The sequence below is a fragment of the Kosakonia pseudosacchari genome, assembly GCF_900184035.1.
Lineage (GTDB): Bacteria > Pseudomonadota > Gammaproteobacteria > Enterobacterales > Enterobacteriaceae > Kosakonia > Kosakonia pseudosacchari.
Map to the genome: position 1 here is coordinate 227,091 of NZ_FXWP01000014.1, position 57,671 is coordinate 284,761.

Annotated in this window: 42 protein-coding genes, 1 tRNA gene and 2 other RNA genes (2 of these 45 cut by a window edge); 32 read left to right on the forward strand and 13 right to left on the reverse strand. The window is 56.2% G+C overall.

Annotated features, from left to right (window positions below; genetic code table 11):
• A protein-coding gene (locus tag BN2591_RS14265; protein WP_086872494.1) for an HTH-type transcriptional regulator crosses the window boundary here: on the reverse strand, nt 1-28 show its beginning. 266 nt of this gene lie to the left of the window's left edge; only the first 28 of its 294 coding nucleotides appear in the window; its start codon is at nt 26-28; the stop codon falls past the left edge of the window.
• 390 nt (nt 29-418) lie between these two features.
• Here BN2591_RS14265 and BN2591_RS14270 point away from each other — a divergent pair, with 390 nt between their 5' ends.
• Nucleotides 419-1,132, forward strand: a complete 714-nt coding sequence (locus tag BN2591_RS14270; protein ID WP_086872496.1) for a DUF3053 domain-containing protein — start codon at nt 419-421, stop codon at nt 1,130-1,132.
• 58 nt (nt 1,133-1,190) lie between these two features.
• Here the strand turns inward: BN2591_RS14270 and ghrB are convergent, their stop codons facing one another.
• The 5 genes from ghrB to BN2591_RS14295 form a co-directional block, all read right to left on the reverse strand.
• Nucleotides 1,191-2,165, reverse strand: a complete 975-nt coding sequence (gene ghrB, locus BN2591_RS14275; RefSeq protein WP_086872498.1) for a glyoxylate/hydroxypyruvate reductase GhrB — start codon at nt 2,163-2,165, stop codon at nt 1,191-1,193.
• Nucleotides 2,162-3,451 carry an MFS transporter gene (locus tag BN2591_RS14280; protein WP_086872505.1) on the reverse strand — a complete coding sequence of 430 codons (1,290 nt, stop codon included), beginning with the start codon at nt 3,449-3,451 and terminating at the stop codon, nt 2,162-2,164. Before BN2591_RS14280 ends, ghrB begins: the two co-directional genes overlap by 4 nt.
• Before the next feature lie 81 nt (nt 3,452-3,532).
• Nucleotides 3,533-4,474 (reverse strand): sugar kinase, encoded by a 942-nt coding sequence (locus BN2591_RS14285; RefSeq protein WP_086872507.1) that lies wholly within the window; start codon nt 4,472-4,474, stop codon nt 3,533-3,535.
• Nucleotides 4,467-5,228, reverse strand: coding sequence for a sugar phosphate isomerase/epimerase family protein (locus BN2591_RS14290; protein WP_086872509.1), 762 nt, complete (start codon nt 5,226-5,228; stop codon nt 4,467-4,469). Before BN2591_RS14290 ends, BN2591_RS14285 begins: the two co-directional genes overlap by 8 nt.
• Before the next feature lie 111 nt (nt 5,229-5,339).
• On the reverse strand, nt 5,340-6,356 hold the full coding sequence (locus BN2591_RS14295; protein WP_086872511.1) for a LacI family DNA-binding transcriptional regulator: 1,017 nt from the start codon (nt 6,354-6,356) through the stop codon (nt 5,340-5,342).
• 135 nt (nt 6,357-6,491) lie between these two features.
• On the opposite strand from BN2591_RS14295, the gene BN2591_RS14300 reads away from it, so the two are divergent.
• Nucleotides 6,492-8,876: a molybdopterin guanine dinucleotide-containing S/N-oxide reductase gene (locus tag BN2591_RS14300; protein ID WP_086872513.1), complete on the forward strand. Its 2,385-nt coding sequence runs from the start codon at nt 6,492-6,494 to the stop codon at nt 8,874-8,876.
• On the opposite strand, the gene BN2591_RS14305 is transcribed toward BN2591_RS14300, so the two are convergent.
• Entirely contained in the window at nt 8,839-9,285 is a 447-nt protein-coding gene (locus BN2591_RS14305) for an N-acetyltransferase (RefSeq protein ID WP_086872515.1), read from the reverse strand. The two genes, BN2591_RS14300 and BN2591_RS14305, sit on opposite strands and share 38 nt — an antisense overlap.
• Complete coding sequence (gene tag / locus BN2591_RS14310) at nt 9,266-9,844, reverse strand: DNA-3-methyladenine glycosylase I (protein ID WP_086872517.1); 579 nt, start codon at nt 9,842-9,844, stop codon at nt 9,266-9,268. The genes BN2591_RS14305 and tag overlap by 20 nt, the downstream gene beginning before the upstream one ends.
• 148 nt (nt 9,845-9,992) lie before the next feature.
• Here tag and BN2591_RS14315 point away from each other — a divergent pair, with 148 nt between their 5' ends.
• The 19 genes from BN2591_RS14315 to BN2591_RS14410 all read left to right on the forward strand — a co-directional run bounded on the left by BN2591_RS14315 (nt 9,993) and on the right by BN2591_RS14410 (nt 33,247).
• Entirely contained in the window at nt 9,993-10,682 is a 690-nt protein-coding gene (locus BN2591_RS14315) for an autotransporter outer membrane beta-barrel domain-containing protein (protein ID WP_086872519.1), read from the forward strand.
• A 243-nt stretch (nt 10,683-10,925) separates the two neighbouring features.
• Complete coding sequence (locus BN2591_RS14320; RefSeq protein WP_086872521.1) at nt 10,926-12,128, forward strand: L-lactate MFS transporter; 1,203 nt, start codon at nt 10,926-10,928, stop codon at nt 12,126-12,128.
• Between the two features lie 115 nt (nt 12,129-12,243).
• Nucleotides 12,244-12,675, forward strand: a complete 432-nt coding sequence (locus tag BN2591_RS14325; RefSeq protein WP_017458241.1) for an organic hydroperoxide resistance protein — start codon at nt 12,244-12,246, stop codon at nt 12,673-12,675.
• 213 nt (nt 12,676-12,888) lie between these two features.
• Nucleotides 12,889-14,571, forward strand: a complete 1,683-nt coding sequence (gene eptB, locus BN2591_RS14330) for a kdo(2)-lipid A phosphoethanolamine 7''-transferase (RefSeq protein WP_086872524.1) — start codon at nt 12,889-12,891, stop codon at nt 14,569-14,571.
• A 91-nt stretch (nt 14,572-14,662) separates the two neighbouring features.
• A tRNA-Pro gene (locus BN2591_RS14335) sits at nt 14,663-14,739 on the forward strand.
• Nucleotides 14,740-14,775: 36 nt separating this feature from the next.
• Nucleotides 14,776-14,908, forward strand: a non-coding RNA gene (locus BN2591_RS14340) — RtT sRNA.
• Between the two features lie 56 nt (nt 14,909-14,964).
• Nucleotides 14,965-15,062: non-coding RNA, RtT sRNA (locus BN2591_RS14345), on the forward strand.
• A gap of 696 nt (nt 15,063-15,758) precedes the next feature.
• Nucleotides 15,759-17,366, forward strand: a complete 1,608-nt coding sequence (gene dppA, locus BN2591_RS14355; RefSeq protein ID WP_065369616.1) for a dipeptide ABC transporter periplasmic-binding protein DppA — start codon at nt 15,759-15,761, stop codon at nt 17,364-17,366.
• A 108-nt stretch (nt 17,367-17,474) separates the two neighbouring features.
• Complete coding sequence (dppB, locus tag BN2591_RS14360; protein ID WP_017458244.1) at nt 17,475-18,494, forward strand: dipeptide ABC transporter permease DppB; 1,020 nt, start codon at nt 17,475-17,477, stop codon at nt 18,492-18,494.
• Nucleotides 18,495-18,503: 9 nt separating this feature from the next.
• Nucleotides 18,504-19,406 carry a dipeptide ABC transporter permease DppC gene (gene dppC, locus BN2591_RS14365; RefSeq protein ID WP_017458245.1) on the forward strand — a complete coding sequence of 301 codons (903 nt, stop codon included), beginning with the start codon at nt 18,504-18,506 and terminating at the stop codon, nt 19,404-19,406.
• Between the two features lie 10 nt (nt 19,407-19,416).
• Nucleotides 19,417-20,400: a dipeptide ABC transporter ATP-binding protein gene (dppD, locus tag BN2591_RS14370; RefSeq protein ID WP_017458246.1), complete on the forward strand. Its 984-nt coding sequence runs from the start codon at nt 19,417-19,419 to the stop codon at nt 20,398-20,400.
• Complete coding sequence (gene dppF / locus BN2591_RS14375) at nt 20,397-21,410, forward strand: dipeptide ABC transporter ATP-binding subunit DppF (protein ID WP_017458247.1); 1,014 nt, start codon at nt 20,397-20,399, stop codon at nt 21,408-21,410. The genes dppD and dppF overlap by 4 nt, the downstream gene beginning before the upstream one ends.
• Nucleotides 21,411-22,041: 631 nt before the next feature.
• The gene (bcsO, locus tag BN2591_RS14380; RefSeq protein ID WP_086872528.1) at nt 22,042-22,563 is read left to right on the forward strand and encodes a cellulose biosynthesis protein BcsO; all 522 of its coding nucleotides are present in this window, start codon (nt 22,042-22,044) and stop codon (nt 22,561-22,563) included.
• The gene (gene bcsQ, locus BN2591_RS14385) at nt 22,554-23,357 is read left to right on the forward strand and encodes a cellulose biosynthesis protein BcsQ (protein ID WP_017458249.1); all 804 of its coding nucleotides are present in this window, start codon (nt 22,554-22,556) and stop codon (nt 23,355-23,357) included. Before bcsO ends, bcsQ (BN2591_RS14385) begins: the two co-directional genes overlap by 10 nt.
• A gap of 15 nt (nt 23,358-23,372) precedes the next feature.
• A complete protein-coding gene (bcsA, locus tag BN2591_RS14390; protein WP_086872530.1) occupies nt 23,373-25,484 on the forward strand; it encodes a UDP-forming cellulose synthase catalytic subunit in 2,112 nt (703 codons plus the stop codon).
• A complete protein-coding gene (gene bcsB, locus BN2591_RS14395; protein ID WP_086872532.1) occupies nt 25,481-27,766 on the forward strand; it encodes a cellulose biosynthesis cyclic di-GMP-binding regulatory protein BcsB in 2,286 nt (761 codons plus the stop codon). The genes bcsA (BN2591_RS14390) and bcsB (BN2591_RS14395) overlap by 4 nt, the downstream gene beginning before the upstream one ends.
• Before the next feature lie 14 nt (nt 27,767-27,780).
• Nucleotides 27,781-31,764, forward strand: a complete 3,984-nt coding sequence (locus BN2591_RS14400) for a cellulose biosynthesis protein BcsC (protein WP_086872534.1) — start codon at nt 27,781-27,783, stop codon at nt 31,762-31,764.
• Nucleotides 31,764-32,243: a cellulose biosynthesis protein BcsD gene (bcsD, locus tag BN2591_RS14405; RefSeq protein ID WP_086872536.1), complete on the forward strand. Its 480-nt coding sequence runs from the start codon at nt 31,764-31,766 to the stop codon at nt 32,241-32,243. Before BN2591_RS14400 ends, bcsD begins: the two co-directional genes overlap by 1 nt.
• An 8-nt stretch (nt 32,244-32,251) precedes the next feature.
• On the forward strand, nt 32,252-33,247 hold the full coding sequence (locus tag BN2591_RS14410) for a family 8 glycosyl hydrolase (RefSeq protein WP_086872538.1): 996 nt from the start codon (nt 32,252-32,254) through the stop codon (nt 33,245-33,247).
• A gap of 38 nt (nt 33,248-33,285) precedes the next feature.
• Here the strand turns inward: BN2591_RS14410 and bcsG are convergent, their stop codons facing one another.
• Genes bcsG through bcsE form a run of 3 tightly spaced genes read right to left on the reverse strand, consistent with a single transcriptional unit; the run spans nt 33,286 to nt 36,711 of the window.
• On the reverse strand, nt 33,286-34,965 hold the full coding sequence (gene bcsG, locus BN2591_RS14415) for a cellulose biosynthesis protein BcsG (protein ID WP_086872540.1): 1,680 nt from the start codon (nt 34,963-34,965) through the stop codon (nt 33,286-33,288).
• Nucleotides 34,958-35,155, reverse strand: a complete 198-nt coding sequence (gene bcsF / locus BN2591_RS14420) for a cellulose biosynthesis protein BcsF (protein ID WP_017458256.1) — start codon at nt 35,153-35,155, stop codon at nt 34,958-34,960. The genes bcsG and bcsF overlap by 8 nt, the downstream gene beginning before the upstream one ends.
• Nucleotides 35,152-36,711 (reverse strand): cellulose biosynthesis c-di-GMP-binding protein BcsE, encoded by a 1,560-nt coding sequence (bcsE, locus tag BN2591_RS14425; protein WP_086872542.1) that lies wholly within the window; start codon nt 36,709-36,711, stop codon nt 35,152-35,154. Before bcsE ends, bcsF begins: the two co-directional genes overlap by 4 nt.
• Nucleotides 36,712-36,883: 172 nt before the next feature.
• Here bcsE and bcsR point away from each other — a divergent pair, with 172 nt between their 5' ends.
• From bcsR to BN2591_RS14475, 9 genes are all read left to right on the forward strand, one after another.
• Nucleotides 36,884-37,072 (forward strand): cellulose biosynthesis protein BcsR, encoded by a 189-nt coding sequence (gene bcsR / locus BN2591_RS14430; RefSeq protein ID WP_017458258.1) that lies wholly within the window; start codon nt 36,884-36,886, stop codon nt 37,070-37,072.
• Between the two features lie 12 nt (nt 37,073-37,084).
• Nucleotides 37,085-37,849 carry a cellulose biosynthesis protein BcsQ gene (bcsQ, locus tag BN2591_RS14435; protein WP_086872544.1) on the forward strand — a complete coding sequence of 255 codons (765 nt, stop codon included), beginning with the start codon at nt 37,085-37,087 and terminating at the stop codon, nt 37,847-37,849.
• On the forward strand, nt 37,846-40,449 hold the full coding sequence (gene bcsA / locus BN2591_RS14440; protein ID WP_086872546.1) for a UDP-forming cellulose synthase catalytic subunit: 2,604 nt from the start codon (nt 37,846-37,848) through the stop codon (nt 40,447-40,449). Before bcsQ (BN2591_RS14435) ends, bcsA (BN2591_RS14440) begins: the two co-directional genes overlap by 4 nt.
• A gap of 25 nt (nt 40,450-40,474) precedes the next feature.
• Complete coding sequence (gene bcsB, locus BN2591_RS14445) at nt 40,475-42,859, forward strand: cellulose biosynthesis cyclic di-GMP-binding regulatory protein BcsB (protein WP_086872548.1); 2,385 nt, start codon at nt 40,475-40,477, stop codon at nt 42,857-42,859.
• Between the two features lie 5 nt (nt 42,860-42,864).
• Nucleotides 42,865-43,971 (forward strand): cellulose synthase complex periplasmic endoglucanase BcsZ, encoded by a 1,107-nt coding sequence (bcsZ, locus tag BN2591_RS14450; protein ID WP_086872550.1) that lies wholly within the window; start codon nt 42,865-42,867, stop codon nt 43,969-43,971.
• Entirely contained in the window at nt 43,953-47,441 is a 3,489-nt protein-coding gene (gene bcsC, locus BN2591_RS14455) for a cellulose synthase complex outer membrane protein BcsC (RefSeq protein ID WP_086872552.1), read from the forward strand. Before bcsZ ends, bcsC begins: the two co-directional genes overlap by 19 nt.
• A 220-nt stretch (nt 47,442-47,661) precedes the next feature.
• Nucleotides 47,662-49,668 (forward strand): biofilm formation regulator HmsP, encoded by a 2,007-nt coding sequence (gene hmsP / locus BN2591_RS14460; RefSeq protein WP_208616142.1) that lies wholly within the window; start codon nt 47,662-47,664, stop codon nt 49,666-49,668.
• 157 nt (nt 49,669-49,825) lie between these two features.
• Nucleotides 49,826-51,112, forward strand: coding sequence for a dicarboxylate/amino acid:cation symporter (locus BN2591_RS14470; RefSeq protein ID WP_086872556.1), 1,287 nt, complete (start codon nt 49,826-49,828; stop codon nt 51,110-51,112).
• 217 nt (nt 51,113-51,329) lie between these two features.
• On the forward strand, nt 51,330-52,829 hold the full coding sequence (locus tag BN2591_RS14475; protein WP_086872558.1) for a M16 family metallopeptidase: 1,500 nt from the start codon (nt 51,330-51,332) through the stop codon (nt 52,827-52,829).
• A 43-nt stretch (nt 52,830-52,872) separates the two neighbouring features.
• Here BN2591_RS14475 and kdgK read toward each other — a convergent pair whose 3' ends face one another.
• The gene (gene kdgK, locus BN2591_RS14480; protein ID WP_086872560.1) at nt 52,873-53,802 is read right to left on the reverse strand and encodes a 2-dehydro-3-deoxygluconokinase; all 930 of its coding nucleotides are present in this window, start codon (nt 53,800-53,802) and stop codon (nt 52,873-52,875) included.
• Between the two features lie 232 nt (nt 53,803-54,034).
• Between kdgK and pdeH the strand changes: the two genes are divergently transcribed.
• Together pdeH and BN2591_RS14490 are read left to right on the forward strand one after the other, a co-directional pair.
• Nucleotides 54,035-54,805 (forward strand): cyclic-guanylate-specific phosphodiesterase, encoded by a 771-nt coding sequence (gene pdeH / locus BN2591_RS14485; RefSeq protein WP_086872563.1) that lies wholly within the window; start codon nt 54,035-54,037, stop codon nt 54,803-54,805.
• Nucleotides 54,806-54,873: 68 nt separating this feature from the next.
• Entirely contained in the window at nt 54,874-56,928 is a 2,055-nt protein-coding gene (locus tag BN2591_RS14490) for an AsmA family protein (RefSeq protein WP_086872565.1), read from the forward strand.
• Between the two features lie 50 nt (nt 56,929-56,978).
• Here BN2591_RS14490 and BN2591_RS14495 read toward each other — a convergent pair whose 3' ends face one another.
• Nucleotides 56,979-57,671, reverse strand: partial view of an MFS transporter gene (locus BN2591_RS14495; RefSeq protein WP_086872568.1) — the 3' portion only. The gene runs 624 nt beyond the window's last position; 693 of the gene's 1,317 nt are visible here — the last part of the coding sequence; its start codon lies off the right edge, out of view — the gene reads right to left on this strand; the stop codon is at nt 56,979-56,981.

Here is a 57,671-nt window from a genome sequence, read left to right on the forward strand (position 1 = left end):
GCTCAAATTCTGGATCTTTATATTCCATCGAGAACTCCTCGTAAAATCACACAGCGGGATCGTGATACAGCTCATTAAGAATAGTCGTGAAAATTCCTGGTGTGGTGGTTGCGCCAGTGATTATTTAGGCGGCGAAACGTTTTGCTGCAGTTGAGATGCACGTTTTGACAGTGGAATATCGCTTAATTGATTGATTACGCTCAGGCTGCATTTATTCAGTATATTTTTGTAAACTCTCAGCAGAATTTTCGATTAAGAATTATCTGTACCATTTCGCGGAAAATTTCATGCCAGGTCGTTTTCGCGCGTTTAAGAATGCATTGAAGGGGTATCTTGCGAAGCAGACCTGGACTATCCTTGTAAGCCGTCAGGCACGCGTGTGCCGGTATGCGCTTTTATGGGTGAAAGGAGTAACAAAATGGCGACAGGAAAGTCCTGCTCTCGCTGGTTCGCGCCTCTTGCGGCGTTATTAATGGTAGTAAGCCTGAGTGGGTGTTTCGACAAAGAGGGCGATCAGCGCAAGGCGTTTATCGATTTCCTGCAAAATACGGCCATGCGCAGCAGCGAACGACTGCCCGCGCTGACGGCGGATCAGAAGAAACAGTTTGGCCCGTTTGTCTCTGATTATGCTGTGATTTATGGCTATTCCCAGCAGGTTAACCAGGCGATGGACTCCGGTCTGCGCCCGGTGGTGGACAGCGTTAACGCTATCCGCGTGCCGCAGGATTATATGACGCAGCGTGAACCGCTTCGCCAGGCCAACGGTTCGCTGGGCGTGCTGAGCCAGCAGCTGCAAAACGCAAAAATGCAGGCCGATGCGTCGCATGCCGCGTTAAAACAGGCTGATGATCTGAAACCGGTTTACGACCAGGTGTTTACCAAAGTGGTCACCAACCCGGCCAATGCGTTGCAACCGCTGATCCCGGCGGCGCAGGTGTTCACCCAGCAACTGGTGCAGGTGGGTGATTTTATTGCTCAGCAGGGCACGCAGGTGAGCTTTGTTGCCAACGGCATTCAGTTCCCGACGTCACAGCAGGCCAGCCAGTATAACGCGCTGATTGGGCCGCTGGCGGCGCAGCATCAGGCGTTCAACCAGGCCTGGACAGCAGCCGTTACCGCCACGCAACAGTAATCTGGCGCAGGCAAAAAAAAGAGGCGACAGGTTCGCCTCTTTTTTATTGCGCTTTGCGTTAGCTCGCTACTTGCGCGTTGACGCAGTTTTTCTCAACTTTGCCGTTCAGCGCGTCGATCAGGTTATCTACCGCGCACTCCGCCATGTTGTAGCGAGTTTCATGGGTTGCCGAACCGATGTGCGGCAGCGCCACGACATTGGGCAGCGACAGCAACGGCGAATCAACCGGCAGTGGTTCTTGTTCAAAGACATCCAGCCCGGCGGCGTGGATCTCGCCGTTTTTCAGCGCCTCGATCAGCGCCGCTTCATCAACGACCGGGCCGCGCCCGGCATTGATAAAGATGGCCGATTTTTTCATCATCTCAAACTGTGCCTTGCCGATCAGGTGATGCGTCTCGTCCGTCAGCGGCAGCACCAGGCAAACGAAATCGGACTCTTTCAGCAGCGTGTCTAAATCGCAATAGCGAGCCTGAAAGCGCTCTTCCGCCTCGGTGTGGTGACGACGCGCGTTGTAGAGGATCGGCATGCCGAAACCGAAGTGCGCGCGTTGCGCCAGCGCAAGACCGATGCGCCCCATGCCAATAATACCCAGCGTTTTATGGTGCACATCAATACCAAACCAGTCAGCGCCAATGCCGGATGTCCATTCGCCCGCTTTCACTCGCTCAGCCACTTCCACCACCCGGCGCGCGCTGCTCAGCACCAGCGCCATAATGGTATCGGCGACCGTTTCCGTCAGCACGGTCGGGGTGTGCATCAGCAGAATTTTACGCGCGTTTAGCGCATCCACATCAAAGTTGTCATAGCCTACCGAGACAGTCGACGTGGCACGTAGCTGCGGCATTTTCGCCAGCAGTTCGCTGTCCACTTTTTCGCTGGAACCCAGCAACCCTTGCGCGCTGGCGAAGGCATCGGCGTGTTGCGCCACCGTTTCCGGTTTCAGGTCCGCCACGCGGGTTACGGTGAAATGCGTTTCCAGACGTTGCAGCAAATCATCGGGCAAGGCTTTGTACAGGATGATGGATGGCTTCATGCGGTTCTCCCTTGTGATGGTGCGCCTGCCGGAATCTGCTTATTGTTAGCAGGCTTAACAATTAAAGTAAGCCATACGGAGGCGAAAAGCGCCACCCCCATGAAAATGTACGAGGCCGCCGGGCTGCCGGTTGCGCCGTTGAGATAACCCACCACCCATGAACCGCAGAAAGAGCCCAGCGCACCCATGCTGTTGATGAGCGCCATCGCTCCACCGGCGACATTGCGCGGCAGCATTTCAGGAATAATGGCGAAGAAAGGTCCGTAAGGAGCGTACATCGCCGCGCCGGCGATAACCAGCAGCCAATAAGAGATCCAGAAGTGGTTCGCGCCAACCGCCCACGAGCCAATAAAGGCAAACGCGCCAATCAGCAGCAGCGGCCAGACAAACAGTTTACGGTTTTGCAGCTTGTCGGATGCCCATGAAGCGAGAATCATCGCCAGCGTCGCCGCCAGATAAGGAACTGAAGAGAGCCAGCCCACTTCAACCATACCCAGGTTTTCACCGCCGCTGCGAATAATCGACGGCAGCCACAGAACAAAACCATAGACGCCAATACTCCAGGCGAAATATTGCAGGCACAACAGCACCACATTGCGTGAGCGGAAGGCTTCGCTGTAGTTGCGTACCGCTTTAATGCCCTGTTGCTCTTTATCGAGCTGGGTTTGCAGCGCGGTTTTCTCACTGTTCGACAGCCAGTTCACCTGCGCGGGTTTATCTTTTACCAGCACCCACCAGCAGAACGCCCAAATCACCGCCGGAACGCCCTCGATGATAAACATTTCGCGCCAGCCAAAGGACTGAATCAAATAACCGGACACCACCGACATCCACAGCACCGTCACCGGGTTCCCGAGGATCAGGAACGTATTGGCGCGTGAACGTTCGGATTTGGTAAACCAGTTACTGATATAGATAAGCATCGCGGGCATCACCGCGGCTTCCACCACACCGAGGATAAAGCGGATGGCGGCCAGCATCGGGATATTACTCACCATGCCGGTTAACGACGCGCAACCGCCCCACAGGATCAGGCAGATAAAGATCAGCTTACGTACGCTGCGGCGTTCGGCGTACACCGCACCTGGGATCTGGAAAAAGAAGTAGCCAAGAAAGAACAGCGCGCCTAACAGCGAGGACACGCCTTTAGTGATGCCTAAATCGTCATTAATCCCGGCAGCGGAAGCAAAGCTAAAGTTGGCGCGATCGAGGTAGGCCAGGCTGTAGGTAATGAACACGATCGGCATGATATACAGCCAGCGTTTTGTTGAATTTGTAGCGTTCATAAGGTTGCCTCTGTGGTTGAGGTGGTAACCGCCTGTTTGTAGGGTACAGTGCGGTAAATCATATTTTGGCGGCAGGGTGCGTTACAGCGCGCCCAGCTCCGCACGGGTTGGCAATCCTTCGCTGTCGCCCGGCACCTGGATGGCCAGCGCGCCGATGGCGTTACCGCGGCGCACGGCATCCGGCATGGTTTTGCCTTCCAGCAGGGCGCTTATTACACCCACGGCGAAGCCATCCCCGGCACCGACCGTATCGATGACGTTCTCCACTTTTACTGGCGCAACGGCGCCCTGTTCTCCGCTGGCGGTTTTAAACCATGCGCCATCGGCACCGGTTTTGATCACCACCGCTTTTACACCGCGTTGCAGATAGAAATCGGCAATCCCTTCCGGCGTGTTTTCGCCCGTCAGGATGAAGCCCTCTTTCAACCCAGGCAGAACCCAGTCAGCCTGGAAGGCGAGGCGGTTGAGTTTTTCCACCATCTCCGCTTCGCTTTTCCACAGCACCGGTCGCAGGTTAGGGTCAAATGAGATGGTTTTGCCCTGCGCTTTCATGCTTTGTGCGGCATGTTCTAACAGTGCGTAAGAGGAGGCGGACAGCGCCGCCGCCACGCCGCTAAGGTGCAAATGACGGGCGTCGTTAAACAGCGCCGCGTGAAAATCGTCTGTCGAAAGGTGGCTGGCCGCCGAGCCTTTACGGAAATATTCCACGATGGGATCGGTTCCATTCTCGGCTTTCGATTTCAGTTGAAAGCCGGTGGCATAACGCCCGTCGAGCGTCACGCCAGCGGTACTGATATTTTCTTTACGCAGCGTATTGAGGATAAAGCGCCCGAAGCTGTCATCGCCGACGCGGCTTACCCAACCGACCTGCAAACCCAGGCGCGCCAGCCCGGTAGCGACATTCAACTCCGCGCCTGCCGCCCGCTTGATAAACTGCCCGGCATCGGCCAGATCGCCGGTTTCGGTGGCGACAAACATCGCCATCGCTTCGCCAATGGTGATGACATCCAGCGGTTTATGCATGATGGGACTCCTCGCGTAACAAATTAACGTAATGACGGGTAACGGCGGTCAGATCCTCGCCCTGCAACGGGAATTCGATACCGCGCGGCGCATCGGCAGGTAAGTTATCCAGCAGCGCCAGCCAACGGGCATCGGCAGTGTCCGGCGGTACGGCGCGGAAACTGTCGCCATGCGTCATGGCGGCTTTGACATGGATATAACTGACCGCTGGCGCTAACTGACGTGCGGCGTCTTCGGGATGTTCGCCAACCCACAGCCAGTTACCGGTGTCGAACGTCAGGCTCACCGGCAAGGCAAGCGTGTGACAGGCAGCTTTAAATCGCAGCATTGGCGCGAGTTTGCCGCATGCGGTCTGGTCGTTTTCCACCACCAGCGGCACCGGGCTGGTTGCCAGCCAGTCGCGCAGCGTTTCCAGTGGCGCGTTATGGCGGAAGTGGCCGAGCGAGAGTTTTAACCACTGGGCTTTCAGCATTTGCGCTTCCGCCAGCAAGGCCGGTAAGCGCGGGTTCAGTGCGCCGTCCGGTTCGAACAGCGCCTCAGGAGCGGAATAACAGACTTGCAGGTTGTGCAGGTCGATGGCGAAGGCCAGCGAGGCCAGATGGGTTAACGCCTCTTCACTTAACAGCTCGCGGCGGATCTCAACGCCATCGGCTCCGGCTTCGGCAATAATCGGCAGCAGGGCAATTTGCCCGCCCAGCGCCTCGATTTGCGTATGGCCGTAAGCGGCGGTGACGACGATAATTTTTCTCTGCATTGTTCGACTCCGGGCGATCTTCTCGCTTTCGTATGTCTTTAACGCTAGATGGAACCGGTTCCAAAGAAAAGGTCACTGTGCCGGAAGTATGATCGTCATCACGAAGGTTATTTAACGCGCTGTAGAGCCGCGCACGATCAGTTCGCCGGAAAAAACCTGTTCGCGAACGGTGTCGCTGTGGCCTTCAATGCGCCGCACGACTTGCTCGACGGCGGCAAAGCCGATTTGCCAGGTCGGCTGTTTGAGGGTGGTGATGCCCACGCCTGCCAGCTCGGCCCACTCCAGCTCATCGAAACCGAGCAGACCAATATCGCCGCCCCAGTTCAGGCCAATGCGTTTTAGCGAACGCGCTACTTGCAGGGTGAGCGCGCCGTTGGCGGAGATAACGGCTTTGCGCATGCCCCGATGGCTGGCGTGGAACTGGCGCAGGGTATTATCGAGCTGCGCGGCTTCATGCAGCACTATTTCGGCGTTTTCCGCCACCATGCCGGGGTAGCGGGCGAGCGTCGCGCGAAAAGCGGCCAGACGCTCGCGGCGGGTATTTACTGAACCCAGCGGTTCGCTGAGGAACAACAGCGCTTCGAAACCCTGTTCAATCAGATGCTCGGTGGCGGTGGTGGCAGCCTGGGTGTTGTCCAGCCCGACCACATCGCAGGCGAAATCGGGGATTTTGCGGTCAATCAGCACCATCGGCAGCGAGGATTGTTGCAGGCGGTTTAGCCCCTCTTCACGCATCCCCACGGCGTTAACCACAATGCCTTCCACCTGGTAACTGCGCAGCAGGTCGAGGTAATGCAGCTCCTGATCCACTTCGTTATTGGTGTTACACACCAGTGGCGTGAACCCTTTTTCGCGACAGGCGGCTTCAATGCCGCTCAGCACATGCACCGAATAGGGGTTAGTGATATCGGCGATGATCAGGCCAATCAAGCGGGTGCGACCGCGCTTTAACCCGCGCGCCATCAGGCTTGGGCGGTAGTCGAGATCGGCAACCGCCTGCTCAATACGCGCCAGCAGTGCGGCGGAAAGCAGATGTTTTTCACCATTCAGGTAGCGTGAAATACTGGTTTTCCCTGTTTTTGCCGCTTTCGCGACATCGCTGATGGTTGGTCGCGCCGTTTTCGCCATGATTGCTTCCCTCGCCGTGAATGGTTGCCCACACCTTAGCGCGAAATAGCGCGCAATCAAGCACTAAGCGAGGCTTATCACCCGCAGTGTGAGCGTAATGACGTTTAATTCTTTGCTATCGCGCTGCCGCTGTGGATGATAGAGCGCAAAACAAAATCGACACACCTGCAACCTGGCGAGGAGCGCGCGTTGGCAAACTCTGCAATCAAAACTGTTCTCACGGCTGCCCACTGGGGGCCAATGCTGGTCGACACCGACGGCGAAAACGTGCTCGCTTCGCGCGGCGCGCTGCCGACGCGTCATCCCAACTCACTGCAAACCGTTGTACAGGATCAGGTGCACAGCCCAACGCGCGTGCGCTATCCGATGGTGCGTAAAGGTTTTCTCGCTTCACCTTCCAGCCCGCAGGGCGTTCGCGGCCAGGATGAGTTCGTGCGCGTTAGCTGGGATGAGGCGCTGACGCTGATTCATCAGCAGCACCAGCGCATTCGCCACACTTATGGCCCCTCGTCGATTTTCGCTGGCTCTTATGGCTGGCGCTCCAACGGCGTGCTGCACAAGGCTGCCACTTTGCTGCAACGCTACATGAGCCTTGCCGGGGGTTACACCGGGCATCTCGGCGATTACTCCACCGGCGCGGCGCAGGCGATCATGCCGCATGTGGTTGGCGGCAACGAAGTATATCAGCAGCAGACCAGCTGGCCGTTAATCCTCGAACATAGCGATGTGGTGGTGCTGTGGAGCGCTAACCCACTCAATACGCTGAAAATTGCCTGGAACGCCAGCGACGAGCAGGGCATTCCCTATTTCGATGCGCTGCGCAAAAGCGGTAAGCGGGTGATCTGCATCGATCCGATGCGTTCGGAAACCGTTGATTTCTTTGGCGACAGCATGGAGTGGATTGCTCCGCACATGGGAACTGACGTCGCGCTGATGCTCGGTATTGCACATACGCTGGTGGAAAACGGCTGGCAGGATGAAGATTTCCTCTCCCGCTGCACTGTCGGGTATGACACGTTCGCCGCCTACCTGACCGGTGAGCGTGACGGCGTGGCAAAAAACGCCGAATGGGCCGCAGAGATTTGTGGCGTTCCTGCCGACAAAATTCGCGAATTGGCGGCACTTTTCCACGATAACACCACCATGTTGATGTCCGGCTGGGGAATGCAGCGCCAGCAATTTGGCGAGCAAAAACACTGGATGCTGGTGACGCTGGCGGCCATGCTGGGGCAAATTGGTACGCCCGGCGGCGGTTTTGGTCTCTCTTACCATTTCGCCAACGGCGGCAACCCGACGCGCCGCGCAGCGGTGCTGGGTTCGATGCAGGGCACGGTGAAAGATGGCATTGATGCGGTGGATAAAATCCCCGTTGCGCGTATTGTCGAAGCGCTGGAAAACCCCGGCGCACCGTATCAGCACAACGGCATGAACCGCCACTTCCCGGATATTCGCTTTGTCTGGTGGGCGGGCGGCGCTAATTTTACCCATCACCAGGATACCAACCGGTTGATTCGCGCCTGGCAGAAGCCGGAGCTGGTGGTGATTTCCGAGTGTTTCTGGACGGCGGCGGCGAAACACGCCGACATCGTACTGCCTGCCACCACGTCGTTTGAACGTAACGATTTGACGATGACCGGCGATTACAGCAACCAGCACCTGGTACCGATGAAACAGGTGGTCGCACCGCAATATGAAGCGCGCGATGATTTTGATGTTTTTGCCGAGCTGAGCGAACGCTGGGAAGCGGGGGGCCGCGAGCGTTTTACCGAAGGCAAAAACGATCTGCAATGGCTGGAGACGTTTTACAATATCGCTGCCGAGCGCGGTGCCAGCCAGCAGGTGACGCTGCCGCCGTTCGCCGGGTTCTGGCAGGCGAACCAGCTTATTGAAATGCCGGAGAGCGAGCAGAACGCGCGTTTCGTTCGCTTTGCGGATTTCCGTCGCGATCCTCAGGCCAACCCCTTAAAAACGCCGAGCGGGAAAATCGAAATTTTCTCCGAGCGGATTAACAGTTTCGGTTATGCCGATTGCCCGCCGCACCCAATGTGGCTGGAGCCGGATGAATGGCACGGTAACGCGCAACCACAGCAGTTACAGGTACTGTCTGCGCATCCGGCACATCGCCTGCACAGCCAGCTTAACTATTCCCGTTTGCGAGAAACATATGCCGTTGCCGGTCGCGAACCTGTCACGCTACATCCTGCGGATGCGAAAGCGCGCGGGATTGTCGCGGGTGATGTGGTGCGCGTGTGGAACCAGCGCGGGCAGGTGCTTGCGGGCGCGGTCGTGACCGACGGCATTAAACCTGGCGTGATTTGCATTCACGAAGGTGCGTGGCCGGATCTTGACCCCGCGGCGGGCGGCATCTGTAAAAACGGCGCGGTGAATGTGCTGACAAAAGATCTGCCCAGCTCACGGCTGGGCAATGGTTGCGCCGGGAATACGGCGCTGGCGTGGGTAGAGAAATATCAGGGGCCGGCGCTTACGCTGACGGCGTTTGATCCGCCTGCCAGTTCATGATCCACGTCGGGTGGCGGGTTTCTTCCTGCCAGGCGCTATCTTCGATACGAAAGCCCTGCGCATGGTAGAAATTCACTGCCCGCACGTTTTTCTGATACACCTCAAGGCTTAGCCAGTTAAAGCGCTGTTTGGCGTGATCCATCAGCGCTTTGCCAATGCCGTGGCCAATGGCGGCGGGTCGCACAAACAGCGCCCCGATAAACTGCGCGTCCATCACACTGATAAAGCCTTGCAGCTCGCCGTTGTCTTCCCAGACCCAGGTTTTTGCCACCGGCAAATACGCGTCGCGCACCAGCGCTTCGCTATCCTGCCAGTAGCGCACATCAATAAACGGATGGGCGAAGCTTGTGCTCTCCATCCACAGCGTGAGCAACGGCGACAGATCCTTGCTACGCCACGCGCGGATCATGCTTTCCCCCGGGATGACAGAAACAGCCGGTAATATGGTCGTTGACCAGCCCGCACGCCTGCATAAATGAGTAGCAAATGGTGGTGCCGACAAATTTGAAGCCGCGTTTTTTCAGCGCTTTTGATAACGCATCTGACGCCGGAGTGGAGGTGGGGATTTCCGCAAGCGTGGCGGCCTGTGTGAGTTGCGGGGTGTTATCAACAAAACCCCAGACAAATTCTGAAAATGGCTCGCCATTTTGCGCCATCGCCAGGTAGGCGCGGGCGTTGCCGATGATGGCTTCAATCTTGCCGCGATGACGAATAATGCCGGCGTCCTGCAGCAATATTTCTACCTCTTCGGCGGTCATTGCCGCGACGCGTTCAGGCTCAAATTGGTGGAACGCTTTGCGGTAGTTTTCCCTTTTTTTCAAAACGGTAATCCACGATAACCCCGCTTGCTGCCCCTCAAGGCAGATCATCTCGAACAGCTTTTTCCCGTCCTTTTGCGCCACACCCCACTCGGTATCATGGTAAGCGAGATAAAGCGGATCCTGAGTAACCCAACCACAACGCTGCATATCCTTACTCCGTCTGTGATATGTAAAATAAACCCCTGCCTGTCTTGACGCGCACCCCGGAAAGACAATATTTATTAAAGGGTCTTGACCCTAACAAACAACGATAACAATTACGCCGAATTCGGCTCTTCTCTGGAGTCGCAACTTGATGAAAATAAACCGCAGTGGCCTTTCGCTGGTGCTGCTGCCTGCTTGTCTGCTTTTTTGCCAGACGGCAGCGGCCTGGCAGCAAGAATACAGTGGCAGCGACAATATGAATGTGACCGCCGAACGCTACACCTGGGATAGCGATCGGCAGCCGCGCTATAACGACATTCTCGAAGAGCGCATCCGTTCGACGCAAAATTTGCCCGGCGTGGCGTTTAATCTGCCCGATGAAACCCCGCTGGATTCCATCAGCACCATGAGCATTGGCCTGAATATTCCGCTGGCGAGCAGCGTGACCACCGGCCCGGTTGCGGTGTGGCATTACGATGGCTCAATGACCTCAATGTATAACGAATTTGGCGACAGTGCGACCACCATGCAGTACAGCGATCCGCTGTGGCACGCCAGCGTGAGCTCACTTGGCTGGCGCGTGGATAGCCGCATTGGCGATCTTCGCCCGTGGGCGCAAATCAGTTTCAACCAGCAATTTGGCGAGAATGTCTGGAAGAGCCAGTCCGGGCTTTACCGCTTAACCGCCGCTAACCAATACGGTAACTGGATGGATGTGACGCTTGGCGCGGACATGCTGCTGAATCCACATCTGGCGGCTTACGCGGCAATGTCGCAGTCGGAAAATGCCACCTTTGGGCAAAATTACCTTTATAGCATGGGCGTAAGCGCGCGGTTCTGATCGCTATTTAAAACAAAGTTTTTACACTTGAGAAACAATCACCGTGCGATTTATCGCGATAGTATGTACTAACTCACATTTAAGATTCGGCGCATGAAGTGATGCCGGTGCCATTCATTCCCACTTAGGTGCATTTCATTCCTTCTGACGCGCATTTCATGCCTTTTTTCGCCAGGCGTGAAATGCGCTTCGTTATTGTTGTCGGCAGTGAACTCCTTCTCTTTTCTTTGCAGGACGACTGCCATGAATACACCATCTGCTAATCGCACTCGCTGGCTGACACTGTTCGGCACCATTGTTACGCAGTTTGCTTTAGGTTCTGTTTATACCTGGAGCCTGTTTAATAGCTCGCTTTCGGAAAAACTGAACGAACCAGTAAGCCAGGTGGCGTTCTCGTTTGGTCTGCTGAGCCTCGGTCTGGCGTTGGCCTCTTCTGTCGCCGGGAAATTACAGGAACGTTTTGGCGTAAAACGCGTCACTATCGCTTCCGGCGTGCTGCTGGGGCTGGGTTTCTTCCTTACTGCGCACTCCAGCAACCTGCTGATGCTGTGGCTGAGCGCGGGTGTGTTGGTTGGTCTGGCTGACGGCGCAGGTTACTTACTGACGCTTTCCAACTGCGTGAAGTGGTTCCCGGAGCGCAAAGGGCTGATCTCCGCCTTCTCCATCGGTTCTTACGGCCTTGGCAGCCTGGGTTTTAAATTTATCGACAGCCATCTGTTAGCCACCGTCGGCCTGGAAAGTACCTTTATGATCTGGGGCGCGATTGTGCTGGTGATGATTGTTTTTGGCGCGATGCTGATGACCGATGCGCCGCTGCAAAAAGTGACCACTGCAAACGGCGTAGTAGAAAATGACTTCACGCTGGCGCAGTCAATGCGTAAACCGCAGTACTGGATGCTCGCTGTAATGTTCCTGACCTCCTGCATGAGTGGCCTGTATGTGATTGGCGTGGCGAAAGATATCGCGCAGGGCATGGTGCATTTGGACGCGGTGACGGCGGCAAGTGCAGTGACCGTGATTGCGATTGCTAACCTGAGCGGTCGCCTGGTGCTGGGTGTGCTGTCTGACAAAATTTCCCGTATCCGTGTGATTACGCTGGGGCAGATTATTTCGCTGGTTGGCATGGCCGCACTGCTGTTCGCGCCGCTGAATGCTATGACATTCTTTGCCGCTATCGCCTGCGTGGCCTTTAACTTTGGCGGTAATCTCACTGTGTTCCCGTCGCTGGTGAGCGAGTTCTTCGGCCTGAACAACCTGGCGAAAAACTACGGTGTGATTTATCTGGGCTTCGGTATTGGCAGTATCTGTGGGTCGATTATTGCTTCGCTGTTTGGCGGCTTCTATGTCACCTTCTGCGTTATCTTCGCCCTGCTGATCCTCTCTCTGGCGCTCTCCACGACCATTCGCCAGCCACAACGTCGCGTTTACAAAGAAGCGCACGCCTGACGATAAAATTGTGTAAAAACCGCCGCAATGTCGGCGGTTTTTCTGTATCTGCCGCACACTCCCGCCAGAGCGACTATCCTTATTGGTCAGGTTCTACCTACTAAAGGAGTCTCAAATGTCTTTAGAAAAAGTGGTTTATCGTGCGAAAGCGAAAGCAACCGGGGGCCGTGATGGCCGTGCAACCTCTTCTGATGGCGTGCTGGATGTCAAACTGGGCGTGCCAAAAGAGATGGGCGGCGCTGGCGGTGAAGTGACCAACCCGGAGCAGCTTTTTGCCGCAGGTTACTCCGCCTGTTTTCTCGGGGCGCTGAAACATGTTGCGTCGGTAGAGAAAAAGAAAGTGCCGCAAGAGGCCTATATTGAAGGGCAGGTAGGCATTGGCCCGTTGCCGACCGGTTTTGGTATTGAAGCGCAGCTGGATATTCACCTGCCGGGCATGGATCACCAGGAAGCGGAAGCGCTGGTACAGAAAGCACACATTGTTTGCCCGTACTCGAATGCGACCCGCGGCAATATTGACGTAAAACTTAATGTGATCACGTCCTGATACTCCCTTTTTTTGCGGTTTTCTGACCCCGGCCATATTTTTTTGTAAATATATGGCCGGTTAGCACTTCCGAATGACACTTTTCCCCGCCGCTATGGTCTACTTACCGCGCTTTAGAAGTTTCCCGGTCAAACTTCCTTCGCGACTTACCACCCTGCGGACGTTATCGAATAACGTTCGCCAGGTGATTTTTATTCCTTCAGAGTTGCTTGCATGACTTATATCAAAGCGATGACGCAGCAGAAGCTCAGCTTCCTGCTGGCGATATATATCGGTCTGTTTATGAATAGCGCTGTGTTCTACCGTCGATTCGACGGTTATGCGCAAGCGTTCACCGTTTTGAAAGGACTCTCTGCGGTTGTTGAACTCATTGGTACGGTGCTGGTCACCTTCTTTTTGTTACGTCTTTTGTCCCTGCTGGGCCGCCGGGTTTGGCGTGTGCTGGCGTCGCTGGTTGTTATTTTCTCCGCTGCGGCCAGCTATTACATGACGTTTCTTAACGTGGTGATTGGCTACGGCATTATTGCCTCGGTGATGACCACGGATATCGATCTCTCCAAAGAGGTGGTGGGCTGGCAGCTTATCGCGTGGGTGGTGCTGGTAAGCGCACTGCCGTTGCTTTCCATCTGGAGTAACCGCTGTCGCGACACGTTGCTGCGCCAGTTGAGCACCCCGGGCGCGCGCATTCGCAGCGTGAGCATTGTGCTGCTGGCGGGTTTAATGGTCTGGGGGCCGATTCGCCTGCTCGATTTACAGCAAAAACACTCGGAGCGGACATCCGGTGTCGATATGCCAAGCTATGGCGGCGTAGTGGCAAACTCTTATCTGCCGTCGAACTGGCTTTCAGCGCTGGGCCTGTATGCCTGGGCGCAGGTAGATGAATCTTCCGACTATAAATCGCTGATTAACCCGGCGAAAAAATTTACCTATGTCGCGCCGAAAGACATCGATGACACCATGGTGGTGTTTATCATCGGCGAGACCACGCGCTGGGATCATATGGGAATGCTGGGCTATTCCCGCGATACCACGCCGAAACTGGCGCAGGAGAAAAACCTGGTGGCGTTCCGCGGTTATTCCTGTGATACCGCGACCAAACTCTCCTTGCGTTGTATGTTTGTGCGTGAGGGCGGGGCGGATGATAACCCGCAGCGCACGCTGAAAGAGCAAAACGTCTTTGCGGTACTGAAACAGCTCGGTTTTTCCAGCGATTTATACGCGATGCAGAGCGAGATGTGGTTCTACAGCAACACCATGGCCGACAACATCGCGTACCGCGAGCAGATTGGTGCCGAGCCGCGCAACCGTAGCAAAAACGTCGATGACATGCTGCTTATCGATGAGATGCAGCGCTCGCTGGATAACAGTTCCGGCGGTAAGCACATGATTATTCTGCATACCAAAGGCTCGCACTTTAACTACACGCAGCGCTACCCACGCAGCTTTGCGAAGTGGCAGCCGGAGTGTGTTGGCGTGGATGACAAGTGCACTAAGGAAGAGCTGATTAACTCCTTTGATAACTCGGTGACGTACGTTGATCACTTTATCGATACGGTGATTGATAAGGTGCGCGATCGCAAAGCGATTGTGTTCTATGCCGCCGACCATGGTGAGTCGATCAATGAGAAAGAGCATCTGCACGGTACACCGCGCAAAATGGCACCGCCGGAGCAGTTCCGCGTGCCGATGATGGTCTGGATGTCGGACAAATATTTGCAGGACCCGCAGAAAGCGCAAATGTTCGCGCAGCTCAAGCAGCAGGCGGCATTTAAAACGCCGCGCCGCCACGTTGAGCTGTATGACACCATCATGGGATGCCTGGGTTATACCTCGCCGAACGGCGGGATCAATGAGAACAACAACTGGTGCCATTTGCCGTCGCAGACGGCGAAATAAGCCGCTTGCTGGCTTTATCACCAGTCAGTTAGCTTTTTTACACGAAGGGATTGACGGGGCATGTCGGCGGCAGTAAGATGCGCCCCGCATTCGGTGATTGGCGCAGCCTGGTAGCGCACTTCGTTCGGGACGAAGGGGTCGGAGGTTCGAATCCTCTATCACCGACCAAATTCAAAAAAGCCCAACCGCAAGGTTGGGTTTTTTGCTTTCTGCACCCGAAAGAGGATGAGAACCTCCGGGGGCAGAGGTTCGACCCGAGCGAAGCGAGAGAACGTTGCGCCAGCAACGGCCCGCAGGGCGAGCCACGCAGTGGCGAGTTATCCTCTATCACCGACCAAATTCAAAAAAGCCCAACCGCAAGGTTGGGTTTTTTGCTTTTTGCATCCGAAAGAGGATGAGAACCTCCGGGGGCAGAGGTTCGACCCGAGCGAAGCGAGAGAACGTTGCGCCAGCAACGGCCCGCAGGGCGAGCCACGCAGTGGCGAGTTATCAGAGATGATGTGTCTGCATAACGCCTGATGAACGAAACTTCTCCTCCTGTGCCGACGTGGCGCTTTCGCCAGGGCGATGTATACGCCAGGGAAACACAGTGTTTCCCTACAGAATGCCAGGCGGCAAATTGGCCGAAATCTCCCTTATCCCCATTTCCCGCTGCCAGTTCACTGTTTTGTGCGATATTCCATTGTATTTTTTTATATATGTTTGAATCTTTTTTCGCGTTGCTTATGGATAGAGGCAGCATTTTCACCTGTGCGTTTTAACGTTCGCGGCATTAATCGCTCAGATATTCAGCATTTCGCAAGAATTTTTTCATTATCTGCATGAATGTTAATCACTGATTACGGCGAGTTAATAAGCGCATTATTCTGGCATCTTGCCGCTAGCACAAATTTCCCTGCTGAAAACAGGTGCCTGAAGTTTTTTTTAACTTTGTTTACCGATTCTCACCGTCGTTGTAAATCACGGTTACCTGTATTGACGTTTTGACATTCTGTTGACAGATTGTAGGGCGTGAGGGGCATTTCAAGGAGAATCTGCACTGCAACTCAGTCAACCTTGTGAAAGGAATCCCCATCTCTCATAACGCCTTCGGGCACAACCGACCAGACCGGGTAAAAATCTAATAAAGGGCTGTCGGATATACCCACTGCATGGGTAACAACACATATCACATTGGAGCAGAATCAATGAGTATTTCCTTGAAGAAGTCAGGGATGCTGAAGCTCGGTCTTAGCCTGGTGGCCATGACCGTCGCGGCAAGCGTGCAGGCTAAAACCCTGGTTTATTGTTCTGAAGGCTCGCCTGAAGGCTTTAACCCACAGCTTTTCACCTCTGGTACCACTTACGATGCCAGCTCCGTGCCAATCTATAACCGCCTGGTAGAATTCAAAACCGGCACCACGGAAGTGATTCCGGGTCTGGCTGAGAAGTGGGATATCAGCGCCGATGGCAAAACCTACACTTTCCACCTGCGTAAAGGCGTGAAGTGGCAGGACAACAAAGATTTCAAACCGTCGCGTGAATTCAACGCTGATGACGTTGTGTTCTCCTTCGATCGTCAGAAAAACGACCAGAACCCGTACCATAAAGTTTCTGGCGGCAGCTACGAATACTTCGAAGGCATGGGTCTGCCGGACCTGATTAGCGAAGTGAAGAAAGTCGACGACTACACCGTTCAGTTCGTGCTGACGCGTCCGGAATCACCGTTCCTGGCTGACCTGGCGATGGACTTCGCGTCCATTCTGTCCAAAGAGTACGCAGACAACATGCTGAAAGCGGGCACCCCGGAGAAAGTTGACCTGGATCCGATCGGTACTGGTCCGTTCCAGCTGCTGCAATACCAAAAAGACTCCCGCATTCTGTACAAAGCGTTTGAAGGTTTCTGGGGCACCAAGCCGAAAATCGATCGTCTGGTCTTCTCCATCACGCCTGACGCGTCCGTACGTTATGCCAAACTGCAGAAAAACGAGTGCCAGGTTATGCCGTACCCGAACCCGGCTGACATCGCGCGTATGAAGCAGGACAAAAACATTACTCTGATGGAACAGGCTGGCCTGAACGTCGGTTACATGTCCTTCAACACCGAGAAGAAACCGTTTGATGACGTGAAAGTGCGTCAGGCGCTGACTTACGCGGTGAACAAAGAAGCGATCATTAAAGCGGTTTACCAGGGCGCAGGCGTTGCGGCGAAAAACCTGATCCCGCCGACCATGTGGGGCTATAACGACGACGTTAAAGACTACACCTACGATCCTGAGAAGGCGAAACAGCTGCTGAAAGAAGCCGGCCAGGATAAAGGCTTTACCGTTGAGCTGTGGGCAATGCCGGTACAGCGTCCGTACAACCCGAACGCTCGCCGTATGGCTGAGATGATTCAGGCTGACTGGGCGAAAGTGGGCGTACAAGCCAAAATCGTTACCTATGAGTGGGGTGAATACCTGAAGCGCGCGAAAGCGGGCGAACACCAGGCGGTAATGATGGGCTGGACCGGCGACAACGGGGATCCGGATAACTTCTTCGCCACCCTGTTCAGCTGCGCAGCGGCTAAAGACGGTTCCAACTACTCTCGCTGGTGCTACAAGCCGTTTGAAGATCTGATTCAACCGGCGCGCGCCACCGACGACCACAACAAGCGTGTTGAACTCTACAAACAGGCTCAGGTTGTGATGCATGACCAGGCTCCGGCGCTGATCGTCGCTCACTCCACCGTTTACGAGCCAGTGCGTAAAGAAGTCAAAGGCTATGTGGTTGATCCATTAGGCAAACACCACTTCGAAAACGTGTCTGTTGAATAATAAGCACGGTGCCTTTTCCCTCTCCCCTTTGGGGAGGGGGAATTTACATTTGTGAGCAATACAGACGCGCCGTCGCCAGGCGTAGCGTCACTACTGAGAATCCGGGTTATGTTGCAGTTCATCCTCCGACGTTTGGGGCTGGTTATCCCAACGTTTATCGGTATCACCCTTCTCACCTTTGCCTTTGTCCATATGATCCCCGGCGACCCGGTAATGATCATGGCGGGTGAGCGTGGTATCTCTCCTGAGCGTCACGCCCAGTTGCTGGCCGAGCTTGGTCTCGATAAGCCGCTGTGGGAGCAATACGTCAACTATGTGTGGGGCGTGCTGCATGGTGACTTAGGCATGTCGCTGAAAAGCCGTCTTCCGGTGTGGGACGAGTTCGTACCGCGTTTTAAAGCGACGCTGGAACTCGGCATCTGCGCCATGATTTTTGCGGTGGCCGTAGGCATTCCGGTGGGCGTAATGGCCGCTGTGAAGCGCGGTTCCATCTTCGATCACACCGCCGTGAGCCTCGCGCTGACCGGTTACTCCATGCCTATCTTCTGGTGGGGCATGATGCTGATTATGCTGGTCTCGGTACAACTGAACCTGACCCCGGTTTCCGGGCGCGTCAGCGATATGGTGTTCCTCGACGACAGCAACCCATTGACCGGCTTTATGCTGATCGATACCGCCATCTGGGGCGAGGACGGGAACTTTATCGATGCCGTTGCGCACATGATCCTGCCCGCCATAGTGCTCGGTACTATTCCGCTGGCGGTGATTGTGCGTATGACGCGCTCGTCAATGCTGGAAGTGTTGGGCGAAGACTATATCCGCACTGCGCGCGCGAAGGGGCTGACCCGTATGCGCGTCATCATCGTTCACGCGCTGCGCAATGCGATGCTGCCGGTGGTAACGGTGATCGGCTTACAGGTCGGCACACTACTGGCGGGCGCCATCCTGACAGAAACCATCTTCTCCTGGCCTGGTCTGGGACGCTGGTTGATTGATGCACTGCAACGCCGTGACTATCCAGTCGTGCAGGGCGGGGTATTGCTGGTCGCGACGATGATTATCCTCGTCAACCTGCTGGTCGACCTGCTTTACGGCGTGGTGAACCCGCGTATTCGGCATAAGAAGTAAGGGGCCATCATGTCACAAGTCACTGAAAATAAAGTTGTCTCCGCACCGGTGCCGATGACCCCGCTGCAGGAGTTCTGGCACTATTTCAAACGTAACAAAGGCGCGGTTGTCGGGCTGGTTTATGTGGTGATCATGTTGATCATCGCCGTGTTCGCCAACTTCCTCGCCCCGCACAACCCGGCAGATCAGTTCCGCGATGCGCTGCTTGCGCCGCCGGTCTGGCAGGATGGCGGCACCTGGTCGCACATTCTTGGTACTGATGACGTTGGCCGCGATACGCTGTCGCGCCTGATGTTCGGCGCGCGTTTGTCGCTGCTGGTCGGCTGTTTAGTGGTTGTGTTGTCGCTGATCGCCGGGATTATTCTCGGTCTGGTCGCCGGTTACTTCGGCGGTATTATCGACAACATCATCATGCGTATCGTCGATATCATGCTGGCGCTGCCAAGCCTGTTGCTGGCGCTGGTGCTGGTGGCTATTTTTGGCCCGTCGATTGTTAACGCCTCGCTGGCGCTCACCTTCGTTGCCTTGCCGCACTATGTGCGTTTGACGCGCGCGGCGGTGCTGGTGGAAGTGAACCGCGATTACGTCACCGCGTCCCGCGTGGCGGGTGCCGGCGCGATGCGCCAGATGTTTGTCAATATTTTCCCTAACTGCCTTGCGCCGCTGATTGTTCAGGCGTCGCTTGGTTTTTCCAACGCCATTCTCGATATGGCCGCCCTTGGCTTCCTTGGCATGGGTGCGCAACCGCCAACGCCGGAGTGGGGCACCATGCTCTCCGACGTGTTGCAGTTCGCACAAAGTGCCTGGTGGGTCGTGACCTTCCCGGGTCTTGCGATCCTGCTGACGGTGCTGGCATTTAACCTGATGGGTGACGGCCTGCGTGATGCGCTCGACCCCAAACTGAAGCAGTAAGAGGCGCGAGATGGCGTTATTAAATGTAGATAAGTTATCGGTGCATTTCGGCGACGTTGGCTCCGAATTCCGCGCTGTAGACCGCGTAAGCTATAGCGTAAGCCAGGGCGAAGTGGTCGGCATCGTCGGTGAGTCCGGCTCCGGTAAATCGGTCAGTTCGCTGGCGATTATGGGGCTGATTGATTTCCCTGGCCGCGTGATGGCGGAAAAACTGGAGTTTAACGGCCAGGATCTGAAACGCATTTCGGAAAAAGAGCGCCGCAGCCTGGTGGGTTCTGAAGTGGCGATGATTTTCCAGGATCCGATGACCAGCCTGAACCCGTGTTACACGGTCGGTTTCCAGATTATGGAAGCCATTAAGGTGCATCAGGGCGGGAATAAGAAAACCCGTCGTCAGCGGGCCATTGACCTGCTGAACCAGGTGGGTATCCCCGATCCGGCTTCGCGTCTGGATGTCTATCCGCACCAGCTTTCCGGCGGTATGAGCCAGCGCGTGATGATTGCGATGGCGATTGCCTGCCAGCCGAAACTGCTGATCGCCGACGAACCAACAACCGCGCTGGACGTGACCATCCAGGCGCAGATCATCGAGCTTTTGCTGGAATTGCAGCAAAAAGAAAATATGGCGCTGATCCTGATCACTCACGATCTGGCGCTGGTGGCGGAAGCGGCGCACAAAATCATTGTGATGTACGCAGGTCAGGTGGTGGAAACCGGCGAAGCGAAGGATATCTTCCGCGCGCCGCGCCATCCGTACACCCAGGCGCTGCTGCGTGCGTTGCCGGAGTTTGCGCAGGATAAAGCGCGGCTGGCCTCGTTGCCGGGCGTGGTGCCGGGCAAATATGACCGCCCGAACGGTTGCCTGCTGAACCCGCGCTGCCCGTATGCCACGGACAAGTGCCGCGAGCAGGAGCCGGAGCTGAACACCGTCGATGGCGGCCGTCAGTCCAAATGTCACTACCCACTCGATGACGCCGGGAGGCCGACACTATGAGTACGCACGAGGCCACCTCGCAACAGCCACTGTTGCAGGCTATCGACTTGAAAAAACACTACCCGGTGAAGAAGGGGCTTTTTGCCCCGGAACGCCTGGTGAAAGCGCTGGATGGCGTGTCGTTCACCCTTGAGCGCGGCAAAACGCTGGCGGTGGTGGGCGAATCCGGTTGTGGCAAATCCACGCTGGGTCGCCTGCTGACGATGATTGAAACCCCGACCGGCGGTGAACTTTACTACCAGGGTCAGGATCTGCTGAAGCACGATCCGCATGCGCAGAAGCTGCGTCGGCAGAAAATCCAGATTGTTTTTCAGAACCCGTACGGTTCGCTGAACCCGCGTAAAAAAGTGGGACAGATCCTCGAAGAGCCACTGCTTATCAACTCGTCGCTCAGCAAAGAGGCGCGTCGGGAAAAAGCGCTGGCGATGATGGCGAAAGTCGGCCTGAAAACCGAACATTATGATCGCTATCCGCATATGTTCTCTGGCGGTCAGCGCCAGCGTATCGCTATCGCCCGTGGTCTGATGTTAGATCCGGATGTGGTGATCGCCGATGAACCGGTTTCGGCGCTGGACGTCTCCGTGCGTGCGCAGGTGCTGAACCTGATGATGGATTTGCAGCAGGATTTGGGGCTCTCTTACGTCTTTATTTCGCATGACTTGTCGGTGGTTGAGCACATTGCCGATGAAGTGATGGTGATGTATCTCGGCCGCTGCGTAGAGAAAGGCACCAAGGAGCAGATTTTCTCGAACCCGCGTCATCCGTACACGCAGGCGCTGCTTTCCGCGACGCCGCGCCTGAACCCGGACGAGCGCCGCGAGCGCATCAAACTGACCGGCGAGCTGCCAAGCCCGCTCAACCCGCCGCCGGGCTGCGCCTTTAACGCCCGCTGCAGCCGTCGTTTCGGCCCTTGCACGCAGTTGCAACCGCAGTTGAAAGACTACCGCGGGCAGTTGGTGGCTTGCTTTGCTGTCGACCAGGATGAAAACGGCGAAAAACCGCACGTTTAATCCCCACGTTATGCCTGGTGGCCCGGCGTTTAGCGGATCTACGCAGTGTTGTAGGTCCGGTGATGGTGGTGCCATCAGGCATTATTGTTGGTGGCCTTTCCAGATAAACCTTCCTGTTTTATTTAGAAATTTCCAAAAATAGCCTGAAACGCCGTGGTGAAATAATTACAACGGGAATAGTGAGTCAGAGAAATACTCGGCTTTAATACAACTATGAATATCTCTAATTATTTCAAATAGTAATGAAAAAATTAACAATGATTCAAAGGGTGCCAGCGTATTTGTCTTTTTATTTATCATAAAAAGACATTTAACCTAAATAATTTATTTTAATAGTGAATATTATTTGGTGATTTTTGTTTAATGGCGTCATTTACACTTTAATAGAATTCGCGTGAAAAAAAGATGGCGCATCTATAGCCAATGTTTATATATTTGCTCAAATTAAACAGCGTTTTAGCCCCACTAAACTTTGGCACGTAAAACCAGGCTGAAAACCATCGCTGAAGCAATACTTCGTACCCGCGTAAAACCGCACCGCCGCAATTAAAAAACCATCACATGATGCTATCAGGACACCGATCCTGACGGTGATGGGTGCAATTTTATTTTGTAAATCATGAGAATAATTATGGGTCATTACGATGATTTGCAGAGGTTTAAGGATAAGACTCGCAATCAGAAGCACGATTTTAAGGATCTCTCCGCGCAGAACCTCGCGCAAGACCAGAGCAGTTGGGCAATCATTAATCAACTTTCTCCCGCCACGGATGAATCCATGCTGGCGATGGGCGGTCATGTGTCCCTGCCTGTCCCGCAATCCGTCGATCCTGCGCTTTTTGCCGCGCATGAGCCTGCGGCGGCGGATGACGTTGCATCTGCGCCTGCACCTGCCTCTGCGCCAACTCCCTCTCTGCTAAAAGACGTTGCCAGCCAGCTTGATGCGGTGGCTCCGGCATTCAACGCCGCAGCTTATGTGCCTGTGCCTGCAAGCGTTGCGCCTGTCATGCAGATGCCAGCGCCTGCGGCTCCTGCTTCTGTTCCTGTCAGCTATGCCCGGCTTTTCGCGGCGAAAGCGGCGGAGGAGAAGCCCCGCGCGGACAAAAATCAGCCTTTACACTCGTTGTTAGAAAGGATCGCTTCATGCCGTTGATCTGTGTGTGTTCGCCGAAAGGCGGTGTCGGAAAAACGACGCTGACGGCAAACCTGGCCTACGCCCTTGCCCGCGCAGGCAGCAAAGTGCTGGCGCTTGATTTTGACGTGCAAAACGCGCTGCGTTTGCATTTTGGTGTGCCGTTGTCGGACGGGCGCGGCTATGTGGCGCGCGCGGCGGAGTCTTCCGACTGGAGCCAGTTTGTGCTCACTGCGGGCGGCAATATTTTCGTGCTGCCGTATGGTGATGTCACGGAAGAGCAGCGCCTCGCCTTCGATGAGCGTTTAACGAATGACGAGCATTTTCTGACGCGCGGCCTGAATACGCTGCTCAACTATCCGGGCTTGATTATCGTTGCCGACTTTCCTCCGGGGCCGTCTGCGGCGCTGAAAGCGATGTCGCGGCTCGCGGATGTGCATTTAGTCACGCTGCTGGCCGATACTGCCTCGCTCTCACTGCTGCCGTATATCGAAAATAACCGTCTTACCGGCGATGTGCTGAACCGCAAAGCGGGTCACTACTTTGTGGTGAACCAGAGCGACAACCGCCGGCAAATCAGCCGCGATGTTACCGCGTTTATGGAACAACGCTTGGGCAATCAACTACTTGGCGTGTTGCACCGCGATGAAAGTGTCGCCGAAGCCAATGCGTCGCAGCAGTCGGTATTTGATTTCAGCCCGGCGTCCGCCGCAGCGTTCGATATCGAACTGATTGCTAAACGGGTCGCCGGAATTTTGGGCGTCAAAATCGGTGACGGCACGGTACACAACTCGCCACGCATGTCAGGCCTCTAACGCTTCGGGCAACGTATGAAAAAGTTTCTCTCTCTTTTGCTGGTTCTGGCAGTGCTGCCTGTTGCCCTGTTGGTGGTGATCACGCCCATGGACAGCCAAAAACAGTACATTTTTGGCCTGATCAGCATCGGTATTCTCTGTTTAATGGGCTTGAGCAAAAAGCGCAGTATTTCGGTGATCATGGTGGTGATGTCGGTGCTGCTCTCGACGCGCTATATCTATTTTCGCCTGACGCAAACCCTGCACTTTAATTCCGAAATTGAAACCATCCTCGGCATGGGGCTGTTTCTCGCGGAAGTGTATGTCTGGGTCATGCTGCTGCTCAGCTACCTGCAAACGGTCTGGCCATTGAAACGTGAACTCGTACAGTTGCCGGATGACATGAACCAGTGGCCGACGGTTGATGTCTATATCCCGACCTATAACGAACCGCTGGAGGTGGTGCGCGATACGGTGCTGGCCGCGCAGTGCATGGATTACCCGCGTGATAAGATGAAAATCTATCTGCTCGACGACGGCAAACGCAGTGAATTCGCCGTGTTTGCCGCCGATGCTGGCGTCGGCTACATCACCCGTAACGATAACGCGCACGCCAAAGCCGGTAACCTCAACCATGCGATGAAACTCACCAACGGCGAGCTGATTTGCGTGTTTGACTGCGACCACGTAGCGACCCGCATCTTCTTGCAGGCTACGGTCGGCGGTTTCCTGAAAGACCCGAAACTGGCGCTGGTGCAGACGCCGCACTACTTCTATTCGCCCGATCCGTTCGAGCGTAACCTCTCTGTCGGGCGCAATATCCCCAACGAAGGGGCGCTATTTTACGGCCCAATTCAGCAGGGCAACGATAACTGGAACGCCACCTTCTTCTGCGGCTCGTGCGCGGTGATCCGCCGTAGCGCGCTGGAAGAAATTGGCGGTTTTGCCGTAGAAACGGTCACCGAAGATGCGCATACCGCCCTGAAAATGCAGCGTCTTGGTTGGGGTTCGGCGTTTATTGATATTCCGCTGGCCGCAGGCCTGGCGACCGAGCGTCTGGTGCTGCATGTGATCCAGCGAACCCGCTGGGCGCGCGGTATGACGCAGATTTTCCGTCTCGATAACCCGTTGTTTGGCCGTGGGCTGACCATTCAGCAGCGCCTGTGTTACCTGAGCGCGATGCTTTATTACCAGTTTGCTTTGCCGCGCATCGCCTTTGTCACTGCACCGCTGGCTTACCTGCTGTTTAACCTGAATATTATTCACTCTTCGGCCAGTCTGGTGTTTGCCTACGCGCTACCGCACCTGTTCCTGGCGGTGTATGTGAACTCGCGGCTGAATGGCCGCTTCCGTTACAGCTTCTGGGGCGAGATTTATGACCTGGTGATGGCGTTTCACATTGCTCTACCAACCATGGTGACCATGCTGTTTCCCAAACGCGGCAAGTTCAACGTTACCGATAAAGGCGGGTTGCTGGATGTCGGCTATTTCGACTTCAGTGTGGTGCGCCCGCATTTGATCATTGCCTTGCTGCTGGCGGCGGGCGTGGTCGCCGGGATTGTCCGTGCCTGCGCGCATGACTACTTTGGTGTGGATCCGCGCGTTATTGTGCTGAACGTTGGCTGGGGACTGTATAGCCTGATCTTCCTGCTGGCGGCGATTGCCGTTGCGCGCGAAACCCGCCAGACGCGCAAAACTATCCGTATTGATGTCGATATCCCGGTGCTTATCCATTACGCCAGCGGGATCACCTCGCGCAGCCAGACGGCGGATTTGTCGATGGGCGGCTGCCGTATCGTGGCCCCGGACGATCGTCATCTGACTGATGAAATCGAAGCGATTGAACTGCTGCTGCAATCCGGCGCGATTAGTATTCCGGTGCAAACCGTCGCCAGCGACGAACAGCATATCCGCCTGATGTTCGACGATATTCCGCTATCGCGCCGCCGTGAGCTGGTGCGCGTGGTGCTCTCCCGCGCCGATGCGTGGATCCACCCGCCAAAGCCGCAGGACAACCCGTTCCGCTCCCTATTGACCATTGTGCGTTGTGTCTTTGATCTCTTCTGGCTGACGTGGAAATCACGCCGCGAAAACCGCCGTTTACGTGCGCAGCAGGCGGCAAAAGTTGCGCAGGAGGAGAGCGTATGAAACGGCTAACCACGCTTGCGGCACTGCTCGGCGCGCTGTTTATCGCGCCGTTACACAGTGAAGAAACGACGGTTGAATCGCTGCTGCCGCTGAATCTGCCGCCGCCAACAACAATGGCAGCCACACCGACATTTGTGCCGTCGGTGATGAGTAGCGTCAGCATCGCGCAGATGGGCCAGCCGCAAGGGATAACCCTCAGCGGCGGGCAATTCCAGGGCGGCGTTGATTTTACCCTGCCGGTCGATCAGGTCATAACCAGCGCCCGGCTGGCGCTCAACCTGCGCATCTCTCCGGCGCTGGCGGCGCGTAACGCCACCATGCAGTTGATGCTCAACGGTCAGCCGCTCGGCACTGTGCCGCTGACGGCGACCGACAGCGACCTGGCCCGTTACCAGCTTGATATTCCCGCCGCGCTGATGGTCTCCAGTAACAGCCTCAGCGTTAAGATTAACGATGGCGATGCCATGCAGTGTCAGCGTGACCTGAATGACAAATATCGTGTCACTATCCTGCCGGATTCGCGTTTTGAACTGGAAGGGCAGCAACTGGATATCGGCGCGGATCTGAGCCATTTCCCGCGCCCTTTCTTTGACAGCATGCAGATGTCTCCGGCGGCGATTGCTGTGGCATTCGCCTCAAAACTGAGCCCGGACGCTATTAGCGCCGGGGCGCTGATCGCCTCGTGGCTGGGTATTCAGGCCGATTATCGCGGCGTTTCGTTCGCGGCCTACCATGACCGTCTTCCGGAAAAAAACGGCATTCTGATTGGTCATCCCGGTGAGCAAATTGGCGGTTTAACGCTGCCGCAAACCAGCCAGCCGCTGCTGAAAATTATCGATAATCCGGCGAACCCGGTTTACAAACTGCTGCTGGTGGTGGGGAAAGATGAAAGCGAACTACGTGCGGCGGCCTGGCGCTTAACGCGCGGCAACTTTGCGCTGCAAACCCCGGCAGTGGATGTCGATGCGCAGACCATCCCGTTGAGCAAACCGTACGATGCACCGCGCTGGATCCCAACCGATCGTCCGGTGAAGTTATCGGAGCTGATCCGTAAAGATCAAAGCCTGACCGCCACCGGGATCTGGCATCCGCCGTTGCAGGTGGCGTTTCGCGCCGCACCCGATCTGTTCTTGTGGGACGGTGAAACCATCCCGCTACATATCGGTTACCGTTTCCCGACGGAAAACTGGATTGACGAGCAACGTTCGTGGCTGAGCATGACCTTAAACGACACGTTCCTGCACAACCTGCCGGTCAATAAGCAGGGGGCGCTGGAGACGCTGTGGCATAAGCTCGGTGGCGATGCGCGCCAGGAGCAGTTTGATATGCCGCTGGAGCCGTACATGATTTACGGCGACAACCAGCTTTCGCTCTATTTCAACATCGTGCCGAAAAAGAACGCGCCGTGTAGTACGTTGTTGAATAACAACATTAAAAGCCGCATTGATGATGATTCGTGGATCGATCTCAGCCACACCCGCCACTTTGCGCTGTTGCCGAATCTTTCCTATTTCGTCGGGGCTTCTTTCCCGTTTACCCGCCTGGCGGATTACTCAGAAACGGTCCTGATGCTGCCGGTCAACCCCAGCGAAACGCAGATCGCCACGCTGTTTGATATGGCGGCGCGCTCAGGCAACGCCACCGGAACCGCGCTCGGTCATAACCGCGTGGTGTTTGGTGTACCGACTGGCGGCAGTTTTCTGGAGCTGTTGCGTGACCGTGATGTGCTGGCGGTAAGCGGTATGGATCAGCATGACTTTAACCGTGCGTTGCTGGCGAATTCGCCGTTTGTCACCCACGACAGCACGCTGGGTGTACGTGAGCCTTCCAGCTGGCAGAAAGTGCAGCGCTGGATAGCGGGCGACTGGGCGGCAGAAGGGCTGGAAGCCGATCGCTACTTCTCTTCTAATGAAGCGTGGCGCGGCTTTATCAGTTTCCGCTCGCCATGGAACGATGCCCGGCTGGTGGTGCTGGCGCTTGGCAGCAACGATGAGCAGTTATCGCATCTGCATGACGATCTGACATCGGCAAAAATCAACGCCGGCATTCGCGGCGATGCCGCCATCATCACCAATGAAAACGGTGTGCGCAGCTTCCGCGTCGGCGAGCAGTTCCCCAGCGGCGAAATGCCGCCGCAGATGAAAGTGGTCTGGTACGCCAACCAACACTCGGCGCTGCTGGCGATCCTGAGCCTGCTGGTCGGGTCGCTGGTGGGTGGCATGGTGTATCGCGTGCTTAAAAAGCGCGAGCGTAAACGTCTGGATGCGGGGAACAGCAAGTGAAAAGGGTGACAATAATGCCTAAAAAAACCGCCCGTCGGCTGACAACAATTTGCCTCTCCGGCGTGCTAACGCTGGCGACCTCCGGCATCGCGCAGGCCGCGCCGAATGATGCGGCGCTGAAGGCGTTGTTTGATCAGGCGAACTACTGGCACGAAAAGTCCCACGACGACCTGGCGATGGAGTCGCTCAAAAAGGTGTTAATGGTCGATGCCAATAACACCCAGGCGATGTACTTAATGGCGCTGTGGGCACAGCAAAATGGCGATTTGCAAACCGCCGCGCAGTGGCGCGCCAGGCTGGCGAAAACCGCGCCGGACGATAGCGGTTTGCAGGCGCTGGATAACGCAAAACAGTTGGCACAGGTGCCGCAAGGGCAGTTAACGCTTGCTCGCCAGCAAGCGCGCAGCGGCAATGTTCCGGCGGCGCTGGAAACCTGGCGCAACCTGTTCAATGGCGACACGCCGCCGCCGAGCCTCGCGCCGGAATACTATTTGACGATGGCGGGCGATAAAGCGCTCTACCCGCAGGCGCTGGCGGAAATTCAGCGCTTCGTCGTCCAGCATCCGCAGGACAATGCCGCCCGTGTGGCGCTGGGCAAGATGTTGACCTGGCGCGAAGCAACGCGCCGCGACGGGATTTTGCTGCTGGAGCCGATGGCCAGCGGCAATAAAGAGGCGGATGAAGGGCTGCGTCAGGCGCTGCTGTGGCTTGCGCCGCAGGCTGGCGATGAGCGCTTTTACGATACCTGGTTGCAGCGCCATCCGCAGGATAGCGAGATGCAGGCTTACTACCGTAAAAATGTCGGTGGCAGCGCGAAAGGCGCAGGTTTTACCGCGCTGAATAGCGGCGACAGCAATGCCGCAAAACGCCAGTTTGAGCAGGTACTGCAAACCAACCCGGAAGACGCCGATGCACTGGCAGGCATGGGGTATATTGCCCAGCGTAACGGTGATTACCAGGCGGCGGCACAATATCTGAACCGGGCGGCGAGCCAGGGGGGCGAGGCTTCCGCAGAACGTAAAGCGCAGGCGGAAGACGCCGCGTTTTATGGTCAACTGGCGCAAGCACAGCAAGCGTTAAAAACGGGCAATGTCAGCCAGGCGCTGGCACTTTCCGCGCCGCTGGCGCAGCAGAGCGGTGAGCGAGGCACGGCCGCCAAACTGTTCCGCGCCGATGTGCTACGCCAGAACAAAGATTACCCGCAGGCGGAACAAGCGCTGCGCGAGATCCTCAACGAGCAGCCACAGAATGCCCCGGCGCGGGAAAATCTCTACTACGTGCTGCGCGATCAAAACAAAGCAGCAGAAGCGCAAAGCATGCTGCGCACGTTACCGGTGAGTTTGCAGGAAAAACTGCAACCGCGCGTGGTGACGGGGACGCCTGGCGACCCGCTGCGTCGGCAGGCGCAACAACTGGCAGCCAGCGGAAATACGTCGCAGGCCATTGCCGTGCTGCGCCAGGGCGTGGCGCGCCTGCCTGATGATCCGTGGTTGCGCCTTGATTTGGCGCGTTTGCTGCAACAAGCTGGTCAGGAAAATGAAGCCGCGAGCGTGATGCTGCCCGCGCAAAACCCGCGAGCCGGTGCCAGTTCGCTGTACGCTGCCGCACTGTTCGCCAGTGAAAATGGCGGCTGGCAGCAGGCCAGTTCGCTGCTGTCACGTATTTCGCCCGCCAGCCAGAACGGCCAGATGCGCGACCTCGCGCAGCGGGTTAATTACAACCTGCAAATGGCGACTGCCGAGCGCTACCTCGCGCAGGGCAATATGACGGCGGCAGCCAATACCCTGAAAGCGCTGGCGGCCACACCGCCGAAAAGCCCGGTCGATGCCGGGAAACTGGCGCGCATGCTGGCGCAGACCGGCGATACCACCACCGCCGTCGCACTGGTGCGTGAAAGTATGAAACAGGGCGTGCAGGGCAACATCGGCGATTATGCCGATCAGGTTGCGGTGCTTAACCAGGCAGGGCTTAACCAGGAGGCGCAGGCCTTTGTTTCCAGCCCTGAAGTGCAGGCGCGCAGCACGCCAGCCCAGCTTGCCGGGGTGCGCAATGGCTATGTGATCAACGAAGCGGATCACCTGCGCGAGCAGGGCAACTATGCCGCCGCGTACGACAAGCTGATCCGCGCGTTGCAAAACGACCCGCAGAACACGGATTTGATGTTCGCGATGGGGCGTTTATATCAGTCCGGCAAGATGAACAAAGAAGCGGGCGTCCTGTATGACTACCTGATGACGCGCGACAGTGAGGATCAGGCGGCGCGCGTCGGTGCCATTGATGTGGCGCTGGCGGAAAATAACGTCGACAAAGCGCAGTCGCTGGCAAACGGCCTGCGCAGCAATAATTCGCCGGATCGCTTGCTGCTGCTGGCGCGGCTGGAAGAGGCGAAAGGCAATCATCAGCAGGCAATGACCTACCTGCGTAGCGCGCGCGGCAAGCTGGTCGGGCTGGAGTCGACCAACAGCGCGGCTACGCCGACCATCGGCGGGGTGTTGCTGGCGGATAACCCGTTTACCACCACCAGTAAAAGCGCGGCGCCGCAGTCGCTGTATGGCCAAACGCTGCCGTGGCAAGTCGCTCAGGTGGCGCACGAACCGGGCAGTAATTTGCCGGGTACCACGCGTACCGATTTGCCGGTCGAAACGGCGCAAACGCGAACGCTGCGCCAGGTCGACGACATGATGCAGCAGATGAACGAGAAAACCGGCATGTGGTTGCAGGGCGGCGTGGAAATTCGTGGCCGCGACGGGGAAACCGGCACCAGCAAGCTGACGGAAGCCAAAGCGCCGCTTACCTGGTCGAGTTCGCCGTTTGGCGATGCACGCTTTGAATTTACCACCACGCCAGTTTCGCTCAGTTCCGGCAGCGCTTCAGGCGATTCATGGCGGCGTTATGGTGCGAACCCGCTGGCGAATGGCGTAGCCAATATCGCCACCTCCATTAAAAACGCCAACAGTTCTCTCGCAACCGACGGCAGCGATAAATTTACCGATCTCGCCGGTTATGCTGATGCCAGCAAATTGTCGCCATTTACCGAAACGGGTTATGACAATCTCACTTCGCTGCTGTCGTCGAGCCGTCTGAAGAGTTTGAGTGAATCAAACTATAAGACCAACTATAGCGATCCGATTAAGTCTTCCACCGATTCGCAAAACGCCAGCGGCGTTGAGCTGAATATGGCGCTGAGCGGCGACAGCTATAAGCTGGATATCGGTAGCACGCCGCTGGGGCAGGATTTAACCTCGCTGGTGGGCGGCGTGAAATGGTCGCCGAAACTGACTAATTACCTGACGCTTATCCTTACCGGCGAGCGTCGCGCGGTGACCGACAGCCTGCTCTCTTATGTTGGGCTGCGCGATGCTTACTCCGGTGAGCGCTGGGGGCAGGTCACCAAAAACGGCGGCAGCGTACAGTTGAGCTACGACGACGGTGATGCAGGGTTCTACATTGGCGGTGGCGGGTACAGCTACCTCGGTAAAGATGTGGCGAGCAACACCAGCGTGAACGCCAATGCCGGGGTTTATCTGCGCCCGTGGCACGATGATTTCCGCCAGTTACAGACGGGGCTGAGCGTTAGCTGGATGAACTACTCGAAAAACCTCAGTTACTTCACTTACGGTCAGGGCGGTTACTTCAGCCCGCAGAACTACGTGAGCGTGTCGCTGCCGGTTGATCTGTCGCAGAAAATCGACAACTGGAATCTCAGCATTGGTGGCGCGGTGGGCTACCAGTCCTACACCCAGGACAAGAGCAATTACTTCCCGACCGAGCCGGAAGCGCAGAAGATGCTGCAACAACTCGCCGATATGGGCTTTGTGAAAGAGGCGCAGTACCAGGGCGGTTCACAGAATGGTATTGGCTATAACTTCCATGCCGGGCTTGATTACAACGTGAATAAAAATATGTCGGTAGGTGGAAAAGTCGGTTATGACACCTTCGGCAGTTACAACGAAAGCACCGCCGGGATTTGGCTCCGGTACATGCTTGGAGACAAATAATGACAACCCACACTGCAAACACGCTGCTGCTTGGCTATTTCCAGCAACAGCAAACGCCGCCGGGCTGGTTTGATTTGCTGAGCGTGATGATTGACGGCATGGTGAGAAACGTCGGCGAAGCGGAAAGCCTGCCGTTTCTGCGTCAGATGGGCGAAGCATTAGCGGACCGTGTGCCGCTTCCGCCTTCGGCGACAGTCGGCGAGCTGGAAGCGAATATTAACGCGCAACTGGCGGTGTTCAACTGGGGGTTTATTGATATCGAAACCACGGAACACGGCATGGCATTTCGCCATCAGGCGCTGCCGGTGGCGCGCGAGGAGGCCTACCAGACCCGCTGGTGCTATGCGTTTTGCGCCGTTCTTGAAGGGCTTTATTCGCGCTGGCTGCGCAGCCAGGGCGGCGAGGCGAGCCTCGTGTTTACCCGCGAAAGGCTCTATTCTGTGGCGGATGTTCTCTTCCGTTACGCTAACCCACAGTGAGTTTGCCAATGTTGAAGCGCGTTTTCACCGCGATGGTGGTGATGGTGAGTCTGCTATTTGCATCCGTTTCCCAGGCCTCTGGCGCCTGGGAGAGTTATAAAGCGCGGTTTTTGATGCCGGATGGTCGCATTGTCGATACTGGCAACAAAAACGTCTCCCACACCGAAGGCCAGGGTTTCGCCATGCTGATGGCGGTCGCCAGCGACGACAAAGCAGCCTTTGACAGCATGTGGGGCTGGACCAACAAGACGCTGAAGAACAAAGCCAATGGCCTGTTTTACTGGCGTTATAACCCGGTGGAAGCCGATCCCATCGCTGATAAAAACGACGCCACCGACGGCGATGTGCTGATCGCCTGGGCGTTGTTGAAAGCGGGTGAGCGCTGGAATAACGCCGATTATCTGGCGGCGTCCGATGCGATTACCCAGGCGGTGCTTAAACATGCGGTAGTCAGCTTTGCGGGTTACCGCGTGATGTTGCCGGGTGCCAACGGTTTTAACCTCAACACCTATGTGAACCTGAATCCGTCCTACTTTATTTTCCCGGCATGGCAGGCTTTCGCTGAGCGCAGCCATCAGGTGGTGTGGCGCGATTTGATCAAAGACGGGCAGACGCTGCTTGGCAATATGGCATTTGGTAAAGCGCGCCTGCCGACGGACTGGGTATCACTCTCGGCGGACGGCAAACTGAACCCGGCGAAGGAGTGGCCGCCGCGCATGAGCTACGATGCGATTCGTATTCCACTGTATGTGAGCTGGCAGGATCCGCACAGCGCGCTGTTAACTCCGTGGCGTAACTGGTGGCAGGGCTTTAGCCGCAGCCAGACACCCGCATGGGTGGATGTGGCGACCAACGACAATGCGCCGTACAACATGAACGACGGGTTACTGGCGGTGCGGGATTTAACGTTGGGCGCAGTGCCCGCAGAACCGCAGATCACCGCGCAGGATGATTACTACTCCGCCAGCCTGAAAATGCTGGTCTGGCTGGCGCAGCAGCGCTAACCCGATAACCTCTCCCCAATGGGGAGAGGGTTGCTCAATTACTGCGGGTAAGGCACCCAGTCACCGCCGTTCAGGCGAACATACGGCTTATTCTGGTACTGCAACACAATCGCGTTGGCGTTTTCAGACACCGGCGCGGTTTGCGGCAGATTGCTGGTGAGTTTCTGCCAGTCGACGTTATCTTCGGTAAAGATTTTGCCATCCAGCACGCGGGTCACAATCTCGGAGACGGCCAGGAAACTGCTCGGCTGCGTAATGGTTATCGGCGCGCCCTGATGCGGCGATTTCATGCCAAAGAATTTAATCGCCGTCGGCACGTTGGTGATCGACGGGCTTGGGATATCGCGCAGGCCGGAAACCTGCATTTTATCGCCCTGTAGCGCCCCGCCATGCTCCGGCACCAGCACCACCATCACTTTGCGCCCGGATTTTTCCAGTTGCGTGAAGAACGCATCCAGCTCATCAAACAACTTCTGCGCGCGCAGTTTGTAATCGGCGGTTTTGCGATTGCCAGGGAAGTGGTTGCCATCGTGCAGCGGCAGCAGGTTGTAGAAAGTCGCGGTGCGCTTGCCCTCCTTAAAGGCATCTGACTCCATCCAGCGGTTCAGCACCGCCGTGTCGTCATAAATCGGCGAACCGTCAAAAGAGAGCAGCACCGGCGGCAGACCCGCCTGATTCATCAGCGGCGCTTGCATCCCGCCGTTGTCGCGCACTTCTTTGAGGAAACCGCCGAACTCGCCGTTGTGATCCATCATCAACTGCTGAGTGAAGCCGAGTTTCGCCAGGTTATCAAACAGGTAGCACTGCGTGTTGGCCTGCTGGTAGAGGTTTTTATGCGACGGCTGGCCGCAGCTGGCGCGCAGCAGGCGAATCGCCGCCGGGCCGCTGTAGGCGGTCGCCGAGTTGAAGTTTTTGAATTCAATATCAAAGTGCGACCACAGCGGGTGCGACGCCAGACCGGCTGCTTCAATATCGGCCCACGAGAGAGAACAGATATTGATGAACAGCAGATCGAACGGTTGAGCGTCTGCCGGAAGCTGCGCCGGGAAGGTGCTCTGGCGTTTCTCTTCGGCGGCGTAGAAGCTAGCCAGCCATGCGTTCAGATTCTCTGAGGTCGGCGGTGCGGTTTGCGCAGGGATATCGCCTACCACCGGTGTATCGCCCGCCGCTGCGACCGTTGCCGCCGCCGAGCCGCCAGTGGTGGTGACGGTTGTAGTCGGTTGGCCTGCGGGCCACAGAGTAAACGCCGGCCCGGTTAGCGTCAGCACGTTTAACCAGATCATAATCGCGACGACAAACACGGTGACGCGGATCCATTGCGACAAGAACAGCCAGGCTACCAGCATCACAAAAATCGCGCCAATCATCTGCCAGTTGATAAAACGCAACACCAGATCCAACAGGTAGTCGGCGCTGAAGCCAGCGACCTGCGAGCCCTGACTCAGCATACTTTCAATACCCGGCAGCCAGGTGTCGTGCCAGAACAGACCGAAACCGATGGGAATGGCGACCCAGTGCCGTAAACGATGCAGGCTGACGCGCGGCAACGGCATCAGCAGAAAAGCCATAAACACCAGATTCAGCAGTGGGTGAAAGTTAAGGTAGCCCGCCCACAACAGACCGAATTTCACCAGAAAATAGAAATTCCAGCCGGAAAGGCCGCGCCAGTATTGCCACAATGGCGAAGGCGTTGAAGTGGTCATAGTATGATTAGTCATGTTTTCGGTCTGCCTTGACGAACGATTCCCGGCGCAGCACGCCTGCCGGTTTTACATAGCGTGGTTTGGTAAAAAGTATGCGTAACGCGCTGCGGATAGGGCGGATCCAGTGGCGTGTAAGGTAGCCCAGCGGGAAAAAGATCAGGGCGCAAAGCACCACAAGCTGAATAATATCGCTGACTGACATCATGATGTGCGCTCCGTGGCTTCACTGAATAACCGCAACGGCTCCGGGATCCGACGCCAGCTTGTGCCGTCGTGCTCAGCGTTAATGATTTTCTTCTCTGTGGCGGTAACGGGCAGCGGTTTCGCCCATTTCTCCGGTGACAGTGTGCGCATTTGCACCAGCTCTGCGGCAATCTGGTTATCTTCAAACCACACCACGCGATTAGAGAAAATATCTGCCGTTGGCAGCGGGAAAATGTGGTTCAGCGCCGTGTCGAGATCGTTAACCCGGCAGAACGCCAAAAACAGCACCAGACGATTATCACCAAGGCTGACAATATCGCCCACGCGGTTTGGGCGGCACAGCGTGAGCGCCTGTTCAACGCGGATGCCTGGCACCGGGCGCAGCGCGACCAGCACCCCTTTGCCATCGGCGGGCAACAGCGGGTTATTAACCATATTCGCAACGGCGTCGCAGAACACATTCCACGGCTGAAAACCGCGCAGTTTTAGCGGCTGAGTCATGGAAAGTAGCGTGGTGATATCTTCCGGCACCAGGCGGTTAAATTGCTGACCCTGTACGCTTTCAATCAGCGTCAGACAGCGGGAAAGGGGCGCATTCCACGGGATCACCATATTGGCGCCACAGCCGAGCAACAAACGTTCGTCGGTAGCACGCAGGCTGGCCTGGCTTTCACGAACAATAATTTTCAGCCCGCTGCCGCGCTGGCGGCGCAAGGTGTGCACCTGGCGTGCGATGTTGTCGATTTGATTGTTTCGCGCAAGGGTGAAAATCAACGTCGCCGCCTGGCTGGATCGCGCTTCTTCAAATAGCGCTTCGTTGGTGTCAAATAATGTCCAGTGTTCCGACAGCGGCGGTGCGCCTTCCAGCACGGCGACATTACTTAATATACGTTTCTCATCGCTGCGGGGTTGCACCGACGTCTCTTCTTGCTGCGCGAGTTGCCAGCGACCGTGATGGTGATTAAGCACTAATTGCTGACGCGCGCTAATGCCTTTTTCATTACACCACCAGGCAATATCATAAAGATGCATATCGTTTCGGTAGCGTAAACTCGCCAGTCCAAACAACGAACGATATTCACTCATTAAAATGGATGATTGTTTGTCGTTATTGTTGCCAGGGTTAATAACCAGTAAGGAACATTTATGATATTTCGCCCAGGTATGAGTTCTTTCTAACCACTGTTGTAAATCTGGCACCGATATATTCTGCCAGGCATTATTTGCGCACAGCAGAATCAGTAAATAATTTTCCGGTTCAAATGAACAAAGTAAATCGCGGGTGAAAAAGTATAGACCATCGTTCTGATTTGGCATTGTGAAAATTCTGATTCTATCAGGGCCCTGCTCTTTATCTAATTCAATGATTTTTCGCAGGTCATGACCCATACCGATTGCCGCCACCTGCGCGTCTTTATCCTGGGCGGCGACCGTTTGGTTTAGCAGACTTATTGCATCTTGTTCACGATCGGTATTCACCCACCAAACGCCGCCCGCAGGCATATGACGCAATTCGTCCCATAATGACTGAATGCCAATAGAAAATATGGGCTCCACGATGTCCCTCTTGATGCAAAATTGTCTGTATCTCAGTTTACTAGCGAAAGCCGAGAAATAAACCTAACATTGAAATTAAAGAACATCAGATTTAGCATGTAAACGAATTTTCTCGGGCACGATGCCTTGCTACATCTGTACGTATGTTTCTATTCAAAGGGATCGGGCCAGAATGCATAACAATGAACCCAAAACGCAGTCAGACCCAACTCTGGGCTATACATTCCAAAATGATTTTCTGGCATTAAGTAAAGCATTTTCATTGCCTGAAATTGATTACGCCGATATTTCCCAGCGAGAACAATTGGCAGCGGCATTTAAGCGCTGGCCGCTGCTGGCAGAATTAGCCCGTCAACAATAAGGGATAACCAGGATGGCCATCTTGGGATTACAGGGGATTCGCGGTGGTGTGGGGACGACATCGATCACTGCGGCTCTGGCCTGGTCATTACAACTTTTAGGCGAATCGGTGCTGGTGATTGATGCCTGCCCTGATAACTTGTTGCGCCTGTCATTTAATGTCGACTTTGAACATCAACACGGCTGGGCGCGCGCGGTATTAGATGGACAAGACTGGCGCGATGCCGGCATGCGCTATACCTCGCAGCTCGATCTCCTGCCTTTTGGCCGTTTGACGGCGAATGAGTGGGAAAACCTCCATTTATTGCATGAACCGCTTGGCCAACTCACCACTATTCTGCAGGCGCTGAAAACGCAGCAACGTTATCAGTGGGTGTTAATCGATCTCCCGCACGGCGTTGCACCGCTGTCACGCCAGTTTGTGGCACAGTGCGACCATCTGTTTGTGGTGGTAAAACCCGACACCAACTGCCATATCCGTTTGCACCAGCAGCTTTTACCTGCGGGCGCGCATATTTTGCTTAACGATCTGCGCATCGGCAGCCAGTTGCAGGACGACCTCTGGCAGGTGTGGCTGCAAAGCCAGCGGCAGATACTTCCGACCCTTATTCACCGCGATGAAGCGATGGCGGAATCGCAGGCATCGAAACAGCCATTGGGCGAATACCGGGCGGATTCGCTGGCGGCGGAAGAGATATTAACGCTGGCGAACTGGTGCTTGCTGCACTGTGCGCACCCGGGTGAAGTAAGCGGTGAGCAGGAAAGGAGCCCGCAATGAGCCGCCTTTCCGCCTGGTTGCTGATCCCGCCGGTGAGCGCGCGGTTAAGCGAGCGCTACCAGCGCTACCGTGAACACGGCGCTTCGGGGTTTAGCGCAGCCTCTGGCTGTTTCTGGGCGATCCTCGCATGGGTGTTTATTCCGCTGGAGCACCCGCGCTGGCAGCAACTCCGTGCGCAGCAGCATTTGTGGTTCCCGCATATTGATCCTGATAAACCGCGACCGCTCGATCCGGCGCGTTACCTGCTGCAAACCTTGTGGTTGCTGGTTACGCTTCCCTGGGGCGATAGAAAGTCGCCCCGTCGCCAACGTTTCGCCCGGGCGCGTGTGCTGCGCGGGCGCTGGTATCACTGGCTGGATACGCTGCCGGAGCGCGTAACGCACCGCACCGGTCATCTGGATGATAAAAAAGAGTTGGCGCATATCAGCCCGCGCGTGCGCCGCTTTATTCTCGGCGTCATTGTGGTTTTCTCGCTGATCCTCGCCATTCTGTGCATTACGCAGCCGTTTAACCCGCTTTCACAGTTTGTCTTCCTGATGTTGTTGTGGGGCGTGGCGCTGCTGGTACGCCGAATCCCGGGGCGTTTTTCCGCCCTGATGCTGATCGTGCTCTCGCTCACCGTTTCCTGCCGCTATATCTGGTGGCGCTATACCTCGACGCTGAACTGGGACGACCCGGTGAGCCTGGTATGCGGCCTGGTGCTGCTGTTCGCGGAAACCTACGCGTGGATTGTGCTGGTGCTTGGCTATTTTCAGGTGGTATGGCCGCTTAATCGCCAGCCGGTGCCGCTGCCGAAAGATATGTCGTTATGGCCTTCTGTCGATATTTTTGTACCGACCTATAACGAAGATTTGAATGTGGTGAAAAACACCATCTACGCCTCGTTGGGTATCGACTGGCCGAAAGACAAACTGAAGATCTGGATCCTCGATGATGGCGGGCGCGAAGAGTTCCGCCAGTTTGCTAAAAGCGTTGGCGTGGAGTACATCGCGCGAACCACGCATGAGCACGCAAAAGCGGGCAACATCAATAACGCGTTCAAGTACGCGAAGGGCGAGTTCGTGTCGATCTTCGACTGCGACCACGTACCGACACGCTCGTTCCTGCAAATGACCATGGGGTGGTTCTTAAAAGAGAAAAAGCTGGCGATGATGCAGACGCCACACCACTTTTTCTCGCCGGACCCGTTCGAACGTAACCTGGGCCGTTTTCGTAAAACCCCGAACGAAGGCACGCTGTTCTACGGGCTGGTGCAGGATGGCAACGACATGTGGGACGCGACCTTCTTCTGCGGTTCTTGTGCGGTGATCCGCCGTGGGCCGCTGGATCAGATTGGCGGTATCGCTGTTGAAACCGTTACCGAAGATGCGCACACCTCGCTGCGTTTACACCGCCTGGGGCACACGTCGGCGTATATGCGCATTCCGCAGGCGGCCGGGCTGGCAACAGAGAGCCTGTCTGCGCACATTGGCCAGCGTATTCGCTGGGCGCGCGGCATGGTGCAGATTTTCCGTCTCGACAACCCGTTGATGGGCAAAGGGCTCAAACTGGCGCAGCGCCTCTGTTACGTCAATGCGATGTTCCATTTCTTATCGGGCATACCGCGGCTAATCTTTCTGACCGCGCCACTGGCGTTCTTGCTGCTACATGCTTACATCATTTACGCGCCCGCGCTGATGATTGCGCTGTTCGTGCTGCCGCACATGATTCACGCCAGCCTGACTAACTCGAAGATTCAGGGCAAATATCGTCACTCTTTCTGGAGCGAGATCTACGAAACCGTGCTGGCGTGGTATATCGCGCCGCCCACGCTGGTGGCGCTGTTCAACCCGCACAAAGGGAAGTTTAACGTCACCGCCAAAGGCGGCCTGGTGGAAGAGGAGTATGTGGACTGGGTGATTTCCCGTCCTTACATCTACCTTGTGTTGCTCAACCTGGCGGGCGTACTGGTCGGGATTTGGCGTTATTTCTACGGCCCGGAAAACGAAATACTCACCGTCTTCGTCAGTATCGCGTGGGTGTTCTACAACATGATTATTCTTGGTGGCGCGGTGGCGGTTTCTGTCGAGAGTAAACAGGTTCGTCGCTCGCATCGCGTTGAAATGTCGATGCCTGCGGTGATTGCCCGCGAAGATGGTCATCTTTTCTCCTGTACCGTGCATGATTTTTCCGACGGCGGGCTGGGTATCAAAATTAACGGCCAGGCGCAGGTGCTCGAAGGGCAAAAAGTCAATTTGCTGCTCAAACGCGGCCAGCAGGAGTATGCGTTCCCCACCACCGTGGCGCGTGTGAACGGCAATGAAGTGGGCCTGCAATTGATGCCGTTGACGACCAAACAGCATATCGATTTTGTGCAGTGTACTTTTGCCCGCGCCGACACATGGGCGCTATGGCAGGACAGCTTCCCGGAAGACAAGCCTCTGGAAAGTCTGATGGATATTTTGAAACTGGGTTTCCGCGGCTATCGCCATCTCGCGGAATTTGCTCCGCCGTCTGTCAAAATGATTTTCCGCTCATTCACCATGCTGGTGTCCTGGGTGGTGTCATTTATTCCGCGTCGTCCGGAACGGAATGTGGCGGTGCAGCAACCGATGACGTGACTGGCTCAACAATGATGAAAACGCGATGAAAAGAAAACTTTCCTGGATTTGTGCAGTGGCTATGGGGACGAGTGTTTTATCTCCGGTGATGACGTATGCAGCGCCAGCCCCGACGGTTCCGGCTGTTGCGCCCGCCACTGAGCCGGTGGCGACGCCTGCGCCGGAACAAACGGAATCATTGACGCCAACCACGCCAACCGACGGCCAGAACGTTGTCGGACAGGTGATGCCGGGCGTACCGGGGGCGAATGCGCCGGTGGTCGCCGCAAACGCGCCGTCGCGCGATGTGAAACTGACTTTCGCCCAAATCGCGCCGCCGCCGGGCAGCATGGTGTTGCGCGGTATCAACCCGGACGGTGGCGTTGAGTTTGGTATGCGCAGCGATGAGCTGGTATCGAAAGCGGTGCTCAACCTTGAGTACACGCCATCGCCCTCTTTACTGCCCGTACAATCCCAATTGAAGGTCTATCTGAATGATGAACTGATGGACGTCCTGCCGGTCACCAAAGAGCAACTCGGCAAGAAAACGCTGGCGCAGGTGCAGATTAACCCGCTGTTTATCACCGACTTCAACCGTGTGCGGCTGGAGTTTGTCGGCCACTATCGCGATGTGTGCGAAAACCCGGCCAGCAGCACGCTATGGCTGGATATCGGTCGCAGCAGCTCGCTGGATTTGACTTACCAGAAGCTGGCGGTGCAAAACGATCTCTCCCACTTCCCGATCCCCTTCTTCGACCCGCGTGACAACAGGGCGCTGACGCTGCCGATGGTTTTCGCTGGCGCACCGGACATTGAACAACAGCAAGCCGCTGCTGTTATTGCCTCCTGGTTTGGCTCCCGCACCGGCTGGCGCGGCCAGAGCTTCCCGGTCACGTATAACACGTTGCCGGATCGCAACGCGATCGTCTTCGCCACCAATGATAAGCGTCCTGATTTCCTGCGTGATGCGCCGGCGGTGAAAGGACCGACCATCAGCATGATCAACCACCCGAATAATCCGTATGTGAAACTACTGGTGGTGTCTGGTCGTGATGACAAAGATCTGATGCAGGCGGCGAAAGGTATCGCCCAGGGTAACGTGCTGTTCCGTGGCGATAGCGTCACGGTGGATGAGGTGAAACCGCTACTGGCGCGTCAGCCGTACGATGCGCCGAACTGGGTGCGTACTGACCGTCCGGTGACGTTTGGCGAGCTGAAAACCTATGAGGAGCAGTTGCAGTCGACCGGGCTTGCGCCTGCCGCTATCAACGTGTCGCTGAACCTGCCGCCGGATCTCTATCTGCTGCGCAGTACCGGTATCGATATGAACCTGAATTATCGTTACACCGCGCCGCCGACCAAAGACAGCTCGCGCATGGATATCAGCCTGAACAACCAGTTCCTGCAATATTTCAACCTGACCAGCAACCAGGACACCAACCGTCTGCTGCTGCGTCTTCCGGTGTTACAAGGGCTGCTGGACAGTAAAACGGATGTCTCCATTCCGGCGCTGAAGTTGGGCGCGGTGAACCAGTTGCGCTTTGATTTTCAGTATATGAATCCGATGCCGGGCGGCACCATTGAGAACTGTATAACCTTCCAGCAGGTGCCAAACCGCGTGGTGATCGGCGATGACTCCACCATCGACTTCTCGAAGTATTACCACTTTATTGCGATGCCGGACTTACGCGCCTTCGCCAATGCTGGCTTCCCGTTTAGCCGGATGGCCGATTTGTCGCAAACCATCGTCGTCACGCCGCCGCAGCCCACGCCTGCGCAAATGGGCACCTTGCTGGATTCACTGGGTGCGGTGGGCGCACAGACCGGCTTCCCGGCAATCAATGTGCAACTGACTAACGATGGTAATCAAATCAAGGATAAAGATGCCGACATCATGATCATCGGCACCATTCCACCGGCGTTAAAAGACGATAAGAAAATCGATCTGCTGGTGAATGCGGCGCAAAGCTGGGTAAAAACGCCGCTGCGCCAGACGCCGTTCCCGTCGATTGTGCCGGATGCCGTCGACCGCCAGGCCGATGCGCAAACCGGTATCACGTCCGATGGCCCAATGGCAGCGATTGTCGGCTTCCAGTCGCCGTATCACGATCAGCGCAGTGTGGTCGCGCTGCTGGCAGATAGCCCGCGCGGGTATGAATTGCTAAATGGCGCGATGAACGACAGCGGCAAACGCGCGGCGATTTATGGCTCGGTGACCGTTATCCGCGAATCTGGCGTCAATGGCCTGCGCGTGGGCGATATTTACTACGTCGGTCACTTGCCGTGGTTTGAGCGCATCTGGTACGCGCTGGCTAACCATCCTGTGCTGCTGGCGGTGCTGGCGGCGGTCAGCGTGGTGTTGCTGGCGTGGGTGCTGTGGCGTCTGCTGCGGATCATTAGCCGTCGCCGTCTCGACCCGGATCACGAGTAACGAAAATGAGAACGCGACGTTGGTGGGTGATAGTGGCGTTGATGCTGGCGGCGGTAAATGTGCGCGCCGCCTGCACATGGCCTGCCTGGGATCACTTCAAACAAGCCTATCTCAGCGATGGCGGCCGGGTGGTTGATCCCAGCGATCAACGCAAGATAACCACCTCGGAAGGGCAGAGTTATGCGCTGTTCTTCGCGCTGGCGGCGAACGATCGCGACACCTTTGCCAGGGTGCTGCAATGGACGCAAAACAACCTGGCGCAAGGCTCGCTCAGTAGCCATCTTCCTGCCTGGCTGTGGGGCAAAAAAGAGGACAATAGCTGGACGGTGCTCGACACCAACTCGGCGTCTGATTCCGATCTGTGGATTGCCTGGTCGCTACTGGAAGCGGGGCGTTTATGGAAAAACGACGAGTACAGCCAGCTGGGTAAAGCGTTGTTAGCCCTCATCGCCAAAGAAGAAGTGGTGACGGTGCCAGGGCTGGGATCGATGCTGCTGCCAGGCAAAATCGGTTTTGCCGAACCGACAACCTGGCGTTTTAACCCGAGCTATTTGCCGCCGCAGCTGGCGAGCTATTTCAGCCGCTTTGGCGCACCGTGGTCGACGCTGCGCGAAACCAACCTTCGCCTGTTGCTGGAAACGGCGCCAAAAGGCTTTTCGCCAGATTGGGTGCGGTTTCAAAAAGGCAACGGCTGGCAGCTTAACGCTGAAAAAACATTCGTGGGCAGTTATGACGCTATCCGCGTTTATTTGTGGGTCGGCATGATGCACGACCGGGATACACAAAAAGCACGCCTGCTGGAAAAATTCAAACCAATGGCCAGCGTGACTACGAAAAACGGCCGCGTACCGGAAAAAGTGGATGTGGCGACCGGGCAAATTCACGGCGATGGGCCGGTGGGCTTTTCCGCTGCGCTGCTGCCCTTTTTACAGGATCGCGATGCGCAGGCCGTACAACGGCAATGGGTCGCCGATCATTTCCCCGGCGACGATGCCTACTATAGCTATGTTCTGACCCTGTTTGGGCAAGGGTGGGACCAGCACCGTTTTCGCTTCACCCCTCGCGGTGAGTTACAACCTGACTGGGGCCAGGAATGCGCAACTTCACAGTAAGCTTACTCTGTTTCTCACTCGCGTTGGCGCTGGCTCCCGCTACGCATGCGGCCGATGCTGGCGCGCAGCAGCAACTGCTTGAGCAGGTGCGTCTTGGTGAAAGCACCAAACGCGAGGATCTGGTGCGCCAGTCGCTTTATCGCCTTGAGCTTATCGCGCCGGATGACCCGGAAGTTATCGCCGCGCGCTTACGCTATTTGCTGCGCCAGGGCGATAACGCGGGCGCACAAAAGCAGCTTGATCGCATGAAACAACTGGCACCCGATTCCAGCACCTATAAATCGGCGGTGACCACCATGGCGCTCTCCACGCCGGAAGGTCGCCAGGCGCTGCAACAAGCGCGTTTGCAGGCCACCACCGGCCATACGCAAGAAGCGCTTGCTGCTTACGACGCCCTGTTCAAAGGTAACCCGCCGCAGGGCGAGCTGGCGGTGGAGTACTGGATGCTAGTGGCAAAAGTGCCCGCGCGTCATGCGGAAGCGGTGAAACGTTTGCAAGCGTTGAATGCCGCTAATCCTGGCAACGATCTGCTGCAGGGCGGGCTGGCGCAGATGTTGTTTGCCGATGGGCGCAGTGCGGAAGGGTATGCGGTGCTGGAACAGATGGCGAAAACCAGCAATGGTCGCGCAGCCGCGGCGAGCATCTGGTATCAACAAATTCAGGCGATGCCGACCAGCGACGCCAGCGTGAAAGCCCTGCAGCGTTTTCTGACGCTGTTTAGTTCAGGCGACACGGTAGACAGCGCCCGTACGCTGCTTGCCGCGCAGCAAAAACAGCTGGCCGACCCGGCGTTTCGCGCGAAAGCGACGGGGCTTGCGGCGGTGGATGCCGGGCAGGGCGCGAAAGCGCTGAGCGCGTTGCAACAAGCTGTCAACGCTAACCGCGCGGACAGCGAAGCGGTCGGGGCGCTGGGGCAAGCCTATTCACAAAGCGGCGATCGCGCGCGCGCGATCGCGCAGCTGGAAAAAGCCATCGCCATGGACCCGACCAGCGGCAACCGCAGCAAGTGGGACAGCTTGCTGAAAACTAACGGCTACTGGCTGTTGATTCAGCAGGGCGATGCGGCGCTGAAAGCCAACAATGTGCAGCAGGCGGAACGTTATTACCAGCAGGCGCGCAACACGGATAACACGGACAGCTACGCGGTGCTGGGTCTGGGTGATGCCGCCGCAGCGCGCAAAGATAATGCGGCAGCCGAAGGTTTCTATCGCCAGGCGCTGCGCATGGACAGCGGCAACAGTAACGCGGTGCGCGGCCTGGCGAATATTTACCGTGCACAGTCACCGGAAAAAGCGGAACAGTTTATTCAGTCGCTCTCGGCCAGCCAGCGGCGCAGCATTGATGATATTGAACGCGGGTTGACTAATGACCGGCTCGCGCAGCAGGCAGAAGCGCTGGAAAACAGCGGTGAATGGGCGCAGGCGGCAGAGCTGCAACGTAAACGGCTGGCGCTCGACCCCGGCAGCGTATGGATAACCTATCGGCTGGCCAGCGATCTCCGCCAGGCGGGGCGGCGGGGCGAAGCCGATTCGCAGATGAACCGTCTGGTCACGCTCAAACCGCGCGACCCGGAACAGGTCTACGCCTATAGCCTCTATCTTTCCGGCAATAACCAGCCACTGGCGGCGCTGAATCACCTTAATGCGCTGCCGAAAAGCCAGTGGAACAGCAATATTCAGGAGCTGGCCGACAGGCTGCAGGCCAACCAGTTGCTGGACAACGCCAACCGCCTGCGCGATGGCGGTCATGAAGATCAGGCGGTAGCGCTACTGGCGCAGCAACCGGCGTCTTCACGCATTGATTTAACCCTCGCCGACTGGGCGCAGCAGCGCGGCGACAACGGCGAAGCACAACGTTATTACCAGCGTGTTCTGCAAAGAGAACCCGCGAATGAAGAGGCGTTGCTTGGCCTTGCGGAGCTGTATGCCGCAGATGGCAATCGCATGGCCGCGCGGGCGTCGCTGGCGAAATTGCCGGCAACGACGCCCGCCCAGCCGCCATCAATCAACACCCAGCGTCGGCTGGCGCTGGTACAAACCCAGTTGGGCGATACCGCCAGCGCAAAACGGATCTTCACCACCATCGTCCCGCAGGCGAAGTCTCAGCCGCCGTCAATGGAGAGCGCGCTGGTACTGCGCGATGCGGCGCGTTTCGGGGTACAAAACGGCGAGCCGCAGCAGGCGCTGGAGAGTTATAAAGATGCGATGGTGGCATCCGGCATCACGACGACGCGCCCGGTGGATAACAACACCTTTACCCGCCTGACGCGCAATGATGAAAAAGATGACTGGCTGAAACGCGGAGTGCGCAGCGATGCCGCCGATCTTTACCGTCAGCAGGATCTGAACGTCACTTTGCAGCATGAGTATTCGGGCTCCAGCGGTACAGGGGGGTATTCGAATTTAAAAGCGCATAACACTATGTTGCAGGTGGATGCGCCACTGTCAGACGGGCGGATGTTCTTCCGTACCGATGTGGTGAATATGGATGTCGGGACATTCAGCACACGTGATGACGGCACGTATCGCCCGCGCTTTGGCACGTGTGTTGATGTTCCCTGCGTTGGCGGGAATCGCCACCAGTCTGACAACGGCGCCAGCGTAGCAGTAGGGTGGCGAAACAATACCTGGTCGATGGATATTGGCACCACGCCGATGGGTTTTAATGTCGTTGATGTGGTGGGCGGGGTCAGTTACAGCAGCGATATCGGGCCGTTTGGTTATACCGTGGATTTACATCGCCGCCCCATTTCCAGCTCACTGCTGGCTTTTGGTGGGCAAAAAGATCCCGGCAGTAATACCGGTAAAATCTGGGGCGGTGTGCGGGCGAACGGCGGCACGCTGAGTCTCAGTTATGACAAAGGCGAAGCAAACGGCGTGTGGGCGAGCCTCGGGGCGGATACGCTGGAAGGCAAAAACGTTGACGACAACTGGCGCGTGCGCTGGATGACCGGCTACTACTACAAACTGATCAACGAAAATAACCGACGCGTCACCGTAGGCCTGAACAATATGATCTGGCACTACGACGAGGATTTGAGCTATTACACCTTAGGCCATGGCGGTTACTACAGCCCGCAGGAGTACCTCTCTTTCTCGGTTCCGGTATTGTGGCGTGAGCGTACGGAGAACTGGTCCTGGGAACTTGGCGGTACGGTGTCGTGGTCGCACTCGCGCACGAAAATGATGCCGCGTTACCCACTGCTTAGCTTGATTCCTGCGGATTTCCGCACCCTGGCAAGCGAGCAGACCGAATCCGGCGGCAGCAGTAATGGCTATGGCTATACCGCGCGCGCGCTCATTGAACGCCGGGTGACGTCCCATTGGTTTGTGGGAGCCGGTATCGATATTCAGCAGGCCAAAGACTACACACCAAGCCACGCGCTGATTTATGTGCGTTATTCCGGCGCGGGCTGGCAGGGCGATATGGATATGCCGCTCCAGCCTCTGGTGCCGCACGCCGACTGGTAAAAAAGGAGTATTCCTGGCGGGAAATAACGGTATCTGGCGATAAAGGAGCCGCTGTTAACCGCCAGAGATTCAACAGGTTATCACCTGCTTTCCTCGCAGTTTTCCGCTGAATGAGATTCTGCTTAGCGGTTTATCTCAAGCGACGCACGATAGAGTATACTCTGGCGGCGAAGTACCCTTTTTTTCTGTTCTGCGCTCATTGTGTCTCTGGAGAGTGATTTTGCGTGTCAGCCGTTCTTTAACCATTAAACAAATGGCCATGGTTGCTGTTGTCTCTATGGTGTTTGTTTTTATTTTCTGCGTCATTTTGCTGTTTCATTTCTTACAGCAGAATCGCTATAACACGGCTACACAACTGGAAAGCATTGCCCGTTCCGTACGCGAACCTCTTTCAGCGGCGATTTTAAAAGCCGACATCCCCGAAGCAGAAGCGATTATCAAGCAGATTAAACCGGCGGGTGTCGTCAGCCGCGCGGATGTAGTTCTACCGAATCAATTTCAGGCCTTGCGTATGAGCTTTATCCCGGAACGTCCGGTTCCGGTGATGATCACCCGAATGTTTGAACTGCCGGTGCAGATCTCTTTGCCCATCTATTCGCTGGAGCGCCCGGCAAACCCGCAACCGCTGGCTTACCTGGTGCTACAGGCGGATTCATATCGGGTTTATAAGTTCGTCATCAGTACCTTATCAACGTTAGTGACGGCTTACTTACTTTTAACGTTGATGCTCACGGTGGCGCTTACCTGGTGTATCAACCGGCTGGTGGTTCACCCGCTGCGAAAAATTTCCCGCGAGCTTAATGACCTTCCGGCGCAGGAGCTTGCCGGGCATCAGTTGCCCGTGCCGCGTCTTCATCATGATGATGAAATTGGCATTATGGTGCGCAGCTACAACCGCAACCAGCAATTGCTGCGGCGTCAGCAAGAAGAACTGAACACCCAGGCGACACATTTCCCGGTTTCGGAACTGCCGAATAAAGCTTTCCTGATGGCGCTGCTGGAGCAAACGGTGACCCGGCAAAACCCGACCGCGCTATTGGTTATCGCCTGCGACACGCTGCGTGATACCGCCGGTGTGCTGCAGGAGTCGCAGCGCGAGATGTTGCTGTTGACGCTGGTGGAGAAACTGAAATCGATACTGACGCCGGACATGGTGCTGACGCAGGTGAGCGCTTATGACTTTGCGATTATCGTTCACGGTGTGAGTGAGCCGTGGCACGCGATGACGCTCGGTAAGCAAGTGCTCACTGTAATTAACGAGCGTGTGCCGCTGCACGGCATCCAACTGCGGCCCAATGCCAATATTGGTGTGGCGATGTTTTACGGCAACCTTTCTGCCGGGCAGCTTTACCACCGGGCGGCTTCCGCTGTCGTCAGCGCGCAGCGCAAAGGGAAAAATCAGATCCAGTTCTTCGATCCGGAGCAGATGGAACTGGCGCAGCAATGGCTGGCGCAGGAGAGCGACATACTTACCGCGCTTGATGAGGGGCGTTTCGCGCTCTGGTTGCAGCCGCAGGTAGATGCGGCGAGCGGCGAACTGGTGAGTGCGGAAGCGTTGCTCCGTTTGCGCCAGCCAGACGGCAGCTGGGCATTACCGGAAGGGCTTATCGAACGTATTGAATCCTGCGGATTGATGGTCAACGTCGGGTATTGGGTGCTGGAAGAGTCCTGCCGCCTGCTGGCGGGCTGGCAAGCGCGCGGTATCATGCTGCCGCTCTCGGTGAATCTTTCGGCCTGCCAGTTGACGCATCCCTCGATGCTGGCCGATATGCTGGATTTGTTGCAGCGTTACCGTATTGCGCCGCAGACGCTGATCCTCGAAGTGACAGAAAGCCGCCACATTGACGATCCCCAGGCCGCAGTGGCGATTTTGCGCCCGCTGCGTGACGCCGGGGTGCGCATTGCGCTGGATGATTTCGGCATGGGTTATGCCGGGTTACGCCAGCTGCATCACATGAAGTCGTTACCGGTGGATGTGCTGAAAATCGACAAAATGTTTGTTGAAGGTTTGCCGGATGAACACAGCATGGTGGCCGCCATTATCCACCTGGCGCGCAGTCTGGATCTGCGCATCGTCGCGGAGGGCGTGGAGAATGAAGCGCAACGGGCATGGCTTGCTGATGCGGGTGTTGATGTGGCGCAGGGCTTTTTATTTGGCCGCGCGGCGTCTGCCGAGGCGTTTGAACAGCAGTTTTTTGCCGTATCGGATAAGCCTGAAAATACCTAATTTGTTACGGGCTTGTGCGAGTCAGTTCAAAGTTTTTAACATTGTTGTTTCAGATTTGATGTAAGTTTATTTCTGTCATGTTTGACGGGTGTTATTTTTAAACCGCAGGCTAAATGAAAACCCTACAAAGCCTGAGGTTTAATCTCAAGGACACCTTATGAAAACCTCCCTGTTTAAAAGTCTCTACTTTCAGGTTCTGACCGCGATTGCCATCGGTATTCTGCTTGGTCATTACTACCCTGAACTCGGGGCGCAGATGAAACCGCTTGGTGATGGCTTCGTGAAGCTCATCAAGATGATCATTGCCCCGGTGATTTTCTGTACTGTTGTCACCGGTATCGCCGGCATGGAAAGCATGAAGGCGGTAGGTCGTACCGGTGCGGTTGCACTGCTCTACTTCGAAATTGTCAGTACGCTGGCGCTCATCATCGGTCTGGTTATCGTTAACGTGGTGCAACCGGGCGCCGGAATGAACGTCGACCCGGCAACACTTGATGCCAAAGCCGTGGCGGTTTATGCCGAACAGGCGCAGCAGCAGGGGATTGTCGCCTTCCTGCTTGATGTGATACCGGCGAGCGTGATTGGCGCTTTCGCCAGCGGCAATATTCTGCAAGTGCTGCTGTTCGCGGTGCTGTTTGGCTTCGCGCTGCATCGCTTAGGCCATAAAGGCCAACTGATTTTTAACGTTATCGAAAGTTTCTCGCAGGTGATCTTCGGCATCATCAATATGATCATGCGCCTTGCGCCGATTGGCGCATTCGGGGCGATGGCGTTTACCATCGGCAAATATGGTGTCGGTACGCTGGTGCAACTCGGTCAGTTGATTATCTGCTTCTATGCCACCTGTATCCTGTTTGTGGTGGTGGTGCTGGGCACTATCGCCAGGGCGACGGGATTCAGTATCTTCAAGTTCATCCGCTATATCCGCGAAGAGTTGCTGATTGTTCTGGGCACCTCTTCGTCTGAATCGGCGCTGCCGCGCATGCTGGAGAAGATGGAGCGCCTGGGCTGCCGTAAATCGGTGGTCGGGCTGGTTATCCCAACCGGCTACTCCTTTAACCTGGATGGCACCTCCATTTACCTGACGATGGCAGCGGTATTTATCGCCCAGGCGACCAACAGCCATATGGATATTTTCCATCAGATAACGCTGCTGGTGGTGCTGCTGCTGTCATCAAAAGGTGCCGCCGGGGTGACGGGCAGCGGGTTTATTGTGCTGGCCGCCACGCTTTCCGCCGTCGGGCACTTGCCGGTGGCGGGGCTGGCGCTGATTCTGGGTATTGACCGCTTTATGTCCGAAGCCCGTGCGCTGACCAACCTGGTGGGTAACGGCGTCGCTACCATCGTGGTGGCGAAGTGGGTAAAAGAGCTGGATCAAAAACAGCTGGTCGAAACGCTGGATAACCGTTCCAGCGCGGCAAAAACCCCCGGAATTTCTTCATAATTTCGTGACTTATGACCGCAGTCCCTTGTCGGGCTGCGGGTACCTGCGCATAATTACCTCCTGGATTCGTCACAATTTCCGATGAAATTTCGTGATAATTCACTTCGCGATGTGACGTTTTGCATTTTCCGCGGTCTAAAAGCGAAGTGTTTTAACACGCTTTTAGCCCCTTTGTGCGGGCATACTTTTTAACCAGGAATGTTGATTAGGGGTTCACATGCAGGGCACAAAAATTCGACTGTTAACGGGCGGTTTGCTGATGCTGGCAGCTGTCGGTTATGTGCAGGCAGATGCGCTCCAGCCTGACCCGGCCTGGCAACAAGGGACGCTGGCAAATGGTTTTCAGTGGCAGGTTCTCGCCACACCTCAGCGCCCCAGCGATCGCATTGAGATTCGCCTGTCTATTGATACCGGTTCGCTCGCCGAAAGCAGCCAACAGAGCGGTTTCAGCCACTTTATTCCCCGCGTTGCGTTGACCCATAGCGGTCGGCTTGAACCTTCCCAGGTGCGCTCGCTGTGGCAACAAGGCATTGACCCAAAGCGCCCGCTGCCGCCAGCGCTGGTCTCCTACGAATACACGCAATATAACCTGAGCATTCCGAACAACCGCAGCGACCTGCTGAAAGAGGCGTTGGTTTACCTGGCAGATGCGGCCGGAAATCTCACTATCACGCCGGAAACGGTTAATCACGCACTCGCCAGCAACGATATGGTCGCCACCTGGCCTGGTGACACCAAAGACAGCTGGTGGCGCTACCGCCTGAAAGGTTCGCCGCTGCTGGGACACGATCCCGCCGGCACGCTGAAAGAGCCGGTCGATGCGGCGCAACTGAAAGGTTTCTACGAAAAATGGTATACGCCGGATGCCATGACGCTAATTGTGGTCGGGAACGTGGATAGCCGCGCCATCGCAGAGCAGATTGGTAAAACCTTCGGCGAGCTGAAAGGGAAACGCCAGACACCTGCGCCGGTTGCGACGCTGTCGCCGCTGCCGCGCCAGTCGGTTAGCTTGATGACCGAGGGCGTCAGCCAGGATCGGTTGTCGATCATGTGGGATTCCGCCTGGCAACCGATTCGTGAGTCTGCCGCGCTTGAGCGTTACTGGCGTGCGGATTTGGCGCGCGAAGCCCTGTTCTGGCATATCCAGCAGAACCTGAGTAAAAACAACGCCAGAGAGATTGGCCTCGGTTTTGACTGCCGGGTGCTGTTCCAGCGGGCGCAATGCGCCATTAACGTTGATTCCCCCAATGACAAGCTCAACACCAATGTCGGCGTGATTGCGCGTGAGCTGGCGAAAGTGCGCGAGAAAGGGCTGCCGGAAGAGGAATTTAAAGCGCTTATCGCGCAGAAAAACCTTGAGCTGCAAAAACTGTTTGCCACCTATGCGCGCGCCAGCACCGATATTCTAATCAGCCAGCGGATGCGCTCTTTGCAAAACCAGGTGGTGGATATTGCGCCGGAGCAGTATCAAAAGCTGCGCCAGACTTTCCTGAACAACCTGACGCCGGAGATGCTGAACCAGGATCTGCATCAGCAGCTTTCACAGGATATGGCGCTGGTGTTGCTGCAGCCGAAAGGCGAACCGGAGTTCAACATGAAGGATTTGCAGGCAACGTGGGATGAAGTGATGGCACCGCCAGCGGATAACGCCGCGGCACCTGCTGCCAGTGGTGACGAAAGCCATTCTGACGTCTCGGACATTCCCCCGCAGCAGTAATGCTTAACTGCCCCTCTCCGCTAAAGGAGAGGGGTGAACAGCGTTATTGCGGCATGGCATCGCGCGGAATAATCGCGCCGCGATACTGAATGACCGTGCTGGCGGTTAAATGCCCGCGTTTTGCCGCTTCTGTCGCGTCGCCACCGGTCAGACGTACCGACAGGTAACCCGCGCTGAACGAATCCCCCGCTGCTGTGGTATCGATCACTTTCTCTTTCGGCAGTTTCACCGCCGGCACTTCCACCAGCGCTTCACCGGCAATCGCCACCAGGCAGGAGTCTGCGCCGCGCTTGATAACCACCTCTTTTACGCCCGCGCGCTGTGTGCGCTCGATAACCTCTTCCACCGGTTTCTCGCCCCACAGCAGGTCTTCGTCATCCAGCGTCAGAAACGCGATATCCGTGCAAGCCAGCATTTGCTGATAAACCTGACGCGTCTCTTCTTTGCTTGCCCACAGGCGCGGACGGTAGTTGTTATCAAAAATCACTTTGCCGCCATTCGCACGGCAAGCCTGCAACAGCGACAACAGCTTGTTGCGGCTTGTCGGGCTTAGAATGGCAAGGCTGATGCCGCTCAGGTAGAGATAATCGAAGGTCGCAAGCTGTTCGCAGATCGCCGCAGACTGCTCGCTCTCAAGCCAGAATTTGGCGGCGGCTTCGTTACGCCAGTAGTAGAAGGTACGCTCGCCGGTGCTGTCGGTTTCGATGTAATAGAGTCCAGGCAGGCGGTTTTCCATACGTTGTGTCAGGCTGGTATCGACGTCCTCGCTTTGCCAGGCATCCAGCATCTGCTGGCTGAAATTGTCGGTACCAAGCGCAGTAACATAGTGTACGGAAAGCGCCGCAGGATTGACCTGGCGGGCGATATAAACAGACGTGTTAAGCGTATCGCCACCAAAGCCACGGTTCACTTCCGTGCCTTTTTGTGACAGTTCAATCATGCATTCGCCAATGACGGCAATTTTCCTGGACATAGTCATCAACCTGGATCAGATAAATTAACGGTAGTGTGCGTTGTGGGTGATTCGTGGTCAACTATATTAAAACAACGTTCCAGTATTTTTTTGAGCTAAAGCCTGTTCCTGGCAGATTTCCCGTCGGCGGTTTTTAAATTTGCCCACAGACGGAGCGTAAAGTTATCGACACGCCCGCCGATAACTCATTGACGAATTCCTCCCGGTCATCGCCTTCGACAGGACAGCAGAAATGAAGTTAAAGCAGGTCATCCAGCAGCTAAACATTCCTGAAGCAAGCATCGAAAGCTTGCAGGAGCGTCGTTATTGGCTGCAATGCGAACGTGCTTATACTTATCAGCCCATCTATAAAACCGATGGTCGTCTGATGGCTGTTGAAGTATTAACCATTGTTACTCATCCGTCGCAGCCGGAAACGCGCATCGCGCCGGATCGCTACTTTTCCAAAGTGGCGGTGCGTCAGCGTGTTGATGTGGTTCATGAGCAAGTGGCGCTGCTGGCGGAGCAAAAAGAATTTTTCGTTACCAATGATGTGTTGGCCTCGGTAAACGTAGATGGCCCAACACTGCTGGCGATGCGTCAGGATAGCGATCTGATGGCGTTGATTAATTCGCTGCCGTGGATCCGCTTTGAACTGGTGGAACATATCCGTCTACCGCAGGATTCGACTTTCGCCTCGATCAGTGAAATAGGCCCGCTATGGCTGGACGACTTCGGCACCGGCATGGCGAACTTCTCCGCGTTAAGCGAAGTGCGTTATGACTACATCAAAGTCGCGCGCGATCTGTTCATCATGCTGCGTAAAACACCCGAAGGGCAAAATCTGTTTACCATGCTGTTGCAGTTGATGAACCGCTATTGCCAGGGCGTGATTGTCGAAGGCGTGGAAACGCTGGAAGAGTGGCGCGATGTGCAGGATTCGCCTGCTTATGCGGCACAGGGTTATTTTCTCTCCCGTCCGGTTCCTTTAGCCAAACTTGAACACGTGATACTCGAACTGTAAACCGCCGCCCTTTCTGCGAGCCTCTACTATCTTTATGACAGGTAAGGCTTTAAAGGAAAGGCAGAACGATGACAAAAACGAGTAAAGCGATTATTGCCGTCTTCGCGACGCTGCTGTTGCTGATTGTGGTCGCCATTATCATCATCGCCACATTCGACTGGAACCGCCTCAAACCCACCATTAACGAAAAAGTCTCCACTGAGCTTAACCGTCCGTTCGCCATTCGCGGTGATTTGGGCGTGGTGTGGGAACGGCAAAAAGAGGAAACCGGCTGGCGCAGTTGGGTTCCGTGGCCGCATGTTCACGCCGACGATATTATCCTTGGCAACCCGCCGGGCATCGACGAAGTGACGATGGTGCATTTACCCCGCGTTGAAGCCACCCTCGCGCCGCTGGCGCTGCTCACCAAAACCGTTTACCTGCCGTGGATCAAACTGCAACAGCCCGATGCCAGGCTGATTCGTCGCTCGGAAAAGCTCAATAACTGGACGTTCACGCTGGCCAGCGACGCCAACAAAGACGCCAACGCGCAGCCTTCCAGTTGGTCATTCCGGCTGGATAACATTCTTTTTGATCGCGGACGTATCGCCATTGATGATGCGCTCAACCGCGCTGATATCGAGATTCTGGTCAACCCCTTAGGCAAGCCGCTACCGTTTAGCGAAGTGACCGGCAAAAGCGACAGCAAAGTCAACGCCGGCGATTACGTCTTTGGTTTGACGGCAAAAGGGCATTACAACGACCAGCCGCTCTCCGGTAATGGCAAAATCGGCGGCATGCTGGCGTTGCGTAGCGAAGGAACGCCTTTTCCGGTGCAGGCAGATTTCCGCTCCGGTAACACCCGCGTGGCGTTTGTCGGCACCATCAACGACCCGATGAACATGGGCGGTGCCGACTTGCAACTCAAGTTCGGCGGTAACTCCCTTGGCGAACTGTATGATTTAACCGGCGTGCTGCTGCCGGATACGCCGCCGTTTGAAACCGATGGTCATCTCATCGCGAAGCTCAATAATGATAAAGGCTCGGTGTTTGATTACCGCGATTTTAACGGTCATATCGGCGAAAGCGATATTCATGGCACGCTGCGCTATTCCACCGGCAAACCACGGCCAAAACTGGAAGGCGACGTTGAATCGCGCCAGTTACGGCTGGCAGATTTAGGGCCACTGATCGGCGTGGATTCCGGCAAAGGTGCTGAGCAGTCGAAACGCACCGAGCAGCAGAAAGGCGAGAAAGCAGGGCAACCGGCAGACAAAGTGCTGCCGTATGACCGCTTTGAAACCGATAAGTGGGACGTCATGGATGCCGATGTGCGCTTTAAAGGCCGCCGGATTGAGCACGGCTCTACGCTACCCATCAGCGATTTGTCGACCCATATTCTGCTGAAAGATGCCGACCTGCGCCTGCAACCGCTGAAATTTGGTCTTGCCGGCGGCACTATCTCATCGAATATCCATCTCGAAGGGGATAAAAAACCGATGCAAGGGCAGGCGGAGATTCAGGCGCGGCGGCTGAAGCTCAAAGAGCTGATGCCTGATGTGGAGCTGATGCAGAAAACCCTCGGTGAGATGAACGGTGACGCGGAGCTTCGCGGCGTGGGCAACTCCGTGGCGGCACTGCTGGGCACCAGCAATGGCAACCTGAAACTGTTGATGAATGACGGTGTGGTCAGCCGTAACCTGATGGAAATTCTCGGCCTTAATGTCGGTAACTATATTGTCGGTCAGCTGTTTGGCGATGACGAAGTGCGGGTAAATTGCGCTGCTGCGAACCTCGATTTAGTCAACGGTGTCGCGCGTCCGCAAATCTTCGCCTTTGATACGGAAAACGCGCTGATTAACATTACCGGCACCGCCAGCATGGCGTCGGAGCAGCTCGACTTAACCATTGATCCGGAAAGTAAAGGCGTGCGTATCGTCACGCTGCGCTCACCGCTCTACGTGCGTGGCAGTTTTAAAAATCCGCAGGCGGGTGTGAAACCCGGTCCGTTGATTGCGCGCGGTGCGGTGGCGGCAGCGCTGGCAACCTTAGTTACCCCGGCGGCGGCATTGCTGGCGTTGATCTCGCCGTCGGAAGGCGAACAGAATCAATGCCAGGCCATTTTGTCGCAGATGAAACACTAGGAAGCACAACGGGAAGTGGCCCTCTCTTTTGCGAAGAGAGGGCCAAAAGATTACAGCGACTGGTGTCTGGTTTCGTGGGTCAGCAGCAGCGCGATAAGCGTTAACGTGGCCATCGCGGCCAGGTAAATCCCGACATACATCAGACCATAATTTGCCTGCAGCCAGGTGGCGATATACGGTGCCACCGATGCGCCGAGGATTGACGACACGTTGTAAGAGAACGACGCGCCGGTATAACGCACTTCCGTCGGGAACAGCTCCGGCAGCAGCGCGCCCATTGGACCGAACGTCAGCCCCATCAGGCTCAGGCCAATCAGCAGGTAGGCCATCACCAGCACCGGGCTACCGGAACCGAGCAGCGGCGGGAAGACAAACAGTGCGAACAGAATAATCAACGACGTAATGACAATCATGCTTTTACGCCGGCCAAACGCGTCCGCCAGCAGACCCGCTACCGGCACCATCACACCAAAACCGATAACCGCCATCATCAGCATCCACAGCACTTCGTTACGCGGCAGACCCAGGCCCTGCGGCGAGGTGCTGAAGGTCATTGAGTAGACCGTCATGATGTAGAACAGCGTGTAGGTCGCCAGCATGATAAAGGTGCCCAGCACGGTAACGCGCACATGTTTGGTCAGCAGTGTGCCCAGCGGCACTTTTACCTGCTTCTTCGCGGCAGCGACTTTGGCGAACACCGGTGTTTCATGCAGCGAAACGCGGACATACAGGCCAATCAGCAC

What these genes read in the sequence shown, in the direction of transcription:
- BN2591_RS14290 (WP_086872509.1), bottom strand. Translation starts at nt 5,228, where the DNA reads ATGCAGAGAAAAATTATCGTCGTCACCGCCGCTTACGGCCATACGCAA.
- BN2591_RS14295 (WP_086872511.1), bottom strand. Translation starts at nt 6,356, where the DNA reads ATGGCGAAAACGGCGCGACCAACCATCAGCGATGTCGCGAAAGCGGCA.
- BN2591_RS14305 (WP_086872515.1), bottom strand. Translation starts at nt 9,285, where the DNA reads ATGATCCGCGCGTGGCGTAGCAAGGATCTGTCGCCGTTGCTCACGCTG.
- BN2591_RS14410 (WP_086872538.1), top strand. Translation starts at nt 32,252, where the DNA reads ATGTTGAAGCGCGTTTTCACCGCGATGGTGGTGATGGTGAGTCTGCTA.
- bcsA (WP_086872546.1), top strand. Translation starts at nt 37,846, where the DNA reads ATGAGCCGCCTTTCCGCCTGGTTGCTGATCCCGCCGGTGAGCGCGCGG.
- tag (WP_086872517.1), bottom strand. Translation starts at nt 9,844, where the DNA reads ATGCAGCGTTGTGGTTGGGTTACTCAGGATCCGCTTTATCTCGCTTAC.
- bcsO (WP_086872528.1), top strand. Translation starts at nt 22,042, where the DNA reads ATGGGTCATTACGATGATTTGCAGAGGTTTAAGGATAAGACTCGCAAT.
- BN2591_RS14320 (WP_086872521.1), top strand. Translation starts at nt 10,926, where the DNA reads ATGAATACACCATCTGCTAATCGCACTCGCTGGCTGACACTGTTCGGC.
- bcsR (WP_017458258.1), top strand. Translation starts at nt 36,884, where the DNA reads ATGCATAACAATGAACCCAAAACGCAGTCAGACCCAACTCTGGGCTAT.
- bcsB (WP_086872532.1), top strand. Translation starts at nt 25,481, where the DNA reads ATGAAACGGCTAACCACGCTTGCGGCACTGCTCGGCGCGCTGTTTATC.
- dppB (WP_017458244.1), top strand. Translation starts at nt 17,475, where the DNA reads ATGTTGCAGTTCATCCTCCGACGTTTGGGGCTGGTTATCCCAACGTTT.
- dppD (WP_017458246.1), top strand. Translation starts at nt 19,417, where the DNA reads ATGGCGTTATTAAATGTAGATAAGTTATCGGTGCATTTCGGCGACGTT.
- dppA (WP_065369616.1), top strand. Translation starts at nt 15,759, where the DNA reads ATGAGTATTTCCTTGAAGAAGTCAGGGATGCTGAAGCTCGGTCTTAGC.
- BN2591_RS14270 (WP_086872496.1), top strand. Translation starts at nt 419, where the DNA reads ATGGCGACAGGAAAGTCCTGCTCTCGCTGGTTCGCGCCTCTTGCGGCG.
- bcsZ (WP_086872550.1), top strand. Translation starts at nt 42,865, where the DNA reads ATGAGAACGCGACGTTGGTGGGTGATAGTGGCGTTGATGCTGGCGGCG.
- bcsF (WP_017458256.1), bottom strand. Translation starts at nt 35,155, where the DNA reads ATGATGTCAGTCAGCGATATTATTCAGCTTGTGGTGCTTTGCGCCCTG.
- bcsD (WP_086872536.1), top strand. Translation starts at nt 31,764, where the DNA reads ATGACAACCCACACTGCAAACACGCTGCTGCTTGGCTATTTCCAGCAA.
- BN2591_RS14300 (WP_086872513.1), top strand. Translation starts at nt 6,492, where the DNA reads ATGATAGAGCGCAAAACAAAATCGACACACCTGCAACCTGGCGAGGAG.
- BN2591_RS14475 (WP_086872558.1), top strand. Translation starts at nt 51,330, where the DNA reads ATGCAGGGCACAAAAATTCGACTGTTAACGGGCGGTTTGCTGATGCTG.
- BN2591_RS14490 (WP_086872565.1), top strand. Translation starts at nt 54,874, where the DNA reads ATGACAAAAACGAGTAAAGCGATTATTGCCGTCTTCGCGACGCTGCTG.
- ghrB (WP_086872498.1), bottom strand. Translation starts at nt 2,165, where the DNA reads ATGAAGCCATCCATCATCCTGTACAAAGCCTTGCCCGATGATTTGCTG.
- BN2591_RS14280 (WP_086872505.1), bottom strand. Translation starts at nt 3,451, where the DNA reads ATGAACGCTACAAATTCAACAAAACGCTGGCTGTATATCATGCCGATC.
- kdgK (WP_086872560.1), bottom strand. Translation starts at nt 53,802, where the DNA reads ATGTCCAGGAAAATTGCCGTCATTGGCGAATGCATGATTGAACTGTCA.
- bcsC (WP_086872552.1), top strand. Translation starts at nt 43,953, where the DNA reads ATGCGCAACTTCACAGTAAGCTTACTCTGTTTCTCACTCGCGTTGGCG.
- bcsA (WP_086872530.1), top strand. Translation starts at nt 23,373, where the DNA reads ATGAAAAAGTTTCTCTCTCTTTTGCTGGTTCTGGCAGTGCTGCCTGTT.
- bcsB (WP_086872548.1), top strand. Translation starts at nt 40,475, where the DNA reads ATGAAAAGAAAACTTTCCTGGATTTGTGCAGTGGCTATGGGGACGAGT.
- BN2591_RS14315 (WP_086872519.1), top strand. Translation starts at nt 9,993, where the DNA reads ATGAAAATAAACCGCAGTGGCCTTTCGCTGGTGCTGCTGCCTGCTTGT.
- BN2591_RS14470 (WP_086872556.1), top strand. Translation starts at nt 49,826, where the DNA reads ATGAAAACCTCCCTGTTTAAAAGTCTCTACTTTCAGGTTCTGACCGCG.
- BN2591_RS14285 (WP_086872507.1), bottom strand. Translation starts at nt 4,474, where the DNA reads ATGCATAAACCGCTGGATGTCATCACCATTGGCGAAGCGATGGCGATG.
- dppC (WP_017458245.1), top strand. Translation starts at nt 18,504, where the DNA reads ATGTCACAAGTCACTGAAAATAAAGTTGTCTCCGCACCGGTGCCGATG.
- bcsQ (WP_086872544.1), top strand. Translation starts at nt 37,085, where the DNA reads ATGGCCATCTTGGGATTACAGGGGATTCGCGGTGGTGTGGGGACGACA.
- bcsQ (WP_017458249.1), top strand. Translation starts at nt 22,554, where the DNA reads ATGCCGTTGATCTGTGTGTGTTCGCCGAAAGGCGGTGTCGGAAAAACG.
- BN2591_RS14400 (WP_086872534.1), top strand. Translation starts at nt 27,781, where the DNA reads ATGCCTAAAAAAACCGCCCGTCGGCTGACAACAATTTGCCTCTCCGGC.
- BN2591_RS14325 (WP_017458241.1), top strand. Translation starts at nt 12,244, where the DNA reads ATGTCTTTAGAAAAAGTGGTTTATCGTGCGAAAGCGAAAGCAACCGGG.
- pdeH (WP_086872563.1), top strand. Translation starts at nt 54,035, where the DNA reads ATGAAGTTAAAGCAGGTCATCCAGCAGCTAAACATTCCTGAAGCAAGC.
- dppF (WP_017458247.1), top strand. Translation starts at nt 20,397, where the DNA reads ATGAGTACGCACGAGGCCACCTCGCAACAGCCACTGTTGCAGGCTATC.
- eptB (WP_086872524.1), top strand. Translation starts at nt 12,889, where the DNA reads ATGACTTATATCAAAGCGATGACGCAGCAGAAGCTCAGCTTCCTGCTG.
- bcsG (WP_086872540.1), bottom strand. Translation starts at nt 34,965, where the DNA reads ATGACTAATCATACTATGACCACTTCAACGCCTTCGCCATTGTGGCAA.